This is a genomic window from Paenibacillus sp. Root52 (assembly GCF_001426865.1).
GTDB lineage: Bacteria > Bacillota > Bacilli > Paenibacillales > Paenibacillaceae > Paenibacillus.
In genome coordinates, this window is record NZ_LMFO01000006.1 from 1 (window position 1) to 57,671 (window position 57,671).

Annotated in this window: 50 protein-coding genes and 1 pseudogene (1 of these 51 running past the window's edge); 17 read left to right on the plus strand and 34 right to left on the minus strand. The window is 45.7% G+C overall.

Annotated elements, in window-relative coordinates; translation table 11 throughout:
• Window positions 1–623 precede the first annotated feature (623 nt).
• Window positions 624–731, minus strand: a pseudogene (locus ASD24_RS29890) (methyl-accepting chemotaxis protein); the annotation flags it as partial.
• Between the two features lie 495 nt (window positions 732–1,226).
• Between ASD24_RS29890 and ASD24_RS08520 the strand changes: the two are divergent.
• The 5 genes from ASD24_RS08520 to ASD24_RS08540 all read left to right on the plus strand — a co-directional run bounded on the left by ASD24_RS08520 (window position 1,227) and on the right by ASD24_RS08540 (window position 5,959).
• Window positions 1,227–1,895: a hypothetical protein gene (locus ASD24_RS08520; RefSeq protein WP_056694433.1), complete on the plus strand. Its 669-nt coding sequence runs from the start codon at window positions 1,227–1,229 to the stop codon at window positions 1,893–1,895.
• Window positions 1,896–2,382: 487 nt separating this feature from the next.
• On the plus strand, window positions 2,383–3,450 hold the full coding sequence (locus ASD24_RS08525) for a WXG100 family type VII secretion target (protein ID WP_056694435.1): 1,068 nt from the start codon (window positions 2,383–2,385) through the stop codon (window positions 3,448–3,450).
• Window positions 3,451–3,485: 35 nt separating this feature from the next.
• Complete coding sequence (locus ASD24_RS08530; protein WP_056694437.1) at window positions 3,486–3,956, plus strand: hypothetical protein; 471 nt, start codon at window positions 3,486–3,488, stop codon at window positions 3,954–3,956.
• A gap of 32 nt (window positions 3,957–3,988) precedes the next feature.
• Window positions 3,989–4,471 (plus strand): DUF5381 family protein, encoded by a 483-nt coding sequence (locus tag ASD24_RS08535; protein ID WP_056694439.1) that lies wholly within the window; start codon window positions 3,989–3,991, stop codon window positions 4,469–4,471.
• Window positions 4,472–5,116: 645 nt separating this feature from the next.
• The gene (locus ASD24_RS08540; RefSeq protein WP_056694441.1) at window positions 5,117–5,959 is read left to right on the plus strand and encodes a hypothetical protein; all 843 of its coding nucleotides are present in this window, start codon (window positions 5,117–5,119) and stop codon (window positions 5,957–5,959) included.
• A 140-nt stretch (window positions 5,960–6,099) separates the two neighbouring features.
• On the opposite strand, the gene ASD24_RS08545 is transcribed toward ASD24_RS08540, so the two are convergent.
• The 6 genes from ASD24_RS08545 to ASD24_RS08570 form a co-directional block, all read right to left on the minus strand.
• Entirely contained in the window at window positions 6,100–6,351 is a 252-nt protein-coding gene (locus tag ASD24_RS08545; protein ID WP_056694443.1) for a hypothetical protein, read from the minus strand.
• A 230-nt stretch (window positions 6,352–6,581) separates the two neighbouring features.
• Window positions 6,582–8,066 carry a methyl-accepting chemotaxis protein gene (locus ASD24_RS08550; protein ID WP_056694445.1) on the minus strand — a complete coding sequence of 495 codons (1,485 nt, stop codon included), beginning with the start codon at window positions 8,064–8,066 and terminating at the stop codon, window positions 6,582–6,584.
• Window positions 8,067–8,140: 74 nt separating this feature from the next.
• Window positions 8,141–8,713, minus strand: coding sequence for a GNAT family N-acetyltransferase (locus tag ASD24_RS08555; protein WP_056694447.1), 573 nt, complete (start codon window positions 8,711–8,713; stop codon window positions 8,141–8,143).
• A gap of 316 nt (window positions 8,714–9,029) precedes the next feature.
• Window positions 9,030–11,711: a polynucleotide kinase-phosphatase gene (locus ASD24_RS08560; protein ID WP_082560336.1), complete on the minus strand. Its 2,682-nt coding sequence runs from the start codon at window positions 11,709–11,711 to the stop codon at window positions 9,030–9,032.
• Window positions 11,708–13,165, minus strand: coding sequence for a 3' terminal RNA ribose 2'-O-methyltransferase Hen1 (locus ASD24_RS08565; protein ID WP_056694449.1), 1,458 nt, complete (start codon window positions 13,163–13,165; stop codon window positions 11,708–11,710). The genes ASD24_RS08560 and ASD24_RS08565 overlap by 4 nt, the downstream gene beginning before the upstream one ends.
• A gap of 89 nt (window positions 13,166–13,254) precedes the next feature.
• Complete coding sequence (locus ASD24_RS08570) at window positions 13,255–14,046, minus strand: nucleotidyltransferase domain-containing protein (RefSeq protein ID WP_056694450.1); 792 nt, start codon at window positions 14,044–14,046, stop codon at window positions 13,255–13,257.
• Between the two features lie 326 nt (window positions 14,047–14,372).
• On the opposite strand from ASD24_RS08570, the gene ASD24_RS08575 reads away from it, so the two are divergent.
• Window positions 14,373–15,728 (plus strand): helix-turn-helix transcriptional regulator, encoded by a 1,356-nt coding sequence (locus ASD24_RS08575; protein WP_056694452.1) that lies wholly within the window; start codon window positions 14,373–14,375, stop codon window positions 15,726–15,728.
• On the plus strand, window positions 15,712–16,542 hold the full coding sequence (locus ASD24_RS08580; protein WP_327205235.1) for a WYL domain-containing protein: 831 nt from the start codon (window positions 15,712–15,714) through the stop codon (window positions 16,540–16,542). Before ASD24_RS08575 ends, ASD24_RS08580 begins: the two co-directional genes overlap by 17 nt.
• Window positions 16,543–16,803: 261 nt before the next feature.
• Here the strand turns inward: ASD24_RS08580 and ASD24_RS08585 are convergent, their stop codons facing one another.
• From ASD24_RS08585 to ASD24_RS08610, 6 genes are all read right to left on the minus strand, one after another.
• Complete coding sequence (locus ASD24_RS08585; protein WP_056694456.1) at window positions 16,804–17,295, minus strand: hypothetical protein; 492 nt, start codon at window positions 17,293–17,295, stop codon at window positions 16,804–16,806.
• Between the two features lie 152 nt (window positions 17,296–17,447).
• The gene (locus ASD24_RS08590; RefSeq protein ID WP_056694458.1) at window positions 17,448–18,188 is read right to left on the minus strand and encodes a hypothetical protein; all 741 of its coding nucleotides are present in this window, start codon (window positions 18,186–18,188) and stop codon (window positions 17,448–17,450) included.
• A complete protein-coding gene (locus ASD24_RS08595) occupies window positions 18,185–18,883 on the minus strand; it encodes an ABC transporter ATP-binding protein (protein ID WP_056694460.1) in 699 nt (232 codons plus the stop codon). Before ASD24_RS08595 ends, ASD24_RS08590 begins: the two co-directional genes overlap by 4 nt.
• Complete coding sequence (locus tag ASD24_RS08600) at window positions 18,876–19,289, minus strand: GntR family transcriptional regulator (protein ID WP_056694462.1); 414 nt, start codon at window positions 19,287–19,289, stop codon at window positions 18,876–18,878. Before ASD24_RS08600 ends, ASD24_RS08595 begins: the two co-directional genes overlap by 8 nt.
• A gap of 232 nt (window positions 19,290–19,521) precedes the next feature.
• On the minus strand, window positions 19,522–20,388 hold the full coding sequence (locus ASD24_RS08605) for an aldo/keto reductase (RefSeq protein ID WP_056694464.1): 867 nt from the start codon (window positions 20,386–20,388) through the stop codon (window positions 19,522–19,524).
• A gap of 37 nt (window positions 20,389–20,425) precedes the next feature.
• Entirely contained in the window at window positions 20,426–20,989 is a 564-nt protein-coding gene (locus ASD24_RS08610) for an STM3941 family protein (RefSeq protein ID WP_056694466.1), read from the minus strand.
• Between the two features lie 317 nt (window positions 20,990–21,306).
• Between ASD24_RS08610 and ASD24_RS08615 the strand changes: the two genes are divergently transcribed.
• Both ASD24_RS08615 and ASD24_RS30955 read left to right on the plus strand, forming a co-directional pair.
• Window positions 21,307–23,310 carry a S9 family peptidase gene (locus ASD24_RS08615; RefSeq protein WP_056694469.1) on the plus strand — a complete coding sequence of 668 codons (2,004 nt, stop codon included), beginning with the start codon at window positions 21,307–21,309 and terminating at the stop codon, window positions 23,308–23,310.
• Between the two features lie 86 nt (window positions 23,311–23,396).
• The gene (locus tag ASD24_RS30955) at window positions 23,397–23,576 is read left to right on the plus strand and encodes a hypothetical protein (protein WP_235540466.1); all 180 of its coding nucleotides are present in this window, start codon (window positions 23,397–23,399) and stop codon (window positions 23,574–23,576) included.
• Between the two features lie 173 nt (window positions 23,577–23,749).
• Here ASD24_RS30955 and ASD24_RS08620 read toward each other — a convergent pair whose 3' ends face one another.
• Complete coding sequence (locus ASD24_RS08620; RefSeq protein ID WP_056694471.1) at window positions 23,750–24,436, minus strand: stalk domain-containing protein; 687 nt, start codon at window positions 24,434–24,436, stop codon at window positions 23,750–23,752.
• Window positions 24,437–24,847: 411 nt separating this feature from the next.
• Between ASD24_RS08620 and ASD24_RS08625 the strand changes: the two genes are divergently transcribed.
• Entirely contained in the window at window positions 24,848–26,041 is a 1,194-nt protein-coding gene (locus tag ASD24_RS08625) for a MalY/PatB family protein (protein WP_056694473.1), read from the plus strand.
• Window positions 26,042–26,386: 345 nt separating this feature from the next.
• Here ASD24_RS08625 and ASD24_RS08630 read toward each other — a convergent pair whose 3' ends face one another.
• The 5 genes from ASD24_RS08630 to ASD24_RS31405 form a co-directional block, all read right to left on the minus strand.
• Window positions 26,387–27,508: a hypothetical protein gene (locus ASD24_RS08630; protein WP_156395385.1), complete on the minus strand. Its 1,122-nt coding sequence runs from the start codon at window positions 27,506–27,508 to the stop codon at window positions 26,387–26,389.
• Window positions 27,509–28,044: 536 nt separating this feature from the next.
• Entirely contained in the window at window positions 28,045–30,072 is a 2,028-nt protein-coding gene (locus ASD24_RS08640; RefSeq protein WP_056694480.1) for a hypothetical protein, read from the minus strand.
• A complete protein-coding gene (locus tag ASD24_RS08645; protein WP_056694482.1) occupies window positions 30,047–30,949 on the minus strand; it encodes an ABC transporter ATP-binding protein in 903 nt (300 codons plus the stop codon). The genes ASD24_RS08640 and ASD24_RS08645 overlap by 26 nt, the downstream gene beginning before the upstream one ends.
• Window positions 30,942–31,331, minus strand: coding sequence for a GntR family transcriptional regulator (locus ASD24_RS08650; protein ID WP_056694484.1), 390 nt, complete (start codon window positions 31,329–31,331; stop codon window positions 30,942–30,944). The genes ASD24_RS08645 and ASD24_RS08650 overlap by 8 nt, the downstream gene beginning before the upstream one ends.
• A 367-nt stretch (window positions 31,332–31,698) precedes the next feature.
• Window positions 31,699–32,169, minus strand: a complete 471-nt coding sequence (locus ASD24_RS31405; protein WP_327205237.1) for a hypothetical protein — start codon at window positions 32,167–32,169, stop codon at window positions 31,699–31,701.
• On the opposite strand from ASD24_RS31405, the gene ASD24_RS31410 reads away from it, so the two are divergent.
• Together ASD24_RS31410 and ASD24_RS08660 are read left to right on the plus strand one after the other, a co-directional pair.
• Window positions 32,132–32,638, plus strand: coding sequence for a futalosine hydrolase (locus tag ASD24_RS31410; protein WP_327205236.1), 507 nt, complete (start codon window positions 32,132–32,134; stop codon window positions 32,636–32,638). The genes ASD24_RS31405 and ASD24_RS31410 overlap by 38 nt on opposite strands.
• A complete protein-coding gene (locus tag ASD24_RS08660; RefSeq protein WP_056694485.1) occupies window positions 32,635–33,477 on the plus strand; it encodes a 1,4-dihydroxy-6-naphthoate synthase in 843 nt (280 codons plus the stop codon). The genes ASD24_RS31410 and ASD24_RS08660 overlap by 4 nt, the downstream gene beginning before the upstream one ends.
• A gap of 202 nt (window positions 33,478–33,679) precedes the next feature.
• Here ASD24_RS08660 and pcp read toward each other — a convergent pair whose 3' ends face one another.
• From pcp to ASD24_RS08690, 6 genes are all read right to left on the minus strand, one after another.
• Window positions 33,680–34,309, minus strand: coding sequence for a pyroglutamyl-peptidase I (pcp, locus tag ASD24_RS08665; protein ID WP_056694488.1), 630 nt, complete (start codon window positions 34,307–34,309; stop codon window positions 33,680–33,682).
• A 71-nt stretch (window positions 34,310–34,380) separates the two neighbouring features.
• Entirely contained in the window at window positions 34,381–35,382 is a 1,002-nt protein-coding gene (locus ASD24_RS08670; RefSeq protein ID WP_056694491.1) for a Gfo/Idh/MocA family protein, read from the minus strand.
• 301 nt (window positions 35,383–35,683) lie between these two features.
• A complete protein-coding gene (locus ASD24_RS08675; RefSeq protein ID WP_056694494.1) occupies window positions 35,684–36,106 on the minus strand; it encodes a macro domain-containing protein in 423 nt (140 codons plus the stop codon).
• A gap of 27 nt (window positions 36,107–36,133) precedes the next feature.
• A complete protein-coding gene (locus ASD24_RS08680; protein ID WP_082560338.1) occupies window positions 36,134–37,078 on the minus strand; it encodes a TIGR02452 family protein in 945 nt (314 codons plus the stop codon).
• A complete protein-coding gene (locus tag ASD24_RS08685) occupies window positions 37,071–37,562 on the minus strand; it encodes an NADAR family protein (RefSeq protein WP_056694496.1) in 492 nt (163 codons plus the stop codon). The genes ASD24_RS08680 and ASD24_RS08685 overlap by 8 nt, the downstream gene beginning before the upstream one ends.
• 50 nt (window positions 37,563–37,612) lie before the next feature.
• The gene (locus ASD24_RS08690) at window positions 37,613–38,485 is read right to left on the minus strand and encodes an NUDIX hydrolase (RefSeq protein ID WP_235540479.1); all 873 of its coding nucleotides are present in this window, start codon (window positions 38,483–38,485) and stop codon (window positions 37,613–37,615) included.
• 261 nt (window positions 38,486–38,746) lie between these two features.
• Between ASD24_RS08690 and ASD24_RS08695 the strand changes: the two genes are divergently transcribed.
• The 3 genes from ASD24_RS08695 (at window position 38,747) to ASD24_RS08705 (ending at window position 42,816) form a co-directional block, all read left to right on the plus strand.
• Window positions 38,747–39,181, plus strand: coding sequence for a MarR family winged helix-turn-helix transcriptional regulator (locus ASD24_RS08695; RefSeq protein ID WP_056694501.1), 435 nt, complete (start codon window positions 38,747–38,749; stop codon window positions 39,179–39,181).
• A gap of 64 nt (window positions 39,182–39,245) precedes the next feature.
• Window positions 39,246–40,997, plus strand: coding sequence for an ABC transporter ATP-binding protein (locus ASD24_RS08700; protein WP_056694503.1), 1,752 nt, complete (start codon window positions 39,246–39,248; stop codon window positions 40,995–40,997).
• Window positions 40,990–42,816, plus strand: a complete 1,827-nt coding sequence (locus ASD24_RS08705; RefSeq protein ID WP_056694506.1) for an ABC transporter ATP-binding protein — start codon at window positions 40,990–40,992, stop codon at window positions 42,814–42,816. Before ASD24_RS08700 ends, ASD24_RS08705 begins: the two co-directional genes overlap by 8 nt.
• Before the next feature lie 90 nt (window positions 42,817–42,906).
• Here the strand turns inward: ASD24_RS08705 and ASD24_RS08710 are convergent, their stop codons facing one another.
• Window positions 42,907–44,478 (minus strand): sensor histidine kinase, encoded by a 1,572-nt coding sequence (locus tag ASD24_RS08710; RefSeq protein ID WP_235540468.1) that lies wholly within the window; start codon window positions 44,476–44,478, stop codon window positions 42,907–42,909.
• Between the two features lie 254 nt (window positions 44,479–44,732).
• Here ASD24_RS08710 and ASD24_RS08715 point away from each other — a divergent pair, with 254 nt between their 5' ends.
• Window positions 44,733–45,071 (plus strand): hypothetical protein, encoded by a 339-nt coding sequence (locus ASD24_RS08715; RefSeq protein WP_056694508.1) that lies wholly within the window; start codon window positions 44,733–44,735, stop codon window positions 45,069–45,071.
• A gap of 59 nt (window positions 45,072–45,130) precedes the next feature.
• Here ASD24_RS08715 and mglC read toward each other — a convergent pair whose 3' ends face one another.
• The 6 genes from mglC to ASD24_RS08745 form a co-directional block, all read right to left on the minus strand.
• A complete protein-coding gene (mglC, locus tag ASD24_RS08720) occupies window positions 45,131–46,150 on the minus strand; it encodes a galactose/methyl galactoside ABC transporter permease MglC (RefSeq protein WP_056694510.1) in 1,020 nt (339 codons plus the stop codon).
• A 15-nt stretch (window positions 46,151–46,165) separates the two neighbouring features.
• A complete protein-coding gene (locus ASD24_RS08725) occupies window positions 46,166–47,671 on the minus strand; it encodes a sugar ABC transporter ATP-binding protein (protein ID WP_056694511.1) in 1,506 nt (501 codons plus the stop codon).
• Between the two features lie 77 nt (window positions 47,672–47,748).
• Window positions 47,749–48,810, minus strand: a complete 1,062-nt coding sequence (locus tag ASD24_RS08730) for a galactose ABC transporter substrate-binding protein (RefSeq protein ID WP_056694513.1) — start codon at window positions 48,808–48,810, stop codon at window positions 47,749–47,751.
• A gap of 335 nt (window positions 48,811–49,145) precedes the next feature.
• Entirely contained in the window at window positions 49,146–50,255 is a 1,110-nt protein-coding gene (locus ASD24_RS08735) for a substrate-binding domain-containing protein (protein ID WP_056694515.1), read from the minus strand.
• Between the two features lies 1 nt (window position 50,256).
• Entirely contained in the window at window positions 50,257–52,068 is a 1,812-nt protein-coding gene (locus ASD24_RS08740; protein ID WP_082560340.1) for a cache domain-containing sensor histidine kinase, read from the minus strand.
• Entirely contained in the window at window positions 52,065–53,711 is a 1,647-nt protein-coding gene (locus ASD24_RS08745) for a response regulator transcription factor (RefSeq protein ID WP_056694520.1), read from the minus strand. Before ASD24_RS08745 ends, ASD24_RS08740 begins: the two co-directional genes overlap by 4 nt.
• A gap of 297 nt (window positions 53,712–54,008) precedes the next feature.
• On the opposite strand from ASD24_RS08745, the gene ASD24_RS08750 reads away from it, so the two are divergent.
• A complete protein-coding gene (locus ASD24_RS08750) occupies window positions 54,009–54,209 on the plus strand; it encodes a cold-shock protein (RefSeq protein ID WP_056694522.1) in 201 nt (66 codons plus the stop codon).
• 409 nt (window positions 54,210–54,618) lie between these two features.
• On the opposite strand, the gene ASD24_RS08755 is transcribed toward ASD24_RS08750, so the two are convergent.
• Together ASD24_RS08755 and ASD24_RS08760 are read right to left on the minus strand one after the other, a co-directional pair.
• Window positions 54,619–56,307 carry a methyl-accepting chemotaxis protein gene (locus ASD24_RS08755; protein ID WP_056694527.1) on the minus strand — a complete coding sequence of 563 codons (1,689 nt, stop codon included), beginning with the start codon at window positions 56,305–56,307 and terminating at the stop codon, window positions 54,619–54,621.
• 374 nt (window positions 56,308–56,681) lie between these two features.
• Window positions 56,682–57,671: the final stretch of a CotH kinase family protein gene (locus tag ASD24_RS08760; protein WP_056694529.1), read on the minus strand. Its footprint extends 1,023 nt past the window's final position; only the last 990 of its 2,013 coding nucleotides appear in the window; the start codon falls outside the window, past its right edge — the gene reads right to left on this strand; it ends in the stop codon at window positions 56,682–56,684.

The window sequence follows — 57,671 nt, forward strand, 5'->3', positions numbered from 1 at the left end:
TATTTTAATGATTAGCATATTTTGATAATTTGTTTTCCCATATGCTCTCATAATACTGTTGTTGATATTCAATCGTCTCCAATAGCGTAATTAAAAATAAATATTTTCTCGTGTTTTTAGTAAAGTCCACTCTTGATACTGAGTATGCATGACACCAATGGAATCAAATTTAGACATATGCACCCCCTGAACAAAAACTGATGTTTAAGGTTGCTTAATCTGAAGCCCCTGAGCGACATGCTTGAACTCTACTCTCCAGTGAATTCTACCAACATAATATTTAGTGAATATTCCTTAATAAAGAAGATATCGGAACGTTCTCCTATCACACCTAACTTCGATTAAATAGATTTTATCTAATTGCTTTTATAGACAGACTCTAATCTCTTTTACTGATTTTTTTCATTAAGGAAATTAATTTAACTATAATTTTATCAAATGAACTGATTGAATATTTTTTTACAAGAAAACTGAGCAAACCAAAAAATAGTGAAATAAATATTATAAGAAATAATACTTTTAACCCTATTTCTACAGATTCCATTTATATATACCTTCCTTCTTGTCATTATTGTATACACAATATATAATCTCTAAAACTAACATATTTGTGAAATTAAGTNATGTTTCACCGACTGTGCGGACTGCTCGGCGAGCTTGTTTACCTCATTGGCGACAACGGCAAACCCACGTCCAGCTTCACCTGCCCGAGCCGCCTCAATGGAGGCATCCCTATTTCTACAGATTCCATTTATATATACCTTCCTTCTTGTCATTATTGTATACACAATATATAATCTCTAAAACTAACATATTTGTGAAATTAAGTATATAACCCCTCTAAATTAATGAGAAAACGCCTTAAAACTCCTCTTATCTTAAGCTAAGACTACATTCAATTAATCGTTAGTACATTTATACTTCTTCCAACCATAATTTACAAATAGAAAAGATTCGCTGGCTGTATTCTCATATGCAAGAGTTTCTTGAATCCATGAATGCCTATGGGAATGCAGATACCTTTATTGAACCGCCTTGAAGGAATTTAAATTATATTAATATAGGTGTGTATCCGACCCTAGAATATCATTTTTCACTACGAATAGGTATAGATATTACTTCTAAAATTCATTACTAAGTTCACAATTTGATCAAAAATAAAACTAAAAAACAGCATTCCATTTCCATTATATATGTTAACATGGAAAAAAAAGGAGTTAATGTAAATGTTGAAAAAAGTTTTCACTTTATGTAGTGCTCTATGTTTATCTATCGTTTTAACTCTCCCGCTTGGTTTAACGGCAAGTGCAAGTGGAGCACTATCTTCTGACACCGTCGTTACTAAAGAGAATGCTAGTCAAATAATGGAATATCTCGGATTAGATCCTAGTAATCTAGTAAGTTCTGATACTATTTCAGATGACTCTGTTGAACCTGTTACTCTGGGAGAATTACAACAGGCCCTTGTCCAATTAGAACAGTCTCCAAAAGAAGTTATAACAACAGAAAATTTTAATAGTTTAGCAACTCAAACGAACTCTAATTTTTGTACAGGTTTGAAAATGCTATACTACACAACTAATCTTGGCGGTTCATTTGATCTATCATATGAAGTAGCTGCGAATTATTCATGGAACAAGTATACTTCTGCTAATAACGCAACTGTTTCCGTCAATAATAACACTGATAACCCCTTGATAAGTTTTACAATAGCTAGTAAAAATGTCGGGGCTAAAGTTATTAGTGATGGAGAAAAAGTGGAAATGAAAGCCACCGTTAAAGTCGATTCATGGTTAACACTTTTTAATACGGGACTGGTTAAAGTAACAACAACAACAGTTAATACAACAAAAGAATGGAATACTACACAAGGAGGGATACCAGGTTGTATCTAATAGATGTATCTCTAGTCTCTCCCTTTGAATCTTATACTTATTTCTAAATAACATTACAACAACTATCCTAACTCACTCTCCCCCGCATAAGAAACTATGTGAAAAGAGGGCTTTTGCAATGAAATTCACCCTATAAGATGGACACTTTGATTAAGTGCATCTTATAGGGTGTTTTTAAATATTTTAAAAAAAGACTAAAGACCCATTCATTAGGAATTGGCTATTGCCTAAAATTCAAGCAAAAACTTCAATAAGTGGGCTTTTCTCATTCAGCTTCATTCGTCCCGGTTGCAGGAATAAAGTCTTAGCACGACTCCTCATTTAGCCTGACCATAGAACTGTTTTGTGCGTCAAATGCCTCTTATCCGTTGCGAAAGCACGTTTCGACCATTAAAATTATTGGGTAATTATCCCTTAGAGTTGAATTATTTTCATATATACATAATCTGTAGAATGTCTTCATTATCATTTTCGCGAGGTGAATGTCGTGACAAGAATTGTTGTCCCTCCTGAGAAGCTTCAGGATATCTCCAAGCAATTTGCGCAAGCTTCGGTACAAAGCAGAAATATGATTAGCAACCTGAGCAGACATATTAGTTCATTACAGAGTCAATGGTCCGGAATCACACAGGAGCGTTTCTTTCAGAATTTTCAAGTGGCACATCGGCAAATGGCGAACTTCTCTACTTCGGTATCTTCCATCGGCACAGAGCTGAATACGATTGCCACTCGTTTCGCCCAAGCGGATCAGTCTCAGGGACAAGGTGTGCAGGCAAATGGAGGTCAGTCTCCTTCTGGCAAAGATGTTAAAACAACGTTATCGGATCTGTATGATCAAGGTAGTAAGTCTTGGGATGTACTAAATTCCATACAAGGGAATCTCGCTAAATCAGGAACTGTTTTACATGCAATTACAGCAACTTCTTTAGTATTAACAAAGACAATTCAGTTCAATGAAAGTGCTACAAAACGAAATGGAACAGCTGTTCATACAGCTAAATGGGTAAAAGGAAAAGGTGATACATTCCTAAGCCGCATGGCTCGCAACATAGATAAACAATTCCGAAAACCGGGGTTAGTTATGAAGGGGTTAAAAGGGTTTGATCATTTAACTACCAAGTTAAAAATGGACGGTCTAGGTCTGGGATTCAATAAAGCAAACAGCTTTACACAGTGGACTCGAAATGTCATTGCAGGTGTCCATAAAGGCAGTATTGGAATGAAAACCTCTTCAATACCAAAAATGATTGGTAAAAAACTATTTCCTATCAATGTTGGATTGAACGTTATTGATGAAAGTATCAAAACAGTATCTAAGATTAAAGATGGAACCTTAACCAAAACAGACCTTGCTGTATCCACTTCCAACGTTTTAATTAAATCTGCCTCTGCCGGTGTAGGTTCTTTAGTCGGAGGAACTTTCGGATTAGCATTAGGTCCGGCAGGTGGAGCTATCGGGGCTTATGCAGGTGGAGCAATTGGAGCAATTGTAGGGGATAGCATTGCTAAAGTGGCTGAGAAAGGTATACGGTGGGTTAGTGGATTATTCAAGTAAGGGGTATAAAGGATCTCTTTTCGTCAGGAGGAGTTATGGAATCAATAACCTATAATAGAAAGACAGCTTTTTACAAGTCTTTTGTCTGCTTTATATTCATTTTAGTTGCTTTCATACTTTTATACGAAGTATTGACAGCTAATCTCAACATCTTCCAATATGCATACTACGGTTCAGCTTCACTTTTATGTTTCTGGTTTTTTGGCCCAGCTTGGTTTTCTTTAACTTGGATCGCAGTAGCTAACGAACCCATACTCGTTCGTTGGGACAAAACACAAATCCTACTAAACAATGGTAAATCTATTCCTTGGAAAACCATTACAAGAATTGAACTCAAACGTCCCTTTCTTCGTAAATGGGCACAACATTCGCCTCCATTTTACCGGCTTCATCTACACCATAATAAGCATGAAGATATAAGTACATTCCATCTGCTCACACAGAAAGAACAAACCACTTATTTGGGAATGCTACGTCAACGTTGGCATCTATATAAAGACAAGTAGTGTACTTCGATTCTAGTTTTTGGAGGCTATCCATGCAGTACGTTACATACCAGCGCAAATTTGCTATACGTCATGCATTAATTTCTGCTCTATTTATTATTGCTGGATTTGTCTTGATTGGTGACGTGATCTTCGGGGAGAACAGTCCTCTACAAACCTTCTATTTTAGTAGTGCTGCCTTCTTAAGCTTTTGGTTTATTGGACGGCTATTCGTGTGGAACATCATTAGAGCATTTGGCTCCAATGTATTGTTTGGCTTTGACGAGTCTGGTATTAAGACCGAATCTGGAGAACACCTGCCTTGGAAGGAGATTCAAACGATTCAATTGGTTGCGCCGGGAATCAATAAATGGATTCAACCTACCCCATCCTACTATGACTTGAAAATGCATAACGGACAGCGTCATAAAATCTATACGTACAGTCTACTGAAACATCAGGAAAACGATATTCTTAAAATGCTTCGCAAAACCTGGAATGAACGTAAATCACCTTCCAAAAAGCAAATAAAATAATGCAGGAATTGGACGTAAGTTTCAAATGAATTACACCTTTGTCAAAGGGGAGTGAGTGATCAGCAATCCATGGAGTCCATTACGTTTAGTCGATCAGTAGCACTGGGAAGATTTCTGATTGCTTTATCCGCAGTTTTATTTGGAATTTATCTTATATTAGCACCGGAACAGGGTGAGTTTGGCTGGTTCGCTCCCCTCTATTACGTTCTGAGATTTCGTTTTATCGATCTGGTTTGTTGGTCCTGCGTTATGTAAACTTACTGTTCTTCTATTCGCCAAAACAACTCTTATCTCATTCGACCAATATAGGGTGACCGCCAGAGACGGTAGATCCCTTCCCTGGTCTGATATTAAGCGTATTGAGGTGGTGGAAGATACTATTAACAATATAGCGCAACCGGTATCTAGGTTATACCGCTTCACTCTTTTAGATCGATCCCATGTCGACATGTCTACTTATCACCTTCTAACGAATCAACAATTTACAGATGGTGCAAAGAAATTACGTACAGCTTGGTCTCATAATAAACATCGTAAGGTTGAGAACTAACTGGCATCTCTATACAAAAACCGAAAGTAGTCACGCATGTTTCTCATCACACATTCCCTACACACTCATCTAATCGAAAGAAGGCGATTAAACTCATGGCTAAACCTCTAGTTACCCTATCTATCGAAGAATTCGGATTTGCGCTCGCCACGCTTGGCGCAGAAGACATTGCCGCCGGGCTTCTCAAACCAATGTATGGTGAATTATCTGAACAGCACTGGGAACTTGTTCTGCGAGCAGCGTCTCACAGCCTGTTATCCAAAGGACTTATCGTACGTATGGAAGAAACGGAGATTGAGATCGAGCCAGAGTTTCTGAAGATGCTGATGCATTTTGCCCAAAGCCGCGGCATGATTCGCGCCTATTCCGATAGCCTTGAGCAAGAAAAAGTATTAACCATCCACCAAGGTACAGATAACAACGATAAATACTTATATCACTTGGCAGTGGATCAACGCGTTCACCTGTTCACATGGACAGAACCGAAGGAATGGGAGGAAGAGCTATTCCGGTTCTACACAGGGCAACAGGAGCCATTCATTGAACAGCCCACTCAATTCAAGCTAACAGAGGAACAATGGAACGTACTTACGAACGAGGATAACCGCACTGCGTTAGATACCCTCATGAATGATTGGGAAATTCCCACGGAATCGCATGAGTTACTAACGCGTTGGCATGAGTCCTTCGAAGCGTCTGGTCGTCAAGTGGATAACCTTAGTATTATTCGTTACACCAGTGACCAAACGGAGATCCCTTTGCCAGATCAAGCTCTGCTTATGCTTCATACTGAAGAAGGCTTCTGGAGCATTTCCAATAATAACGCTAGTAACGAAAGTGAAGCCAGCATCGAGATTATCCAACATTCCAGAGCGTCCTTTCGTACACAATTACGGTCATGGATCGACCGCTTCGCAGTTCCTGTCTCCCATCCTTAAACCACTATCCAACACGAAGAAGTCCAAGTGCAACTATTCTCCGTTGCGCTTGGACTTCTTCTATTTTGCACCTATTCAGTTGGTGCTTAATGCTATGCCAATGGTCTGCTCAGCCTTCTTACTAGAAGATCCAAGACGGACTATGATTCAAACGATGTTCGTTCTGGAAACTTCCCGCCTTCTCTGAACAAACATCGCACCAATCGCTGAGCGGCTCGATTGAAGTAAAAACTTGAACTCATGCCGTCCACCTGAACAGGCTCCAGTTCCTTCACACTTTCCTTAATCTTATTCATCTCAATGAGTCCCATCTTCCGCTCATTCGGTCCGAATCGATAAATAACCTTTTCATCGTCCTCCGTCTGTTTCACCAGTAGAATCATTGACGCCATACAGGTTACCCCCTATCGTTACTAGTGAGATTCCAATGCCACAAATTCATCATACATGTTCAAAAAGATGCCGTAGACATCCCTCGGAATCAAATAGCTTTATTTTGAACTACATCTATAATTATTACCCAGATTGGAAGGAATGGATATAGGGCTTAGGTTAGTTATATTGATCCAAAACTCCCATTTTTCCAACATAAAAAGAGAGGCCCTTAAGGCCTCTCTCTCGATTATGAAGTAGCAACCAGTTTCTTCATACTTGTAATCAACTGATCTAGTTTAGCGTAATCACTAATCATGTCTGTCATTTTGGAATCCTGCGTTCGCATATTTTGATGCATGTCCTCTACAGAAGCCATATTCTCCTGCGTAATCCCCGCAATGTGAGACATACTATCTACCATTTCATTCTGCTGTACATGCAGATGGTTCGACGATTCACCTACACGATCGGTGTGCTCCTTCATCCGCTCCATATTCTCATGGATCTGCTCAATAAGGTCGCTCACTTCCTGTGAAACTGTTCTGCTGGTGGCTACAGCAGTCTGCCCATGAACAACCTGTCCATGTAGTCCACTGATCTGCGAACGAATATTGGATAGTATGCCATCAATCTCAGCCGCCGCTTTTCTTGAGCTATCTGCTAACTTGCGTACCTCATCGGATACAACGGCGAACCCTCTGCCATGCTCACCTGCTCGTGCTGCTTCAATCGCGGCATTCAATGCAAGTAGATTCGTCTGTTCTGCGAGCTCCTGAATGACACTGACAATGGAGCTGATTCGTTCATTATCACTGTTAAGCTTTTGCATCATCTCTACTGTACTGCCCATCATCTGATGTACGTTCTCCACGTCAGCAGATAACACGCCCATCTGAGTGCTGCTCTGCTCGGTAAGTCTAGTATTCTCCGCTGCATAATTCTGTAGCTCACGTGTACCATCGAGTAATGTACCTACCGTCTGATTGATCGTCTGTGATGTCTCGTTTACTCTCATGACACTACCGGTCTGTGCTTCAATGGACGATGTCATCTCCGTGAAGCTGAGGGTGACTTCTTTACTGATTTCTCCTGTTGTACGTACACCCTCTTGCTGATTGTTACTGAACTGATCCAGTGTCAGAACGGATGCCTTCAATTGCTCAAGCAGATGATCCGCAACCTTCTTCGCTTCCAGCGTCTCCTGCTGTCTCTCGGTGACCTGCTTTTGTAACCATTGACTAAAGTTCGCGCCAAAAGCTAATGCAGCTGTCGCAAATCCAAGGTACAGATACAAGTACAAGAGCGAATCCCCTGCAAACAGTCGATCTCCATACTCCGGTAACATAAATATGTACGTGCTCACGCCTGCACCCAGTACTCCTGTAAATATGATCGTCTTATAGTCTGCATACAGCGCCATAATCGCCAAATTCACATAAACTAAGAAATACGTACTAATGACCGGATTCGGATCGAATACGATCAGCATGACAACAATCAATGTTACGATACAAGCGATAAAATATTTAATCGATGTAACCCAGATTCGCTTGTATGTCATGAATGTAGCCACAGCACATGATGTACCTCCTATACCCACCAGCATCAAAATAATATTCATGCCCAGTCCAATCATAATATCCGTAACGATACTAAACGCAAGCATGATCCACAAAATTTTGATGAATAGCCGGTTACGTTTGTCTAGCTCCGTCAGAGCTCCCTTAACCATGATGTTTCTCCCCTCTGTAAAGTACTCCCATTGAAATACCATGAATAACCTATGTAAGATCTTATAAATGAAGTTTACTGGGACAATTGTAGTCCCTTAGACACCAAGGCTGAATCTGATTCCGATTGAATAATCCACGAATACCGTTCCTTATGCATATATACATCTCTCACATCCACAATGGAGGGAATAACGTCTTCACCCTTATAGAACACCCTTCCCGCAACCTTATTAATCGGCAAATGATATGAGACTCGCAACGCACGCATCAGCGTAGGTTCAAGCAACATGACGAAATACGTTATACCGTTCTTCTCCGCATAATGAACGATTGCGGACAACAATTCGGCAACATATTGCCCCCGAAAGCTCGACAAAACTGCCATTTTATCAATCTCTGCAACCTTTTTCAGGTTCTCTTGAATCATGGGATGCGTGTGGAATGATCCAATTTCATTAATGGAGCTATCCTCAGAATACGGCTTGATCTCCGTTGTCCCTACATAGTATCCTTCCTCCGTAATCACCACGTATCTTTCCAGAATTTCCTCTGAAAATTCAAGCTCGAATCCTTTTTCTGTCCAGACAGTTGTCCATATCCCGTTGAACATGGCCAGTTCCACTTCACTCTCTACCCTTTTGAACAAGGTCTCCGCTTCCTTTCTGAGTCATTCACAATAAAATACATTCATACATATTATCGGAACCGATAGAGGAAATATTTAGGTGGATTAAAGGCTCTCCCCTGCTTCAAACAAGCCTAAAGGGTTAAGTACCAACGGTTTGTGCCTCTGAAAAAAAAGAAAAAAGCAATGTAACTTGAATGAAAACATTCAAATCACATTACTTTATTTGGATTTAATTAACGAATAATCCCAGATGCTCAACCTAGTGTATGAGGCTATCCGATTCAATTACATCTCTACACTCGCACTCTATAACCCCGTACTCAATAACCTCATTCTATAATCGTGGGTCTATTCGATCTGATTCGAGGGACAATGTGGCAAGTACACATTCATGAATCCGCTCCACCGATTCGCCCCGTACGAAACGCTCGATCCCTTCCATTCCCAAAGCACTCTCCATGAGGGCATGTCTTTCTTTTTTGGACGTTTTGCGTTTCCGAAGGCGTGATAAGTTCTCAGGAGCAAGATAATCCATACCATAGATGATATGCAAATAGGCGCGTCCTCTAACTTTGATGGCAGGCTGAATCATTTTGTTTCCGTTCCAGGTACGGAACGTCTCCGGTTTGATTACGATCCCTTCATGACCTTCTGCGGTCATTTCATCCCACCAACGAATAATGTCTGCCTCATCTGTCTCGTCAGCGATGATACGGTATTCTGTTTCCATCATCAATGGGGAGATTCGGGCAAACTCACGATTCTGCTCCATATGCCATTCATGCGTCTGCTCCCAGAATGTCCCCGTGCTGTGTGCCAACGTATGGAACGGGGCAATCCGAATATCGCCAATATCATTTACATCCCAGCAATAGTACTGGAATACATCGCGAAATGTCTGGGCATTCACAAGCTTAAGTTCAGTCTCCTGTAACCATTTGGTTACATCACGACCCGCCTTCTCCGCTTCCCGAAGTTTATCCACCATGATGTTACGATCTACAAGAGACGATTCAGACACATGCGCATACTGTGAAGCGATTAGCTCCCTTGCCTTCAAGTTCCATGGCACAATCTCGGCGTCAAGTAATACAAATTCGGTTTGATGCCGCTCAAAATAACCATCTGCGCTCAAGTCCGCATGTAGTCTGGACAATACCAATTGCTCTGTTGCTGGATCAAAAAAGGATCTGCCTGTACGAGTCACGATGTTTCCGAGCATTGGTCGACCTACTCGCTGCCGCGCTACCTCCTCATCACGGAAAATCAGCAGTATGGCGCGGCTTCCCATATGTTTTTTCTCAGCAATCATACGGGTAACGCCTTGTGAGCGATAATACTGGAAGGCATCCTGTGGATGCTCCAGATAACCTTCTACCGAAGAAGCTACCGGCGGTGGACTCATTGTTGGCGGAATGTATACCAGCTCTTCGAGAGGCACGGTGAAATGGGAGAACGTATCAATCGCCGTTTGTGCAACCTCGCCATGTATCGTTACATCCATCCGCGAATTCGTTTGTACGGTAAAACCTTCCTTGAATTTACGCAAATTCGGCGGCGACAAACGTTTTCTTTCCCAACGTAATAATGGGCTGTTGCGATCCTCGGCATAATCCTTCCGGGCAGGTACACTAACTGATTCCCGCTCAGGCATGCGCCACGCTGTCAGCATGCCACCAAATACTACCCCTTGGTCAATGTTGACGGTGTCGTTCACAATCGTAGGATATGGACGAGGGTCATGTCCCCAGACGATGCACTCACCAGAAGTATGGTCTACATACCAATCTTTGCGAATAGGACGACCTTCCACATCTGTCCCTTCTACATCACCATATCGGCAGTAATCTTGAATGCGCTTGGATTGTTTTCCTATAAAATGATCTCGTATCCCTGCATGGGCAACGACCACCTGCCGTACACCGTTCTGGGTGAACACCAGATGTGACGATGCTTCGAGCAAAAAGTCTCGCAGTTCTGCTCGCACTTGCTGTGCCTGATCTGTGCCTTGGGCTTGTTCCAGTTGAATCAGCTCAGCTTCTACAAGTTCATCTCCATGACTAAGCGTGACATCGCGACCATCCAGATAACGTGCAATTTTCCAACCATGATTACTATCAATCATATAAGCAAGCCCTGCCGTGCAATGCTGTTGCCAGAATATCAAACACTTGAGAGATTCAGGCCCACGACTCGATACATCCCCAACCGAAACAAGCTTACGTCCGTCTGGGTGCTGGTATAGCCCGGTCTCACCTCTCACATATCCCAACTTGACGATTAATTCCATCATCTCTTCATAGCACCCGTGAATATCTCCGATGATATCCACTCCTGCTCCCATATCCAGCACAAGTGGGTTCGTTGTCCGAACAAATGTGATCTCATCCGGCTGTTTCAGGATATAATTCGCATCGAATCCTTCTTCACGAACAGAGCGTAATGAACGCTTAAATTGCTGTACCTGCTGCTTCACCCGTTGCCGTCCACGCGGATACTCCCGCTGGTTGTCCCGTTCCAACAGCTCCTTCTCTGGAATATCTAGTACGATGGCGATCACAGGTACGTGTGCTTTTCTTGCCAATCGAATAAGGCGTTCTCGATCTTCCGGATATAGGTGCGTTGCATCAATCCACGTCAGCTTATTCAGGCGGCAACGCGTACTTACGATAGCTTCCATTGCCTCAAACGCCTTCGCTGATACCTGCTGATATTCGGCATATAACACATCCGCCTCGCTACGTGGACGGTTCTTCCACTCCATATATTCTTCATCGCCCACTAGCATCCGGAACTGATCTGACGAGACCGCTTCCGTCCGCCGGATGACGCCTTCCCTCGCTAAACGATCCAGCAATGTCGTTTTGCCACTGTTTGACGGTCCAACGAGTACCACAACTCCCGCATGTGGCAGCTTGATCTCCCGATTTTTCCGCTCTGTGCGAGGTACTTCGTGACCCTTCGGACTAGATACTTCTCCTGCTCTTGATGTTACCTGCTTCTTGTCCTCTCTCATTGTTGGTGTCCCTCCTCTCTGCGCCCAAAAATAATCATCTGTGTAGGCTGTCCATAACCTTCTACCTGTTCACCAATGCCTTGGATCGTATAGGTGTAATTCGTGCCTGCCGACCATTCCACACATCGTTCAGCCAGTTCAGCGCGTGTCCATTCGAAACGATGATCGTGGTGACGGAAGCTCTCCTGCTCCATCGCATAGACGTCATTGTATTCCTTATTCGGTGTGGTCACGATCAAGACTTCTGGCTGATATTCCTGAAGCAGCGTATTCATAATTCCATCTAGGCGGTACGCCTCAATATGCTCAATGACTTCGCACAGAATCATGACATCCTGATGCTGCATCTGTTCATCAAAATAAAATAGTGATCCGATGATCGGCTCTGGCATCGCAAAGACCCCATGACGACCCTCCAGCTTCGCAAATCGTTCCATCGCACGTAGACGGGATTGACCAGAAGGCTCCACTGCCAGAATAGACTCTACCCCTGCAATGGTCGCCAGCCTTGCCGATAACTTCCCTTCTCCCGCGCCCATGTCGACGATTCTCTGTCTGTGTGGCAAACGAGCGACCACCTCCGTAATGGCACGGTATCGCAACTCATTCAAGTCGTCCGTTAGGACATCATCTGTTGATGCCTCTGTTGATGCCTCGTTTGAACGCTCGGCTAATTCATTTCTGTCATTCTCCACGTCTTCTGCGCTGAGCGGCTTGTTGTCTGAGATAGACAACCTACCTTCCTTCGACTCATATTTCCTTATAAGTTCAGCGAATCGTAAGGTACGTTTAACAATAAGTTCCTTGTGCGGATGGGTCTCCAGCCAGCCGTCACCGTAACGTTTAATTTTATCAATCTCATCCTCGCTGATGAAATAGTGCTTATAGTTATCCAACACCGGAATCAATAGAAATAACTGACGCAGTGCATTTTGCACGGTCTCCTGACCACGAAGAATGATGCGTCTTACACTGCTTCTCTTCTTCAGATCGAAGGAATAGGACAGCTCTTCTCGTTCCAAAGTAACGGCATACCCTAAGTGGGAAAATAACTCTTCCACCACGCGATCAGGTAAATCCGAAGCTACCGGTCCGAAGGATAATTGCAGGTCAAAAGGATGCTCCACCCATTTCGTATATTCTTCCTTCGGTTTACCGTTCAAAGCTGTGCCAAGTGCTGAACGTATGTAGGAGCAGAATAGACTGCTTGTCACAAATTCCCGATCATTGATATATTGCGTGATATCGTAACCGTCGGGGCTACCTCTCACCAGATCTACTGGATCAGGCTCTGCATGAATTAACACTTCCGTCTCACTAGACGTTGCGCGGGTGTAAACCATTCTGACGCGCACGCCTTTGTCTGTCCGATCGTATATATTGTTAGGGTTCTTCGCGAGCAAATGAGACACCACTGCCGCGTCTTCCCCACTTGCTTGTAAAATAAGGTGCATCGATGCTTCCTCCTTCGTTAATCCGTTCTATAAGTGTGTGTTCATAAAGAGGTTGTTCATAAAGTCGGTTTTCAGGCTTTTTAATCTATTCACCATACTTCTTGCAGTGCCAAACGAAAGATACGATCCAGTTCCTGAACCTGTACGGCATCCTCTCTTGCCATCTGTGAGGCAATCTGTTCATAGTGCTCGATCTGTTCTGTCAAAAATGCTTGGATCGCAGGCAACTGCGGCTCGATATCAAGCTCATCTCCTGCTTTTTTACGGCGCAGCAGGTCATGAATCTCTATAGATAAAGGATCCCCTGCAGGAATCAGATCTTCAACTAATCGTTCGAACTCCATTGGCGGCATCGTCTCATATCGCTCAATCCAGCCACAGGCAAGTAGTGGACGCAGGACATAGAAATACTTCTTAATCTTCACCTGATTCCCCTGCAAGTAATCCCGGAAATTTCCTTTTGCCATATTGAGATAATGAAACATACAAGATTTAGACGAGAACGTTAGTGGCGACTTTGCACGAATCTGCCCTGCTATACTAGACTTCTCCAAGTACTGGATCGGCGATTGCAACCACTCCAGCAGCGGGGGATTCGATTTACGGAATAACTTCAGCGCCTTACGCAAATCCCAACCGTTAATATCAAGCTGATCATTGATGGGCCGTTCAATAACATCTCGTCCCTCTTCAATAGAGAGATACCATTCCAGCGGTCTCACATAGATAAAGCGTACATCGTAATCACTATCCTGTGAGGGGAATCCCCAAGCACGACTGCCTGACTCGCAAGCATAGAGGATCTGAACCTGCTCTTCCCGTTCAATCTGCTCCAATTGCTGATGAATCATTGATCGCATTTCTTCACTAATTACGTTCATTGTATTTCCCTCCTTTGGCGATACGATGCATAGCTCCCGATTCTTCGTGGGTTTGTGATCCTATTTGCTCTCATGTAATCGTCTGCTCAAACCTATGGTTTGATTATGCCTCTTCTTGGACGTCAGGAACATGGTGAAAGTATGGCGACAGACACATATAAAATGAAAGCTGCCTATGTTCCTGTTACAATAAGAGGATACGAGACGTCTTCTCGGAACTAGCATTCGACCCTGTTTGAACACGCACTTGCAAAACATTTTACAAACTAACAGTGGGAGAATCTCTACCTATTCACCTGGATCTGAGCCAACAAGGAGTGAGTATTATGGCAAAAGAGAGCTTTGACAAAGAAATTCAGTTTCTTCGTATGTTATCCCTAACAAGTGGTGCATATAATCGTAAGCAATATGCCGAGCGCCTTGGCATTTCAATACATACCTTCGATAAGACCACACGTCGATTAAAAGAGATTATGCAGACCGTCTCAGAACAACGCACAGATTCAGAGCCAGGCAAAGAAATGAATGATCTGGCTCGCTTCCAATATGGCGAGTCGGCAGAGCCTATGCTGCTCTTCCTATTTCGCGCCAAGTCAATGAAAGAGACGGAGGTTAAGCGGCTTGTTCTTCTTTTACATGCGCTTCAGCAAACAGCTCTAACCGCTATGGAACTTCTCGATGCCTGCTGCGAAGATCTGCCTGAGGACATGGCACTGCCTGATGAGAAAACGATTCGTTCGGATCTTAAATATCTGGAAGAGGTTGGCGTTATTCGCAAGGAACCTGGCGGCAGACCCTATCGGTATCTTCTGCAACAGGATATCTTGACGAAACTCACGGCTGAGGAACAACTGGAACTATATGATTTTGTGGATATTATGGCGAACACTCAGGTTCCTTCTGTTCAAGGATATTTACTACGGGATAGTCTCAAAAAGGCGATTGCCCTAAGTTATCCGCAAGAAGAAGCTACTGAGCCTTTTATCTATAAATACCACTACTACTCACGCATCTTGGACGAAGCGCATTTATACACCTTACTTGGTGCAATTCGGCAGCGGAAATGGGTTCAGTTTATCTACTATTCCCCTAAGAAGCCATCTAGCTACAGCTCACAGAACACGAATCCGTTATTTGAACGAGAAGCTGAGGGACGTCTGAACCGCATCCTTCCCCTGGAGGTGGTCTATGACCATCAATATGGACGTTGGTATGTTGTCGGATATCAAGGACGTCGTGGATTTGTGAAATTTCGGATGGAGGGCATTACCCAGATCGAAGAGCAAGATGCGGCGAATGAAGCATATATGGATCAATTAAAAACAAAATGGGCCGATCTTAGCCGTTACAGCTGGCTCGTGGATACCGGAAATACCGTTACTGTGCAAGCACGTTTCTTCCACCCCACCGATGGTCAGCGCAACTTCATATTGGATCGTGTGAAGTTACAAGGGCAATGGGGTACGATCACGCCTGAAAGCAGTGATACTTTCCTCTATGAGATTCGTGTGAACGGTACAACTGAGATCAAACCATGGCTGCGGAGTTTCGGCTCTAGCTGTGAAGTGCTTGCTCCCCGCAGGCTACGTCAAGAAATGATTAAGGAATGGAAGGAGATTGCTCAGTACTATGAACCTGTTCGAGAAAATGTTCAATTACCAGATCATGACGAGATTGAATGAGACAGGGCTGTTCACTTGGACATCACAAGAACGCGCTTGGCTGCGGTTGATGTTGAAGCATCCGGCGGCGTTCGAGGCACTACGTCCCTTGACCCTTAAGAAACTGCAGGAGATGTTGGAACCAGAGCAGGACTTGAACCTTCAGGACTACCTGACGGAAAAAGCCAAAAGCGTAGAGAACAGCGTCTCCCATCCACTTCTCCAATCCTTAAGGCAGATGATATTACATCATCAGGGGTTTCGCTTAACTGGACGTGTCCGCAATGGACGAATCAGCAACGACCAGTTCGGATTTCCATACAAGCTGGAATACTCTATGGTCAAAAAAGAATGGTATGTGCTCTGGTATGCCCCGCGCTTTCACAAGCTCATGGCTACCAAGCTTCACAGTATCATTGCCGTAGAAGCCGAACCTATTGAAGCAGCTCTCGCTTCCAAGTATGCACAAAAGATTACCACATTAACTGAACACCGAAAGACAACTGTGACCATTGAAGTGTTGCCTGAATTTAATCAGGAGCTGTCGCGGATCCTGTACGCATTCTCCTGCTTCGAGAAGCAGGTCGACTATGATGAAGGCGAACAAACCTACCGGATTATACTCACGATTCCACGGGGAGAAATGGATTATGTTCTATCCAAGATGCGCTTTCTGGGCAAAAGAGTTCGGATCACTGACAATGCTTCGCTCCGCAACCGTATGGCGGAGACGGCCTCTAAGGTGCTAGCGCGTTATGCGGAATCTGAAGCCGAGGGTGAATCAGAGTCTCAGCGAGCACAGTATGATGAGAGCCATACCACAGGCATTTCTTAGGTGGAGTAAATGATGTGATATTCTCAGCACAAAAAGCTTACTTAAGAAGCCGACATATGTTATATGTCATAAGCTCTAATTTGTGATTGGACGATTCATATATATGTGCCTGCAACAACAAGCCTGGACACAATGTCCAGGCTTGTTGTATGATACATCGCCCATGCTTTTATATGTGCAATGTGGTGTACGATGTTTAGTTTTTGATACATGGTATTACGCATTATTCAATATGCATCATGCGATACCAGCTTTATTTTCCTACGTACTGTTCGCCGAATTCCGTCGCTTATTAATCGCATGTACACCCATCACCACCGCGATCAACTCATAAGTACCGAGCTGTTCTGAATCATTGTGAAGCACAAAGGCGCCTGAACTGAACCACCCGCTTGTTCGTCTGAAGCTGGCTACCGTCCTGCCACCCATACCGGTAATCTCATACTCCTGCGAGAAAGCCGGTGCGGACACCTCATATACACCACGAGACCCAGCATCATATTCATACTTTTTACTAAAAAAGCTAAGTCTTGCTCTCAGTACACCCCAATGGCTTCCATCAGCAGAAGTTACATCCCATCGATTCGTTAACATCCGGAATTTACCGCTGCAGATTAAGCCCGACGTGGCAAATACATCTATAGATGATCCAAAGGCACTTTTTAGATCCAAATGCCCTGCCTGTTCTTGGTCTTGATTCATAATTTCTGTATAACCAGCGTTGAAAAAATTATCCTTGAAGTACAGCTCCATGGAACCCCTCCTCCTTACAAGTTTATACTAATCTACCATTATAGCGTAATTAATCTATTTACGTTATAAAAGAGGCAGAGGCTTCAAATTAAAAATGTTCTGTCTGCTCTAGGAGCAACGACAGAACATCATCTATTACATGTTACTTATGACTATACTTCAACTTTTTTATTATTCAGATACACCGTTAAGGCCACACATCCGATGGCTACAACGACTTCAAAAATTGTACTTCCCCACATCACATTTCCCCATACAGGCCCATTAGAAGTGAACGTTATTCCAGTGCTTTCCTCCGTAAAGTTAAATATTTGCAGTGGGCTAACTACACCTGAAAAAATAACATTCTCAACCCAGCTAAGGACTGAGGTAATGATGAAATAAGCAACAAGTCCAATCCATGGTCCCGATATCCAGCGGAAGCTGCCCGCAATCGAGATGGAGAGGAAGATGATGACCGACATAAACAAGATCACCCAAAGACCGAGCAGAATAACAGCGATAATACTTGAAAAGTCCATTCCACTCATGTTGATAAAGTACATGATATCAATTCTTGAGTTCAACGAATCATAGATCAAAAGGTGAATCGTACCAATCACCGCCAACACCAACCCACATATCGCCCCAAAGAGCAGTGGAGATAACACATGGGACAACCCTGACACAGGAACGAGACGACGATTATAGGCTCGAATATTAGACCAATACGTCTTGATCATTTTGACAAAGGTTGCTATACCTACCGCTGTATATGAGACAATAGCGAGAATGACTTCTCCACCATTTGGTAAAAATGGCGCTACTGCAACCTGCAGAATAATTAGGGCCACTAGACTCGCTAACAAGGTGTTCCAATTCCTTTTAAAGTCATACTTCAGTAATGTCATCATTCGGCATAGACCTCCTTGAACATCTCATCCACACTTTTTCCGTTTTGCAGACGCAGCGTTTCAACTTCTTCCCGCAGTACCATTTGGCCCTCACGAATAAAGATGACTTCGTCAAAGATCCGTTCAATATCGTTCAGCAGGTGCGTCGAAATAATAAGGCTGCTGTCTTCATCATAAAATTTCACAATAGCATCCAGAATTTTGCCGCGAGCGACAGGGTCAACTCCACCAATCGGTTCATCTAGTAAATATAAACGAGCCTTACGTGATAGAGCCAGTGTTAGCTGTAGTCTTTCGTTCATGCCTTTCGAGAGATGTTTAACCTTCTCCCCCTCTGCCAGCTTCATAAAATCAAGCATTTCCCGCGCTTTTTCTTGATCAAAATCAGCATAGAAATCACGGTAATAAGCAATCGCGTCACGCACTTTCATCCAGCTCTCCGTTAATGGCTTATCCGGCATAAAAGATACAAGCGACTTCGTCTCCAGCCCAACCGGTATGCCGGCGACCTGAATGGAACCACTGGTCGGGTGCAGCAACCCGGCAACCAGCTTCATCAAGGTACTCTTGCCACTACCGTTACTGCCGAGCAATCCGACAATTCGACCTGGAGCAATCTCAAGTGTAACATCTTGCAAAGCCTTCTTTTTGCCATAAAACTTACTAATCTGGTTCAACTCCAAAATGTTAGTCATGCTGCGTTCCTCCCTTCCCAGCTGGATTATTCTGTTGCGACTGTCCTTCGGCGACGGCATCTGCCACAATCGAGACAATGTCCTGCTCCTCAATACCGAGTTCTTGCATACCTGTCAGGAAGCGCTCCAGTAATTCTCCAGCCATTTCTTTTTTGATCGTCATAATCTTCGACTCCTCACTTGTCACATATCTTCCAAGCCCGCGTCTCGTTTCCACCACTTCTTCTCGTTCCAGCTCTTGGAACGTACGTTGTACCGTGTTGGGATTAATCTGCAATTCAGCCGCTAGTTCCCGTACCGAAGGAATCTTATCTCCAGCTTGCAGTGTTCCGGTCACAATCTGCTTCTTGATGTACTGCATGATCTGTATATAGATTGGTAAGTTATTATCAAATTCCATACTCACAAAGCTCTCGCTCCCCTCTGTATTGGTGTGTTAGTTACATAGTACACTAGTAATCCGGTATTGTAAAGCCTATATTTTAGGTCGTTATGTTCAGATATAAAAAACAAAAAAAGAGCAGATCTAAACGATCTACTCTTCATCTAACAACATACTATTAGCTACTTCTAGATAGGTTTAGCTATTAACGGCGGATAATTCCAGCTATCTCAAACTCGGTGTAACAAACACCACATTATACAATGTCCAAAGGAACTTTCTGTTGTGGTGCAGGGAACACCTCATTCAGCCGCGCCTCGTCTTCTGGGGTCAACACAAGATTCATTGCGGCCGCATTATCTGCCACATGTTCTAGTTGGACTGCTTTGGGTATCGCAATGACATCCCCTTCACGGATGACCCAAGATAATGCAATCTGGGAAGTCGTCACATTCCGTGCTTCTGCAATCTCTTGGATGACTGGATGTTCGAGTAATTCTTTACGCAGTCTGCCCCCTTGTGCAAGAGGACAATACGCCATTACAGGAACATGCCGTTCTCGTAACCAAGGCAATAGATCATATTCTATGCCCCGTGATGCAGCATGGTACAACACTTGATTCACTGCACAATGTTTACCGCCCGGTAGGTTCCATAACTCCTGCATATCGTCTGTATCCAGATTAGATACACCCCAGCGCAGAATCTTGCCAGCTTGCTTCAGCTGCTCCATAGCTTCGACGGTTTCTTCAAGTGGAACCCTTCCTCGCCAATGCAGCAAATAGAGATCTATCCGATCTGTACCTAGACGCTGGAGGCTGTTCTCGCAAGCTGTAATCATTTGCTGCCGGTCTGCATGATGCGGATACACTTTCGACACCAGGAATACATCATCACGACAACCTTCGATTGCTTCACCTGTCACCTCTTCTGCCCCGCCTTCTGCATACATCTCTGCGGTATCTATAAGAGTCATTCCAAGTTCAATTCCATCTCGCAAAGCTCTAACTTCCTTCGTACGGCTCGAATCCTTTTCACCCATGTACCATGTACCTTGACCAATTGCAGGCAAGGTTGTACCATCCGGCAATTGAACTGTACGAGCGATCCGATCCTGATTCATTCGAATTACCTCCCATTAGATTCCATTGTGGTGTCATCTATACTTGTTCAGGCGGTTGTTGGTTAGTAACGGACGGATTGGCCCGTTTCCAGCGTCCCACCATCATCACATATAATTGATCTAACGGTAATGTGAGACTACTCTGCGCTATGCTTATCGTGGCATCCACCATATTTGTATTCACCGTCATTAATTTGCGTTTGATACCCATCTGGCGATCCAGAAAGGCCTTCTCATCCCGAAGTTTAATGCCAATCATCGGTTGTCCCATGAGCTCATACATAAAAATATTCTCTACATCTGTCCAGGCAATGGAACCACCTGACGTATATGAGGAAGAATCAACAAATCCCTTCTCATCCACCACAAATGAAGGCTCTTTCTTGATCATTTTCATCAGAATGTAGCATAGGCAACAGCCAAAAAATAAAATAGAAACAACACCAACCACACATGAAATAGTAGAAGCACCAGTTTCCTTCGAATCACTGAGAATTAAGAATAAACCGGCTGCAATGAATATTGCTGACCCTGCTGTTAGCCACGCTAGGCGTTTACGGCTAGGGTATTCTACGTGTTGTTGTTCATAGGATGTGGACAATGTGGTCTTCCCCCTTCATTGCGACAAAAAAATAGTTGCTCGTTCATAGGTCGTATATCTATATCAAATGGCATAATTAGCATTGTTAATTAAACGTATTCGCGTCTGTCTAAACGGTAAGTTAGGACTTATTTTTGTCAGTTTCGTGACTATTCAACAGTAGAATTCGTCACAATTCAGACAATTCCTTTATCCTGTCGAATAATCGAAAAAATCGAGCTGCAATGGCATACGGACGTTGTCCTACTCTATTGTTTCCGTTAATATAAATGGAAAGGTTAGGAAAATACATTCAAATTAGGGTGGGAGGACATAGAATGAATAGTTTACGTGGCATGACTTCGGAAGACCTGTTTCAGATCACATGGGTCAACGATCCAACACCATCTCCTCAAGGCAGACAACTGGTGTATGTGAGTCGAAAAACGAATGACGTCCGAGATGGTTATTCATCCCACCTGAGACTCTTGGATCTCGTAAGCCACCAAGACCGTCCTTTTACTTCTGGGGAGAAGGATCACTCTCCTGCCTGGTCGCCGGACGGATCACAGCTTGCCTTTTTACGGGAACAGGATGGGAAGACCCAAGTTTGGCTCATCGCATCCGATGGTGGAGAGGCTAGAATCGTAAGTCATCTCAAGCATGGGGTTAGTTCGATGCTCTGGTCACCAGACGGACAAGCCTTGCTCGTTAAATCCTCTGTGGATGAGCAAGCTGAAGACGATAAGGACACCGAAGATTCCGCAGAAAACAAATTACCACAAGAGCATATCGTAGATCGCATTCGGATGAAATCAGACCAAGGTGGATTATGGAATGGCAGACGCAATCATCTATTCTATATCCCGCTTGAACGTGGAGAGGCTACGCAAGTTACCTCAGGTCACTATGACGTTGGAGAGTATGCCTGGTCTCCGGATGGTACAAGCATCGCGTGGATTACCCAGATGCCAGAAGAAGGCGAAGATCATAACGATTACAGTCTAACCAACCATGTATATCGTGCGAAGCCCGACGGAACAGCGCTTGAGCAGCTAACGCCGGAAGGGTATTCATTCTACCGTCTTACCTATGCACCGGATGGACAATCCATTGCACTACTCGCCAGTGACCGTTCCTATCACAATGCTACGCTTATCAAATTATATTCACTCCCCCATACGGGCGGTGAACTAGAGTGTCTTAATTCAGATTGGGATGTGCAGTGTAGCCACAGTCTCGTTGGAGATATGCGCTCCCATTTAACCCCTACAGGACCAATATTCAGCCGTGATGGTTCGTCAATCCTCTGCTTAGTAACGATCGAGGGCAGTGTTCGGATTGCCAAATTTGCAAGGGATGGCGGCGAGTCACGCTATATTTTACCGGCCGAAAAAGAATTCTATCAATTTGCTGAACTTGCAGATGGGCAGATTGTTGCAGCCGTGGCTGATGTTTGGAGTCCAGGAGATCTCTTTCTCTATCCTCAACCGGATGACATCGAAGCTCAGCCTGTTCAACTGACACATAGCAACCCACAGTTGACCGAACAGATCCAACTTAGTTCACCAGAGACATTCTGGTTTGACTCTTCGGATGGGCTCCGGCTACAAGGATGGATCATGAAACCACAGGGTGTGGTCGATGGGGTCAAAATCCCAACGATTCTTGAAATCCATGGTGGACCACATATGATGTATGGCTTTACATTTATGCATGAATTCCAAATCCTTGCCGCACAAGGGTATGCCGTAATGTATCTTAACCCTCGTGGAGGTCTTGGATATGGGCAACAATTCGTGAATGCCTGCCGTGGGGATTATGGCGGCGGTGATTACCGTGATCTGATGGAAGCTGTCGATTATGCCCTTGGTCAATATGACTTTATCGACGAGACTCGCCTAGGTGTTACTGGTGGCAGTTATGGTGGCTTTATGACCAACTGGATTGTTGGGCATACAGATCGATTCAAGGCAGCTGTTACACAACGCTCCATATCCAACTGGCTCTCTTTCTACGGCGTCAGCGACATCGGGTATTTCTTCACAGAGGATCAGATTGGCGGCAACGCTTGGGATGATACGGAGAAGTTATGGAAGCACTCGCCACTAGCCTATGTAGGCAATGTAACAACCCCACTGCTTATTCTACATGGAGAGCAGGATCTACGCTGCCCGATTGAACAAGCTGAGCAATTATATATTGCCTTGAAGCGACGTCGACAGACGACACGTCTCATTCGGTTCCCAGGCGCTAATCATGAATTGTCCAGAGGAGGACACCCTCACCTGAGAGTTCGCCGGCTTGAGCATATTGCGGGTTGGTTTAATGAGCACCTCTAAATAGTAAGAGTGGAACCAAGCTGAGATTATCAGGTAAAAGGAGAACTCACCCTCAACAAAAAAACCACGTTGAGATCATCATACAGATGACTTCACGTGGTTTTTCGATGTTGTGGCAGTATTCGATCACTCCGGGAGTTCTAAAGAATTGTGGACACGCTAATACACCTTTTGGGCGCAAAAATCAGATCTATTCCGTGGTCATTGGTGATATAACGGTTCTAGGATTCGTTAGCATTCCCATTCGCCGTGATACGGTCGAATAAGCTCTCTCAGATTCGTTAGCACCGACCGTGTAAAGAGAAAGGCGCGTTGATGTGACTATTTTACCTACTCCATTTCAAACGACACCTTAAATTAACCCAATCTAAAGCCTACTCCAGTGTTCTTCCGATACATATTATCTGGCTGTACTGCTTCAGACGATTCTCTACTTACTCTACTCTTCTCCCCAAACTACCGTGACCTCGTTATCCCCCTCGTTAATGTTGGAGGATGATCCTGAGATCGATACAGCAAATTTCCCATCCGCACGTCCCACGATACTGAAGTCATCAGCACCTAAGTCTTGGACGTTCTGCGTAAGATTTTGGTTCTGATAGTAGTCCCGATATGATGCTCCAAGGACAGTTAGTGTCTCTTTTGTGCTATAGGTCAGACTGACCTTTTTCTTACCATCCATCACATTTTCCACAAGGGAGATGGTCTTCGCATCTTTAGGCAATGGGAAATCAGCCGGCAGGTATTTGGATTTCACACCTTGAGCCTGTGTATTTGCCCCTGTTGACGGAGCAGTTGTTCCGCTGTTTCCTGTTGTTGGCGCACCAGATGAACTAGTTGAACCAATGCTTACTTTGTTGTTCTGTGAATCATACTTAACTTCTGTGTTCAATGCCTCAGCTATAGAGCGTACCGGTAAGTATGTACTCCCTTGGTAAGTGATCGGAGCCAGCTTCTTCCCCTGTTCTCCTGTCGGTGTGAACTTCTGTCCATTCACCTCAATGGCTAACCCATGATTCAGGTATGCTTTGATCGTTTCTAGTTGAGTACCTGCATATACTCCCGCTGAACCAGTTAGCACCATACCAAGTACCCCTACTGTGATTGCCCATTTTTTACTTTTCATCCTGTGAAACCTCCTCAATGAGTATATTCATGTCATTACCCAATACATAGCGTTGATTGATGTTAATACGTTGTTAAACCAAAGAATGGAATCATAATACCATCTGATGACAGCTTTTGAACTCAATTATCACTAAAACAGGTCTCCGGGAGTACTAAAATAGTCTTTTCTAACAATATATACTCCCCTCGTTAGGCAAACATGTACCATGATAAAAGTCCCGAATTAGCAACTATATCCATGGTCATACTAATTACACTGTGTATTTTCCTTGCGCGGAGTAACACTGATGTCGTAACATGCTGACCCACGATCAGATGCATGAGCTCAAGTTGCAGAAATACTTATTTTATTAGATAATAGTCTGTCGAATGTGGTCGAACTGAACGGAACAAAAAGGGGGAACATGTAATGAAAAAATATAGCTTTGATGAGTCAATTCATCGTCTTGATACAGGATCGGAAAAGTGGGACGCACTAGAGGAAATTTTCGGTGTTACGGAGGCACTGCCGATGTGGGTAGCCGATATGGATTTTGCTGCCCCACCATCGGTAATTCAGGCGCTGCAATCCCGTATGGAACACGGCGTCTTCGGTTATACGGTACGTACGGATTCATATCATGAGGCCGTGATCGGATGGATGGAGAGCAGACACAACTGGAGCATCGAGAAGGAATGGATTGTGTTTACCCCCGGCATCGTGCCAGCCTTAAGCATTGCTGTACAACGATTCACCGCACCAGGTGATGCAGTCGTTATTCAAACGCCGGTATATGCGCCCTTCTATGAAGTCGTACGTGGACAAGGCCGAGAGCTCATGACTAATCCACTCAAAGGAACGAATGGTCACTATACCATGGATCTAGAACATCTCGAATCCTGCTTCCAGACAGGTCGGGTCAAAATGCTAATTCTATGCAGCCCCCATAATCCATTAGGAACGGTATGGAGTCGCCATGAGTTGGAAGAGCTTGCTGCACTATGTGTTAGATATGATGTATTGATCGTTTCCGATGAGATTCATGCCGACCTGGTACATCAGCCAGGTGCTCACACACCATTATCTATGATCTCGGACGCGATTGCCCAGCAAAGTATCATCTGCACGGCACCAAGCAAAACATTCAATATTCCGGGGCTCTGCACATCCAATATTATTATTCCAAATGCCAAGCTGAGAGAATCATTTATACAGGGAGTCAAAATTATGGGACTGTCCAGCATCAGCACGTTAGGCGCTACAGCTGCCGAAGCAGCATACAGAGGTGGTGCAGACTGGTTGGATGAATGTCTCGCATATGTCCGCGGGAATATGGAATATGTACAGCAATATGCGGCAGAGCATCTCCCTCAACTTGGGGTATATCTGCCAGAAGCAACGTATCTGTTATGGCTTGATTTCAGTAAGCTGAACATGACGCAAGAAGAGCTGAGCAGTGCCCTACTGAACGAAGCGAAGATTGCCCTTAACGATGGTATTATCTTCGGTGCGGAAGGCACTGGATTTATGCGAATGAACGTTGCATGTCCACGCACTACGGTTGAAGAAGCTATGCGCAGACTAACGGCTTGGGTCAATTCACTCAGCCAAGTATCGGTATAAGTTTGTAATTCGGACTTGTATTTATTGAAGTGAATCATCTTAGGATAACAGAATCGTAGCGGTAGAAATAATAAGTCGAGTTAGCAGTACTGCTTTTGTTAATCCTATGAATGCTACTACTATAAATGTTGAAGATCAAAATGAATCTTTATGATAGCCATCTTCTATCTGCTTGCAGAGAAGAAGATGGCTATTTAAATTTCATCTCAACTCCACCTGATGGTGCCGCTCAAGCTCTACTTGAGTTCTATTTGAGTTTAACTTGAGCTCTACTCTGCATGGGCTTTTCCCGTCACCGTTGGCGTTACTTATGCCTTTCTCTTCTCCTATTCCCTTACTTTTACTTTACTTCCTCTTCGCCAACTCTTGATTGACTTTAATATAGTGGTTGCTGACTTTCTGCTCCAACGTATACACATGCTGTTTCGTACTTGTCCACTTCTCTGTCGCCGAGACGAGTTGATTCAATGAACTTAGCACACGTGAAGGCTGGGTTTGCTTGAGACTCTGCTTGAATTGTTTCAGTGCATTTGAGTAACGTTCTTTTGTTAGCGAAACTTGTTTTTTGGCTGTTTGAATTTGCCTTTTTACCGAATCAGCACCTGATAACATACTACGCAAACGTTTGATTTCTGTATTTTTCCGTTTACGTGCTTCAGCAAGCTCGCTTTTCTTCATTCGGATCTCTTCCCTAGCCAGTTGCACAGCTGGCTTCAATGTATCTGCTTGGGCACGAACAACCGCTGTCCATTCCTTGTTCTTCGTCGCTCGGGCTGCATCCAGCTGTTTATTCACCGAGGTGTAAAGGGCAAATAACGGCTCGTATCGAGCTTGGGTACGTTCTAAAGACAGCGTTAATGACGATATCTTCTTCTCATCGGTCTGCCGGATGCTCGCCTGCAGTCGTTTGAGCTCTGCCATGTTGGACGTATGGAGTGCTTTCGTTTTTTGCTCCCACGTCTTCCCTTGTCCTTCCAAGCTCCCCACGTTCTCATAGGCTCGCTGCAAGGATGCTTTTGTCTGGCGATCTGCTTTGTTTAATACATCGTTCCAAGCCTTCTGTGCAGTGACCCCCAGTTCAATCCCTGCCGCCTCGGTTATTGTAAGCAGGCTAAGGTTTAGGATCAAGCTAAACACAATTACTAGTGGGACAAGTAAACGCAGGGAAGTTATACGCTTCGTCTGCGGACGACCAGCAGTGCTTATGTCTGCGATTGCTCCCTGTGGGAGCTTGACCATCGTTTCACCAGGCACCTTGCCCATCGCTCGATGACTTACGCCATAACTTGCTCCATGATTTACTCCGTGCCTAGCTTTGCTCTTTAGTATTTGCCTGGGTTCGTACCTGGCTTCGCCCTTTAACTCTTGCTTTAGATCTTGCTTCAGTTCTTCCTTTGATCCTTGTTTTGGTTCGTCTCTAACTTCCCTCTTCAACCTTGACCTCGGTTCGTACCTTTCTTCGTGCATTGCCTTCTCCCCCTTCGTTCTCTCCGACTTAAACCTATGCATCATCACATATGAACTCCTTTCTAGAGGTTGTTCAAAAAGTCTGCTTTTGATTACGAAGGATGCGCGAGCAGCATCTCAGCATCGAAGATGGAATTCAGCCGAAATGTCCGTTGCTCACGTAGTTTTGCCTACGCTCCGCTACTCCATTTCTATCTTCATCCCATCTTCTCGGTACTGAAAACCATCCTTTTTGAACACGCACTTCTGTGTGATCTCGGCTATATAAGTTGAATGAAAAAGGTTGACGTTCAACCGATATATGCCTGGTATGAAACGGCTGAAACGACAAAAAAGCACCCGCAAGATAGGCAATCTGCCTATTCCTGCGGGTGCTTCCCACATCAGCCGTTCTCTGGGTTCGGTGAATGATACCATTCATTCTCGAACCCAACCCTTTTTCTAATATATTCCATCATTTCTGTCTGGTCAAGTCAGATTGAACGCTAAGCACTAGCCTTGGGGAGAACCCTTCCCCTTCACATCCCCGTCACTGTCTACAGATCAACGAGTATGGCTTGCATCGCTTCAGTCAAATCTTCCTCTTTCAGCATCATATAGATGTTCTCGCCACTTACCGTGTTGAGCTTGATCTGATAAACGCTAACTGCTTCCTTGGCAAAAAAACCGGTTCGTTGACGTGTGAGGAGATCGCTAATGATTTCTTTATTTTTGGTAGCGACCTGTTTATGTCCGCCTAGATTCGCATCAATATACTCTGAGTCAGCATAGATGCTTCTTCCATTACCTCCACCATCGAACTCCTGCTTCACGAACTGTGCTGACACAATATCATCTACTGATACATTCAGCTGATCATACAACTCTTGCTGCTTCAACCACGTCAACACGCGATCATAACTAGATTTAATCTCAAAATTCCATGATGTTCGTGGAAAATTAGGATCAAGATCCGACTCCTGATTAATCTGGGCATTAGCCCAAGACTCCCACGGTGACGTCTGTTCTTCATACGTCTGATCCAAAATATCCTGCTTCAACAGGTCTAGAAAATCACGAATATGCTGTGGATTGCTAATGTATGTTTTACGCGCTCCACTTAAGTACGACCGTATGCCAATGCTCAATACATCCTCATCCAGTTTGTACGTCTTGTATTGAACCGCCTTGTAATCCTTCATCTCCCTCAGTACCGATAATTCCTGGGCGAATTCCGATTGAGGAATCTGATATCTTCGTTTCATAACTTTGCCATTAGCCAGCTCGTAGTTCACGAAAATAAACTCACTATCATCCCATTGCATATAATTCAAATTGCCTAATAGATCCAGATCAGAATCTACGATCTTATGATGGAGTGCAAGGATCGCATCAATAAATTCCGGATTATTCGAATAAAGTTTACTATCATCCGCCTTCACCATGATCCCGTTGTGATACACACGTTCATCTCCACCAAGCTTAACTTGCACAACATCTTCCTTCGCTGGCACCCTTGCGGCATAACCGTTCCAGTCCGCAACAGGGACATACAAAACTAATCCCACCACGATTCCGTACAGCGCCATCTGAGGTAGAAGCTTGCCATTCCAGATTAACCATGTCTTGCGAATCAACATTTCGGCACCAATATAACCAACGATCGCTCCCACGACATAACCGATGATGCCCCAATCTGGAGACTCTCGTGGAGCAATCCTGGTGAAGTAAGCTCCACCAATCAACACAATGGTAAACATGAATCCAAATCGGAATATCGGTTTGACCACTCTGAACGTAACCGCCTCGGTAGCTGACTCAACTTTTCTTCTCGCATAGATAACATATGATAACGCGATAAACACCACGGTAAGTACCGCATATATCACAAGCTCTGGCCACAGGATTGTGCCTGATCCTATAGATTCCATTCGAGTGATCAATGATATATCGGTACGAACAGCTCCCACTTGCTCAAAAGGAAATCCTAATAGATGCTGTTGCAAGTGAAGCTCGTATCCTCCCCAGAACACCAACGGTAACAAAATGAGTGCATATACCGTGAGCCCTTGTAGGATCGATTGACCTATACACATGCCGACAGCCACGGTCAACATGAACATAAACATCGAATAGATGCTCATGCTCAGTCCCCACATCCAGATCGCATCACCTGTGAAGATGTAGGCCGGTTCATCCAGTACACCCCATACCCAACCAGTAATTGCAGTTGTCAGCCAGATCGGAATGAGAATTAACATAAATCCGGTGAACAAATGAGCAGTTAATAGATGTTTACGCTTAAGCGGCAAACTATGATATACATCCGAGGATGCTCCAGATTGCATATAACGGAATAGAAAGAGCCCTATAGCAACTGGAAATGCGAGCGCAAGTAAGAGGTGCATCTGCCCATTCGTCTGGAACAAACTTGTAATCTCGTATGGTACTTCCCGATACTCCGTACCGATTGGCAGTGGGAGGGAAAATAACAATACAATCAGAAACAAAATGCCTAGCCACCCATGCTGCCTGAAATTTTGGAACAGGATGCCTCGGTTAAAGTATAATCGGCTGAATGTCATACCCTGCGTCCTCCATTTCATAGATAAATATCTCTTCCAGCGTCAGTGGTAGTACGTCCAGCAGATATGGATCTTGTGACTGGAACCGCTGTGTCACCGTCTCACGATTGCCTTTGACGATGAATAGCGATACACTGCCCCGCTTCTCTTCATGCAGAATGTCGATATGTTCCTCTACCGCTTGGGCATGATCAGGATGACGAAACGCAACTTGAATTTTGTGTGTATCTGCCTTCAGGTCATCTAGATCCTTCTCTACAATGATTCGGCCTTTATGCATAATAGCTACATGGTCACACAGATCCTCGATTTCCCTGAGATTATGGGAGGAGATGATGATCGTTACCTGACGATCTGCCGCCTCCTGAAACAGCAAGTTTTTGATCTGTTGTCTCATGACGGGATCGAGACCATCAATCGGCTCATCCATCAGCAATATTTCAGGCATACAGCTCAAGCCCAACCATACGGCTGCCTGACGACGCATGCCTTTGGACATGCGATGAAGCTTACGTTTCATATCGAGCTTAAATACGTTGCCTAGTTGCACGAACCGTTCCTCATTCCATCGCGGATACACAGAACGATAGAAATTCGCCATTTGATGAATGGAAGACTGCGGGAAAAAGTAAGGAGCATCTGCCATAAAAATGGTGCGACCCTTCAAGTCTAAATTCTCCACAATTTCAGTGCCATCAATGGAAACCGTGCCACTATCCTGACGATAAATGCCTGCCATAATTTTGAGCAACGACGTTTTGCCTGCTCCATTGGAGCCGAGCAACCCATAGATCGATCCTTTATGTACCTGCATCGTGACGCCATCTACTGCTTTTTCCTGTTGAAATGTTTTGACGACCTGCTTCAGCTCAATCATTCGGCTCCCCCTTTTCTATACGGGCCATCGCTTCCTGAAATAAAATCGTCATGTCGGCTTTGGTTAAGCCCGAATACGAAGCCTCTGCAATTAACTTCACCAGAGCTGCTCTAATCTCATCTCTCATGGCTGCATTCGGATGTTCCACGGAAGATGATACGAAGCTCCCTTTTCCCTGTAATGAGTAGATGTAACCTTCCCGTTCCAGTTCCCGGTATGCCTTCTGAATGGTGTTGGGATTCACCGTCAGTTGCGCGGACAGGGTGCGAACGGAAGGAAGCTGCTCATCTGGTTGGAGAACACCGTATACGATCATTTCTTTGATTTTGTCTACTAGTTGTTCATAGATCGCCTTACGGCTGCGTACATCCAATTCGAACATCCCGCACCTCCTTTCTAACAGAATAATAAGTCCAGCTGAAGAATTTCCCCTCTGAACAAAAAAACGAATGAGCATCACACTTGCCACTCCGATGGCAGTGGACTACAATGCCTTGAAGTTGATGACCGCTGACTGTATGTAATGTGATGTAACCATAATAAGGTGTATCAACTGTACTATCATTATTAATACAGTTAATACACCTTGTCAACACTTATTTTTGACATATAATCCTAGTCACGATACGATAATATGGATGTAGTGACATATTGATTTTATTTTCAAAGCATATTTCGTTATGACGCAAGTAGATACTCTAAGCTTGTCCTCCCCTTCACCCTTCCGTTAAGATAGACATATGACATATTCAGCACTTCACAAGGGAGAAGACTTGAATGAATGAGCATAATTCAGCATTAAACGATACAGAACATATGAATGTTCCCAATGCATCTCTAGTTTCGCGTGTATTAATTGTCACTGCCGTAGATGTAGAGAAAGAAGCTATTCTTCGCGGACTGGGAGACAAAGCCGCGGACATGTTTGACGTGATCGCTGCGGGTGTCGGCCCCGCCTCCGCAGCGGCAGGAACGGCTGCAGCGCTCGCCTTAGCGGCCGCGTCTGCAAGCCGTTTGAAGGCGCCGGCGGTTGCCACGGCGCCTGATCTTGCTACGCCGCCGCCACCTGCTGCGGCTGCCGTAGACCCTGCTCTGGCGCAAGGTGCCACCGCGCCAGAGCAACCCGATGCGGCACAGGCATCTGCCGCATCAACAGCGCCGGGGCTGCTTGCCGGAACCGGCCTGACCTCAGCGTACACGCTGGTGGTCAGTGCCGGCATCGGCGGCGGCTTCCCCGGCGTGGCGGACGTCGGCTCCCTCGTGGTAGCCGACGCCATGGTTGCTGCCGATCTGGGCTCGCAAGCGCCAGACGGCTTTCTCTCTGTGGACGAGCTCGGATTCGGCTCGTCCCGGGTTGCGGCGGACGCAGCGCTTGCCGTCCGCCTGCGTGATGCGCTGAAGCGAGCTGGGCACGCTGTCAGCGGAGGCACTGCGGTCACCGTGTCCACGGCGACCGGAACAGCCGAGACGGCCGCGGAGCTATTGCGCCGCGTGCCGGATGCCGCCGCCGAAGGCATGGAAGGCTTCGGCGTAGCAACGGCTGCTCAGCAGTTCGGTGTGCCTGCACTCGAACTGCGTAGCATATCTAACGCGGTCGGTCCACGCGACCGCGATGCTTGGCGCATCAAGGATGCATTAGATGCGCTCCAGGCGGCAAGTTCCATTTTACGGGAGGTACTTACATCATGAAAATTGCATTTTCACCGTGTCCCAATGACACGTTTATCTTTCACGCATGGGTGCATGGTCTAATTCCAGGAGCACCTGAGTTGGATGTTCGCTACGCGGATATCGATATTACGAATGGTCTCGCTGCGAGCCCGATTGGCCCGGAGATCCCGGATGTAATGAAAATTTCCTATGCGGCTTTGCCGTATGTGCTGGATAAATATGCGTTGCTGCCTGCTGGCGGTGCGCTCGGCAGAGGTTGTGGCCCACTTGTGTTAACGGCGAGTGGCACGACAGATCCCGCTTATCTCTCGGGACGACGAGTTGCTGTACCTAGCGAACGCTCAACCGCCTATATGTTATTCCGACTCTGGGCTGCACAGAACGTTCCCGGTGGTGTCGGTGAGATCGTTGTGATGCCATTTGATCAGATTATGCCTGCTGTCCGCGATGGCCTCATTGATGCAGGATTGGTCATTCATGAAGCACGCTTCACTTATCAAAACTATGACCTCAAATTAATGACCGATCTCGGCAATTGGTGGGAAGAGGATACAGGTCTGCCTATTCCACTCGGAGCGATCATCGCTCGCCGTGATCTGGACGCTCAAGCACTGGCTGGATGGGCTCGCGCCTCAGTGGAATACGCCTGGGCACACCCGGATGCATCCAAAGCCTACGTGATGGAACATGCTCAAGAAATGGATCCTGACGTAGCTGCACAGCATATTGATCTGTATGTAAATGAGTTCAGTGCCAACCTTGGCGATGATGGTTACGGTGCAATAACTGCACTGCTGGGAAGAGCGATGAAGGAAGGGCTTGTACCTGAATTCGACCTAAGTCTACTGCGAATCTAGAGAATGTCTCCAAGCTCGCTGAAGTTCATCATGAATTAAATTTATTTGACTGTGTACAGAATATCCTGTACCCACTCAGCAGAAAGGTTCCCAACTCTCACGTACAACGTGGAATTGGGAACCTTTCTTTTATGCATTATACGAATCCGTGTTCATACATACGTTCAGTTGCTTCAATCAGGATAAATTCAACTAAGACTCACTATCCTTTTGCAGTGTGCACCACGGTGCGGATCATCACCTGCAACCCGTCCAACATCATACTTATCGGCAAAGAAGGCACAGCAGGCTGCAGCACAGCCATCTCCGTTGAAGCAGGGAAATGGACGAATCCCGCACGGATCGGCAGCTCTTCCAGACGAATCCAATCCAGCACACGATACATCGTATTGTTACAAATGTAAGTCCCGGCTGTATTGGATACAGCTGCTGGGATACCTGCTGCGGTTAGCTCATTCACCATAGAACGGATCGGCAGGGTAGAAAATAACCCATCTGGACCGTCTGCACGAATTGGCTCGTCCACAGGGCGCTGTCCCTGATTATCAGCGTAAGAGCTTGGCGGAATATCCTTAACGTTTACAGCAATGCGTTCTGGTGTAATCGCTGTTCTGCCTTTTGCCAGTCCACAAGCGATGACCACATCCGGCTTATACGCCTGCATCTCCGTGATCAGAAGATCAGCACATTCGTCAAAGTGTACAGGCAGCAGCACCGTCTTCAGCTCCGCTCCCTCCACCTTTTCCTGTGTAAGAGCTTCCATTAGTTCAGACGTGGGATTCACTGCATCACCACCAAAAGGTTCAAATCCAGAAATTAAAATTTTCAGCATGATTCCTTCACTCCTACTCGTTGTACGCTATATCTGGTTCGAAACGTTTTCGGTTCGTTCAACATCAACGATTATTCAAACTTATAACGCAGTCCCCACTGCGCACGAATCGTATCCATCAGTTTCATAATTTCCAATGACTCGTCCAGCGGTATGGTTGGACTTTCTGTTTTGCCTTCCAAGATGCAACGTCCCGCTTCTTCTGCCTCGAACGCATAGCCAATGCTTGTACGCTCATCGGTGAACTTCTCAGGCTCATCTTGTCCATTTACATGCAGATACGCTTCCTTCCCTGCGAGGAAGAACGGTAACCGGATGTATCCTTCTGTACCATAAATGACTGCTTCATTGCTTAGGTTCAAACGAATAGCTCCATGCAGTGAGGCTGAACGTCCCTCGGAATAAGACAACAATACAGAAAATTGTTCATCAACGCCGGTCTCTCCAATGTTCGCGGTACTCCACACATGCTGTGGCTGCTCGCCAAAGATCATTGAAGCGAATGAAATAGGATACACTCCTGCATCAAGCAGTGCTCCACCGCCCAGTTCTGGATTCAGCAATCTGCCCTCTGGCTCCCAGCCAATACGGAATCCGAAGTCTGCTTTTACCAGACGTACATCACCAATTCGTCCCTCCGCAATCCACTGTTTGGCTTGCACAATCGGTGGTAGAAAACGTGTCCACATGCCTTCCATTAAGAAAAGCTTGTTCTCACGCGCTGTCTCAACAAGTTGCTCTAGCTGACGGCCATTCATTGTAAAAGGCTTCTCGCACAGCACGGCTTTCCCCGCTTCCAGACATGCAAGCACATTCTCCTTATGGAATGGATGCGGTGTAGCGACATAAATGATATCCAACTCCGGATCTTGCAGCATCTCTTGGTAGGTGCCATAGCTGCGTTCAAACCCATATTCCGCCGCAAACGAATCTGCGCTTTCCTGCGTCCGAGAACCCACTGCCGCCTTCACAGCATTGCCCGCATGATTCAGATCCTTCGCAAATTGCGATGCGATCCAGCCTGTGCCCATAATGCCCCACTTCACTTTGTCCGTTCCAGCAACTCCTGTCATTTGAAAGCCTCCCTAATGCTCTATTCGGTAAAAATTGACCTTTTTCATGCAATGGAAACGTTAACTCTCCTTTATTTTACCAAAAAGAATCCGCTACGTCAGAACATGGTTTCATTCTCACGTTAAGAAACTATACCCTAAACAAAAAACCTCTGCTAGGCACGGAAAAAGTTCGAATCAGACCATGAACTCCACTGCGTTAGCAAGGTTTTTGTTTTGTTTTATTTTTGGGCAGATATCATTTCCATTTCCCATCAAAACAACGATATGATGTAGTCCTCTATTCTGGATCATAAAGCGATCATAACGTACACACAACAATCTCAATATCCGTCTCAGCAAATGTATCCTGAATAATTGTCCGTACCTTCTCCCATTTCAATCGATCCAGTCCACATCCAATCTGTGGCATGGCTAGCTTGCGAATTCCTTGAGCGACACATACGCTATGCATGGATTCTACTGCACGGGTAAAGGACTGATATGTCGGCTTATTCGAGAACTTCGCCTTCGTGACCAAGTTCAAAGTTCGCCCTACTGGATAACATGTTCCGATCTCCAGAGGTTCTTGCTTCGCTTGCTCCTGTAGTCCCTCTAGTCCGAATCGTTGTCTAAACTGAACCGCAATCCCTGCCCCCATACGAGCATCGGCTGAAATACAATGTGCTAGCGAATAGTCTTCATCCATGGCGAATAAATCCTGCTGTATCTCCCTAAACTCCATACTGATTCTCTACCTCCCAATAATAGGTTATGCTCCAGCGAAACGCTGCTGAAATGCATTCAACGTCGACTGCTCTTTGGTTCGATCAAAGATAGCAAATACGATTCGTTCGAATGCCTCTCGATCATGTTCTTGTACCAATACATCATGGAAAAACTTCGCGACCTGCAAAGGATCATTCCGAAATACGCCACAGCCAAATGCCCCCAGTACAATGGTACGATGTCTATGTGCGATTGCTACGTCCAAAATGTACCGAATCCGTTGCTTCATGACCGACTCGATCACTTGATCATCAGCTTCTTCTCGCGCTCTCACAACACCCGCATTGACGGCTGGAGCGGTAATAAATGCTGCACAATACGGCTTAACTAACAATCGATCTTGATCATCACGAATTACTGGAACCGCAGGTGAATAGATCATATGATCCGAGTATAGACAGGTTCGCAGCTTCCGATTATGTTCATACATCTCTGTCATCTGCGCAATGCATGGGTACAGCCCTGTTGCACGTGCCAGACTTTCCTCCTGAGCTTGACTCCCTCCAAGGAATCCACCGCCGGGGTTTTTGGCTGAAGCAAAGTTCAGGCAGACAACATCCTTCCACTGCTCATCCGTCACAAGACGTGCAGCAGCCGCAAGTGTTGTTTCTCCCGTAACTTCGATGACAGTACTGGATGGGTTAGCTGATGGAGACACCCGTTCCCGCTGATCCTTGAGTGTTTGCAGCTCTGCTGGTCGGTATAACACTGAATGCTGGATGGCATATTGCATATCCTCATCGATCCTTACGTTCCGATCATATGAATTGACATAGCTTCCCTGCTCGAGAATAGCTAACGTTTCATGGGCAATACGCGATCTGCTTGCGCGTTGATTCTTCGGTTGGTTATGAGTCGTTCTTGTATGACTATGCTGGCTAGGATTCGTTTTGCTGTTGGTACTCAAGTTCTGTTTATGTTCACTCATGTGTATCACTTCCACTTTCTATGTTCTCTCTCAACTGGGTAAGAATCTCGCCTAACCAGTTCGTTCCTCTCCACGTTCTTCGATTCCGAATTCGTGGGTCTTCTTCCGCTAAGCCTACTCCCCAGATTCGGTCATCTGGACTTGCTTCTACAAGGGTTGTGCCACGAGTAGCCAGCAATGCTTCCAGTAGAACGTCATTCTGCGTGAATTTCGCTTCATTCCCCTCATAAACGATGCGCTTGCACTCCGCTTCCCAGACCGTCTGGTTGAAGTTAGCAACCTGTCTGCCTAGTTTTTTTTGCACAGATGCGGAGCTTGATTTCAGTATTTTATCTGCAATAGCCTGATCTCCGAACAATAGTGCTTTCTGGTGCATCATGTATTGCTCCGCGCTAGTATAAGGTACACCGTTCACTACAAAATCTGCGGGATGCCACTGGGAGAACGGCGATGCTGTGCGCCAGAAGAAAGTAAACTTCTCCATTGTAATCTCCTCCTTTCTCTAGATATAATACTCCACTTAAATCCGTCTACTTACGTTGCAGGCCGATCAGGATTCAACCGATATAAGCGGGATGGACGATGTCCTGCACTGCCTGTATATTCCCCCGTCTCTACGACCCAGTCCGCAATTTTACGCCGAAAAGCAGCCGCCAGCAGCTTTTTGCCACCGATAATTTCGTATACTTTCTGTAATGCCGTTAGTGTAAACGTGTCGGGCATGAGATTAAATGCAATGTCTGTATACTCCACCTTCGAGCGCAGACGCTCCAGGGCATACAAAATAATCTTGGCATGATCAAAGGCAATTCCCTGCGCTTCCACCACCCGTATGCTATTGCTCCGTACTCGCCCTTCTATCGATTCCTTGGTTTCGATCACAGCCGATAACTCCTCAGTTCCATTCATCAAAATCAACTGAATCCGTCGCTCGGTTATTCGCCCATGCTCGTGGATATGGCGCTTCTCCTCCACCAGTCGCTGCTCCATTCGGAACCAGTCCGCTTCGCTTGCATCATCACCAGCTTCCAGCTCTAGCTCACTGCTATCCACTAATGCCATATAGGAACAACTGATGACACGTGTACGAGGATCACGGCGGACATCTCCCCAGGTGTATAGTTGTTCCAAATAGATGTTGTCTAATCCAGTCTCTGTGTATAGCTCCCTGCGCGCAGCTTCTTCCAGAGACTCATCCATGGATACGAATCCTCCCGGGAGTGCCCACTGCCCCAGATAGGGATGCCCTCCTCGTCGAATCATTAAGAGCTGAAGTGCAGGCTCTGCAAGTTTACGATAATTGGACTGTGTCTCATTGCGAATCGTAAATACAAGCATATCGACGGTGACCGAAGGACGCTCGTAATCCTCCACGTTATAGGTTGCTAGAAACTGTTGCTCACTCATTTGCTCATGCTTTTGCTCTTCACTTCTTGAACCGTCCACCAGAAGAACCCCCATGTACTTTATATTGAAAAAAATACTCCGGTTTGTTATTAACATTTTGTTATTAACATTAAGATAATATCAATTTAACATATCGATCTCGCTCGAGTCAATATTTCCCATGCCTAAGCGTTGAACCGAAATAAGTAGTAAAATCCCTTGACCTTATGTCAAATCAAACTTATCATTTAGTTAGTCGACTAACTAAAAGGATGGAAACGTATGAATCCAGCACGTAATGAACGGCTAATGGGACAGCTATCCGAACTCGTCAAGCTTCAGCGTTACAAAATTCATGAGAGGCTTGTTAACCACCCCGAGCTGTATCCCGGTCAGCCTCCCCTTCTATTCCAGTTGGAACGTGAAGACGGCCAGACTCAGAAACATCTAGCTGAACAGCTTCGGCGCACACCGGCTACCGTAACCGTGATGCTGAAGAGGATGGAAACATCGGGCTATGTAAGACGGGAACCCGATCCGAAGGATCAGCGAAGTCTACGGGTGTACCTCACGGATCTTGGGCGCACTGCACTGCATGACCTAAGAGAGGTATTCCAAGAGCTGGAGGAACAGGCTCAGAAAGGCTTCACCCCCGAAGAATCACAGATGATGTCTACGCTCGCGCAGCGTATGGTGCAGAATTTACGTGATATTTAATGTAGTTACTAGTTCTACAAATCATGCAGCATGAAATGCAATATGAGATGAGGTGATTTTCCGATTGTGGTCGTTAAAACGATTTTTAACCCCTTATAAGTCAGCCGCTATCCTCGCCCCGCTGCTCATGGTTCTTGAGGTTACCATGGATCTGCTTCAGCCGAAACTAATGTCAAGCATTGTTGATGATGGGGTGCTTGCAGGAGACCTGTCCCACATTATACGGACAGGATTATTTATGCTTTTATTTGCGCTGATCGGCTGGGTTGGAGGAGCGGGTTGTACGTTATTTTCCAGTAAGGCTGCGGTCGGATATGGTACAGATCTACGTCAGGAGTTGTTTGATCATATTCAGACCTTCTCCTTCCGCAATCTGGATACGTTCCGTGAAGGCTCTCTAATCACTCGGCTCACGAGTGATATTACACAGATGCAGACCTTTGTGCAGATGCTTCTGCGCATGTTTATCCGCTCACCGATGCTGATCATCGGAAGTGTCATTATGGCTTTTACGATTAGTGTCAAGCTGGCGCTCATTCTGATCTTGACGATGCCGGTTCTGTTTATTCTGCTCTATGTGCTCATCCGAGCCTCGTATCCCCTGTTCGCAAGTGTTCAGGATAAACTGGATAAGGTTAATGCTGTTCTGCAGGAAAACCTTGCTGGCATTCGTGTCGTCAAGGCATTTGCCCGTGCGAACCTGGAGCGTTCACGCTTTAAGCAATCCAATCAAGATTATACCGAAACTGCGGTGAAGGCATGGCGCATTGTAACATTGAATGCTCCTGTTCTGAGCCTCATGCTGAATGCAACAATCGTAGCGGTATTATGGTTTGGCGGTTATCAGGTGGTCGGAGGTAGCATCGCTGCCGGGGATCTGATTGCTTTTATTAACTATGTAACGGTTGTACTCTCATCACTTACCTCTATCGGAATGATGATGATGAGCTTCTCTCGTGCTAAGGTATCTGCTGCTCGGATCAACGAGGTTCTCCACACGCAGCCGGATATTCAATCTGGAAGTGCCATTGTTCGTGAAGGCACAACATTAAGAGATATAAATCGCAGTAGTTCTGGACAGGTGGAATTCAGAGACGTTTCTTTCGGGTATGACGGAGAGCCTGCGTTGACTGGAATCACCTTTACAGCTAAACCAGGGGAAAAAGTAGCTTTACTCGGCTCTACCGGCTCAGGCAAAACCTCACTGGTACAGTTAATTCCCCGATTGTATGATGCCTCACAAGGCGAAGTCCTCGTCAATGGAATGAACGTAAAGCAATGGGATCTGCATGATCTTCGCAGCCGCGTCTCCATTGTCTTACAGGAATCCATCCTGTTTAGTGGCAGCATTCGTGACAATATCGGTTATGGCAAACCCAATGCAACTGAGGAAGAGATTCGTCAAGCTGCGCAAGCAGCGGCTGCACATGAATTCATTATGAACCTGAAGGACGGTTATGACACCGAGCTAGGACAACGGGGCGTCAACCTCTCAGGCGGTCAGAAACAGCGGATTTCTATTGCACGTGCGCTTCTTATGCAACCGGAGGTTCTCATCTTAGATGACAGTACAAGCGCTGTAGATCTGCGAACCGAAGCGAGCATACAGAAGTCATTGCATACGTTGATGAAAGACAGCACCACGATATTGATTGCCCAGCGAATCTCTTCCGTACAGGATGCTGATTGTATCTATGTGCTTGAAGAAGGACGCATTGTAGCTAGCGGCACACATGATCAACTCATGGCACATTCGCCGCTCTACCAGTCGATCTATGATTCACAACAGCGGAAGGAGGATGTTCACTATGGCTAAACCTATATCTTCCTCCAGTCCATCAACTGCCTTGCCTCCAATCAGTGGCAGAATGGGGCCACCAGGCAGAGGGCCAGTACCTAAGGTTCGCGCGAACAATGCAAAACACGCTATTCTCCGAGTTTGGTCCTATATGGGGCAACATCGAGCAGGCGTCATTGCCGCACTGATCTTGACTGCCATTGGTACGTTGTTAAATCTTGCTGGCCCTTATCTGCTCGGCCGAGCAGTGAACGAACATATTGTCCCCAGAATAACGGAGGGGCTTCTAAAGGAATGCCTTTTGTTACTGGCCGTGTATGTTCTAGGCTCTCTCATGATGTGGGCTCAATCCTTCGTCATGATCGGTGTGTCTCAGCTTACGGTGAAGGATCTACGCCAAGATCTCTTCTCCCGGTTGCAGCAGCTTCCGATCAGCTTTTTCGATAAAAATCAGAGCGGCGATCTGATGAGTCGTGCTACCAATGACATTGATAATGTATCCACCACACTGAACCAGAGTGTGACCCAATTGATGTCGAGTGCCATTCTGCTCGTTGGCTCCTTATCCATCATGCTCGCTTTGGATGTGCGGCTCACCCTTCTCAGCTTAATTACTGTACCGTTAATTACGATTGCCACGCGGCTGATCGCTTCCAAAACGCGTAAGCATTTCACAGCACAGCAGAAGTTGCTTGGTGAACTGAATGGTTATGCGCAAGAGACGATTGCCGGGCAAAAGGTCGTCACTGCCTATAATCGTCAGAATGAGGCTCATAAGCATTTTGTCGGACTCAACGAGAAGCTACGTGTATCCAGTACGCAGGCTCAGAGCGTTTCCGGATTAGTTGGCCCTACCATGAACGTGATGAACAATATCGGCTTCGCTATTCTGGCTGCTGTTGGAGGCTGGATGGCGTATCATAATCTGACGTCCATCGGTCTGATTGTAAGTTTCCTTGCTTATTCCCGTCAGATTGAACGCCCGATTAATGATCTCGCGAACCAGTACAATTTGATTCAAGCCGCGATTGCTGGTGCCGAGCGTGTGTTTCATATTATTGATACACCAAGCGAGTACGTGGAGGAACAGAAAAAGCAACTGGATCAGATTCGGGGCAAGGTTGTATTCGAACATGTATCCTTCGGATATACACCCGAAAGACCTATTCTCAAAGATGTAAGCTTTACCGCTCAGCCAGGCGAGATGATTGCACTGGTTGGCCCAACGGGTGCAGGTAAAACAACGATTATTAATCTACTGCCCCGCTTCTACGACATTACGGGTGGGCGAATTACGATCGATGATTGTGATATTGCCGAATTGGAGAAAGATCCTCTGCGGCGTGAGCTTGGCATTGTGCTGCAAGATGCTTACCTATTCTCAGGCACCATCCGGGACAATATCGCTTATGGTAAACCGGATGCAACAATAGAGCAGATTCGGCAGGCGGCCGAGCTTGCCAATGCACACTCATTCATTCGTAAGTTGCCGCAAGGGTACGATACCTCAATCATTGCTGGTGGCAGCAACTTAAGCCAAGGTCAACGTCAATTGTTAACCATCGCTAGAGCGATCTTGGCAGATCCAGCTATTCTCATTCTTGATGAAGCAACGAGTAGTATAGACACACGGACGGAAATGCATATTCAACAAGCGATGCGGACGCTGATGAAAGGTCGAACGAGTTTCGTCATCGCCCACAGGCTCAGTACGATTCGTGAAGCAGACCAGATTCTTGTCATTGACGCAGGCGAAATCACGGAGCGAGGTAACCATGAGACGCTGATGAAGAAACAAGGCTTCTACTACCAGTTACATCAGGGACATCTCAGTTAGTCGTGATGCCCTCTTATTCACCTCTTCTTCACTACACTAGCAAACACGCCGTGCACCCTTCCTCGAAGGATGCACGGCGTGTTTTTAGCTTCAAGCAACGAGCGGAAAGTATAACGTAAACGTCGAACCGCTTCCCTCTATGCTTTTAACGATAATTTTCCCTTGATGATCCTGAACAATTTTCTGACATAAAGCTAAACCCAGTCCCGTTCCTTCTTCCTTCGTTGTATAAAATGGGTTGAATATTTTGGAGATTGTCTGTGCTGGAATACCGCTCCCTGTATCCGTAATCGAGATGAGCGCTCTATCTCCATCATGTAGAAGATCGATATGTACCTCTCCCGGATCAGTCATAGCTTCAAAAGCATTACGTATCAGGTTAATCAATACCTGTACGATTTTGTCCCGATCCATGTTCACAACCACAGGTTGCTCCGTCATCTCAAGCGTGATTCGATGTCCACGCGATACAGCATCTGATTCAGTTAGTGACATCACCCGCTCCAAACAATGAGCTAGCTGTTCTGGTTTCATATGATTCGCCTGAGGTTTAGAAAATTGCAGAAATTCAGCGGTGAGATCCGTCACCCGGGTCACCTCTCCCATGATTACCTCATACCATGGAGCAATATTGAAGGCTTGTCCTTTAGATAGCTGCAAGAAACCACGAATAGCTGTCAGTGGGTTACGAATTTCATGTGCCATACCCGCAGCCAGTTCACCGACAGACCTCAGCCTTTCAGAACGAAACGTCTCTTCTTCGTTTTTGAGCCACTTACTACGTTGTTGCCGGAGCAGACGATCTTCAGCGATCGTCATTAATTGCTGATGTGACGCAGCTTCTGCGGGATATGTTGATGTGCTGTATACGACTTGTAATCCTTGTAACTTCTCGGATAATAACGACAGCATACGTTCATCTACATCCTTTATTTCCGGATGTATGATCGCAAATCGATCACCTGCATAACGTGATATGCCGTGAGCATCTGCAAAGCGTTCCCGTATGCGATTTCCTGTATCTTTGATCACTGTACACCAATTCGCTTCGACTTCTTGGCTAAAGCCATTGAAATTTTGAATGCTCAGCAGTATCAACGTAAAGGAACGACGTTCCTCCACGACTTGTTTAATTACTCCCAAATAGCCTTCGTAATTCAGTAGCCCCGTTAACGGATCATGAAGGGTCAAGAATTGATTTTTCTCCCGAAGTCGACGCTTCTCAGCTTCACTGTTAATTAGCGTATGGTACAAAAAGATGATGACAACCGCTGTAATCATATCAAACAAAGATACCAACAATGTATAAGCATCAATCGGCACATACGAGAGCCGAATAGCGGTATATTGTAACATGAGAATAATTGAAATAGGCAGTGTCTGTGTTACACGCTGTTTATTCTGAATCAGGGACATAATGAGCATATAATACAGCATATTGCACCAATTCAGCTCTGTTAAATAATGAAATACCCCGAGGAAGATCCAATGTACCTTCCGCAGAACAGGATAACGCCCCTCGGCTAGGATACTCGCTACAAACAACACACCTGCACCTATGGCTAGCATTAAATAAGAGGTACGTTCCAGCATGTGAGAAGAGACGATTACCAATAGACTTCCCAATGGAAAAATGATTATTTTCATCGTGTAACTTAGCAAACAGCCTCGCCCCCTTTGGCCTATTACACCTATCCTTATCCATATCGATTGAACTAGACATTTACATGAGAACGGGTGTTAAACAACCCGATTTGCATATATTATATCGATTGTGACGAGCTGATGTTGTCGATTAATGGAGGGTCTTCTAAATTCAACATGATTCTGTTTCATTTTCCCAACTTGATATGGGGTAATATGATACAATACATTAATGGGTTAATTTGGATGATAAATTGTATTGGAGGTGCTTCATGGAACAACAACACAAACCAATAGGTATAGGTACGCTGGCTCTGCTTGTGCTAACTATGGGGTTCGCCTTTAACTTCCCATGGGGGAAGGAACAGTTCCAAGTTAGCTATTATCTATTCCAATCTTTGAACTGGCCGATCTATAGCAATGGTAATCAGGGAGTTCATCTTACATTTGTTGCAGCGATCGTCTTCTGGGTTGCGACTGTCGTTATCGCACGAAAGTTTCATATGAACTATGGTGCAAAATTAGCCTACAGGATCGGTTCATTTATGCTCATATTCAGCGTGTTGATCTTCCCCCTATACGGAGTAATATGGTTCATATTCGGTAGATGAGCTAATGAAGAAGCCAGCCCCTATTATTCCTAGGAGCTGGCTTCTAAGGTGATTATGATTTATTTTTTAGCCATATACTTACGAATATCAAATGCAACGGCTGCCACGATGATCAGACCTTTGATAATTAACTGCCAGTACGGACTCACCCCAATAAAGGTCAGGCCATAGTTAATGACCCCGAAGATCAATACACCCGCCATGACCCCAGGTACCGTACCGATTCCTCCGGCTGTAGATACCCCCCCAACAACACATGCAGCAATCGCATCAAGCTCATACATATTACCGTAATTGTTCGTTGCTCCGCCTGTACGTGCTGCTTCCAGCACACCGCCTAGACCATACAGTGCACCCGCAATAGCATATAATACGACTAGGTTACGTGCGACATGAATACCAGATACATGCGCTGCCTGAATGTTGCCGCCAATCGCATACATATTTTTCCCAAGACGTGTCTTGTTGAAGACGACCCAGCAGATGAGTGCTACAAAAATAGCAATTAATACGATGTAAGGAATCGAGTATCCACCGCCAAGATCAATGTATCCCGAACCGATGACGGTAAAATCGTCTCTCAGACCACCGATCGGTTGAGATTGGTTAGGCTCGGTGTCGAAATAGATCGAGTTCAATCCATATACGGCAACCATCGTACCTAGGGTCGCAATAAATGGAGGAACATGCAATTTGGCAACAATGATTCCATTGACCAAACCGACAGCTAAACCAGCTACTATGCCTACAAAAATCGGTATCCATACCCACAGTTGCACAAGATCGGGAAAGAAGCGATTGGCATATTCGTCTATCTGCAACATCGAGGCCGAGACAACAGCCGTTAGACCTACGACGCGACCAGCAGACAGATCGACACCGCCCGTGATTAGTATAAAAGCAGCTCCAAGTGCGATGATCGCTCGGGTGGAGGATTGCTGTAATATATCCCGCAAAGTAGAGAATGCAAGGAAATTCGGATCAGCTATTGCGATGCCAATGACCAGTAGAATGAGTACGATGAAGATCGCGCGCTGCGCTACATATTGCTTCACCTGATTGACGACCTGCGTGTTCATGTGTTCCCCTCCTGACTAGGCCATCCGCTGCTGCGCGGCCAGTCGCATAATATCCTGCTCCGTTGCTTCGGCTCCGTCTACGATCCCCGTTAGCCGTCCCTCACTCATGACCATGATGCGATCCGACATCCCCAGTAATTCAGGCATTTCTGAGCTGATCATAATGATGCTTTTGCCCTGACGAGCCAGCTCCGTAATAATCGTGTATATCTCGAATTTGGCACCTACGTCGATGCCACGAGTAGGTTCATCTAAGAGCAAAATCTCAGGATCGGTCAGAAGCCAGCGGGCAAGCAGTACCTTTTGTTGATTACCACCCGAAAGGTTTCGAATCAGCGTGTTAACTGAAGGCGTTTTGGTTCTGAACTTCTCTGTCTGCTCACGAGCTACCTCTCGTCCTTTGGCCTCATCGAGCAATCCAATCCGGTTACGGTACCGGCTAAGGCTAGCAATAATCGTATTTTCATACACGGATAACACAGGGAATATTCCAGTCACCCTTCGTTCCTCGGTCAGCAGTGCAATATTGTGACGTTTAGCTGCTGCAGGTGAGTTGATTTTCACTTTACGTCCATGAATGGAGATTGTACCTGAGCGAAGTGTACGGAGTCCAAATAAGGACTCAATCAGCTCCGTTCGTTGTGCGCCCACAAGTCCACCAACACCGAGCACTTCCCCCTTTCTCAGCTCAAACGATACATCTTGGAAAGAGTTCGGCTGGCTGGACGTTAGTGCTTCTGCCTTCAGAATAACGTCTCCAGGTACATTCGTTCGTTCAGGGAATCGTTCACTCAGATCTCGCCCCACCATACGGGTGATGATCAGGTCTGTCGTAAGATCCTCTGCATTCCATGTTCCAACGACGAACCCATCACGCATAATGGTGACTTCATCGGATATGGTCAGAATCTCCTCCATTTTGTGGGAAATGTAGATAATCGACACACCGCGGCTGCGCAGTTCATTGATGATTGCGAAGAGCTGCTCTACTTCCTTGCCCGTCAAGGAGGATGTCGGTTCATCCATGACAATTACTTTTGAATGAAAAGAAACCGCCTTGGCAATTTCCATGGATTGAATTTTCGATACGGATAGCGTTCCTGCATTGACCTTCGGATCAATGTCTAGATTCAGATCCTCGAATAATGTCAATGTATCGCTATACATCCGTTTCTCGTTAACGAATAATCCACTCATAGGAAATCGTCCTAGCCAGATATTCTCCATGACCGGCCGATGGGGTACTGGATTCAATTCCTGATGAATCATCGAGATACCATGCTGCAGTGCAGCCTTGGAGCTTGGAATCTCCACTTCCTTCCCCTCTATTCGGATACGCCCTTCATCTGGACGGTACATGCCAAATAAACATTTCATTAAAGTGGACTTACCAGCCCCATTTTCCCCCATAAGAGCATGAACTGTTCCCGGCTTCACATTCAAAGTAACCTGACTTAGTGCCTGCACACCCGGGAATGCCTTGGATATTCCCTCCATCTCCAATAGGTAAGGTGATTCCATCCTTCATCTCCCCTTCCTTATGCCGTCAAAAAGGGACGCCCTCACCACTCGACGGACGTCCCTTTGTCTGCTGTTGTTTATTGGGCGTCGGCAATGTTGTCTTTCGTAATTTTTTTGTAAGCAATCCAGACGTACTTCCCATCCGTGATATCATAGCCGGTGTTTTCTTTCGTAGGTGTTTCTCCCTTCGCCAAAACCGAGGCCAGCGCAACCGTCGCAGCACCCTGATTTTTGGCATCATTCAGCACTGTACCCAGCATCGTGCCATCTTGAAGAGCCTGAATCGCTGGTGCTGTAGCATCCACACCGACCACCGGCATCGTTTTGCCGTCCTTGAAATATCCAGCCGCCTTCAGCGCTTCAATTGCCCCAAGCGCCATATCATCGTTATTGGCTAATACTGCTTCGATTTTGTCTCCATGGGAGGCAAGGAATGCCTGCATTTTCTCCTGTCCTTTGACCCGATCCCACATCGCCGTATCCTCTGCTAAGGCTTCTACTTCAATTCCAGCATCTTGAATCGCCTGCACGGAATATTTGGTTCGAAGCTCCGCATCTTGGTGACCAGGCTCTCCTTTCAGCATGACGTATTGCAGTTTGCCATCTCCGTTTTTGTCTGCCTCCGGGTGAGCCTTCCAGTAGTCCACAATGAGTTGACCCGAGATTGTACCAGACTCCTCAGCCTTTGCGCCTACGTAGTACACTTTATCCCACTTGTTCATATCCTCCGCAACGGGTTCCCGGTTCAGGAACACCACTGGAATGCTGGCAGCTTTGGCTTTGTCGATAATAACGCCCGCAGCAGTTCGATCCACCGGGTTAACCGCCATGGCATTATACTTTTTGGATACAAACAGGTCGACTTTCTCGTTCTGGGTTGGCTGTGCATTCTGACTATCGACAATATCCAGTGTCGCCTTCCCCTCAGCAGCAGATGTCATTGAATTCCGCACTCCGGTCATGAAGGTATCATCGAATTTGTAGATCGCCACCCCGATCTTAGGGGTATCCGTAGTGGATGCCGCTTGACCACCCGTGTCCGTTCCTGTACTTCCACCCGCACTGTCTCCACCACTGCTACAGCCCGCCGCAGCAACCATACATGCCGTTAACAGCAATGTCATCCAAGTCTTTTTCATATCCTAATGACCTCCCCCAAGTTCATTCGGCTTCACCGATGTCTTTATTATGAAAGGGTTTACAACAAATTCGAATACAATATCTTCATCTGTTTTATCGAAATCTTCCTCAGTTCCAAAAACTATTGATTTACACAGTCCACTCCGATGACAGAATAACCTTCCAATCGCTGTTATCCCCAGATTTTCTGAAATCCCTTTTTCAAAGGGAACAATCCGGTGATAAAGGCGACCGCTCCGCTTCTCCTGGTTATTTCTGACCTCTCCGTTCTCGTGTAAATTTTAAGTTGTATTTATAGAAAGAAAACTCTCTTGTGTCATTACAAATAACCACCTCATTGTACAAAAGGAAACAGCAGCTTCTGATTATCCATCCAGAACATATTATCTGTGCTCACCAGCTTGGTTTCCAATGTTACCCTGGGCTCTACATGGCTACTGTTCAGGCGTGCGACTGCCTGATTCACACCTAGATATCCTGCGCTGAATCCATTCTGCACGATCAATTGCTGGATAACACCTTCCTGCAGTTGTTCCAGTTGTTGCTGCTCACTGCCGAATCCGACAAGCTTGATGCTCCCACTGCGCTTACGACGATTCAGTTCGTCCGCTGCCCCAAGAGAGGCCGATTCCTGAAGCGTAATTATGCCGTCCACCCGGCTCTGATCCATTAACTGCTTCGTCGCTTGCCAGCAGACCTCCCGATTACTGCACACCGAATAAGGGACCATTTTCAGGTCAGGATATTCGGCCAGCGCTTCCTCCACACCCTGCTCGCGGTGAACCAAACCTGGATTCATAAGGTCAGGCCCCAGTAAAGCAACCCTCCCCTTGGTTCCAAGCAGATCTGCCATAGCATGCCCCGCCTTTCGCCCAGCCTCCAGGTTATCCATGGAGATGACACTGGTGATGCCTTTCACAGGAAACTCATCATTCAGCACAATGACAGGTGCAATGTTCCCTGTTGGGCTTTTCGTTTGAGCTAGGTGTAGGATGTTACTCAGCGTCTCCTCACTAAGTGGATCAACCAATAGAGCAGTCGCTCCCTGTTGCAGTGCCTGAGCAGCCGCATCCACCTGAGCCTGTTCACGTTCACGCTGTGGAAGATTAATCCATTGTGAATCTATTTCATTTTTTCTTAAAAGGAGTCCAGCTCCAGATCCATCTCGTGTGCGAGAAACAGATCCGGTACCGAAAGCTTCCACTGTAACCAAATCAGCTCCTTGTTCTTTGGCGGCGGCTTCTGCACCTAGCTGAATAGCTTCAGCCAGTTCACCCGTTCCTGCTGGCGTTATTAATGCGATACGATGCGAAGTGCCAGTCGAAGGCTCTCCTGCAATGTTACAAGCCATACATAAAAGTAGGAAACAGCATGTGATTGCGAGCCCTACACTGCGGAATATTGGGATAGAGACAGCCCGTTTGGACTTGATTGAGTTATTCATTCTAATGCTCCCCCTCCCTTAGTTCACGCTTGTACTGAACCGGAATGCGTATCCATACCGTCGTACCTTCTTCCAGTTCACTCGCAAACTCCAGACCGTAAGCATCCCCATAATAGAGCTGAATTCGGTCATGTACATTGCGAACAGCCACACCTGAACCTGCTCCGCTTTTTATAATTGCATTGCCGTTTAACAAACCTGCTACCTGCTCTTCCGTCATACCTACTCCGTTGTCCGTAATGCGCAACACCAGATTGGCTTCCTCTTCATACACCCGGATCTCAATCTGCCCCTCATCCATGTCATACTCAATGCCGTGCACGATTGCATTCTCAATTAAAGGCTGTAATACCAGCTTCAGCGTCAGGCAGTCCAATGTTTCCTCATCCGCTTCCATGTTGAATCTGAATTTGTGCTTGAAGCGCATCTGCTGGATCGTCAAATAATGATGTGCATGCTCCAGTTCTTCACGAACCGTGATAATCGTTTTGCCCTGACTGAGACTAATGCGAAACAAACGCGAGAGTGAGGTGATCATCGTCACGACTTCTTCATTACGGCTCATGCCCACCATACGTACAACTGAATTCAATGTGTTGTATAGGAAATGAGGGTTAATCTGCGCTTGCAATGCCTCCAGCTCATACCGTCGCTTCTGCTCCTGCTCATGAATAATTTCACTCATCAATGCCCGGATTTTGTTGACCATGAGATTGAATCGCCGTGATAAGCGCTCGACCTCAAGTGGTCCTTCGATGGGAAGCTCCACGCTGAAGTCACCCCGCTCGACCGCCTTCATTTTACGTTCCATTCGGCGAATGGGACGTGTCAGGCTGGAGGATAGGATTAGCGATACGATAATTGCCAGCACGAGTACAACAATAAGCACCCTTATCAGATAGCCGTTCACTTCTTGACGGGTGGTTAACATCTCATCCAGATAAGCGACACCAACGATTTTCCAACCAATATTGGCAACAGACTTCACCGTATTCAGCCGTTTCTGTCCTTCTGACTCATCCTCATAACTACCTGTAGCGACCAATGCCTGTTCAATATTTTCACGCTTGAGTCCCATGTACATGAGTTGTTGCTGCGGATGATACACGATATTGCCAGCACTCTCGTCAATGATGTAGACATATCCACGTTGACCGAGACTTACCCGGCGGCTTAGCTCATCCATCTGTTTAAAATTAATGTCCACGAGCAAAATCACTTGCCGATCTTGACCATCCTGCCTTACGGTAATGCCTTTGCTCATAGAAACAACCCATTTGTAGGGACCGTCATACATATTCTGAATATGAGGCAATGAGAAACTAAGGTGATCTGGCACCCGCAATGCGGATTGAAACCACCCCTGCTGTGTGACATGCGCACTTGGCTTTAGCCGGGCAGAAGGCCTATTTTTGAGTAAATGTCCTTGCGCATCAAGCAATGTAATTGAGATAATATCTTCCCTACTGCTCAGCAGTGTATCAAGCTGCTTATCCACTTGGTCACCTTCCCACGTTCCGTCCCGCAGCATATGCTCCTCAATCGCCCGATACAGATGGGACATACTACGCACATAATCCTCCAGACTGTAGCTGACCTGATCAACAATTTGCCTGGTTGTCAGCTCTGCACTCCGCTCTGCAGCTTGAGAGAATTTATCATGCAGGAGCATTGCCATAATCGTGAGCACAAGAACGATAAAGACAGAAAATGACCATGTGATGATAAACCGGATACTGCTGACTTTAGATGAACGAAGCCGATTCTTACACCAGCCCGCCAGCCCACTAATCCATCCGGTGAAGACGCTCATTGCGGCGATCCCTCCCGAATCTGAAGTACCGTCTGTTTGCGATATTCTTTGGGCGAGATCCCTGTATGCTTTTTAAAACAAAAGCTAAAATAATTAGGCTCAGCAAATCCAACCCTCTCCGCAATCTGGAACGCCTTCAATTCGGAGCTACGCAACAGTTCCTTTGCTACTTCCATACGGATCTGCATCACATATTGAAGAAATGTAAGCTGTACTTCCTTTTTGAAAATACTGCAAAAATAACCTGAGCTAATGTGCAGATGCCCACACACTTTTTGGATCGACAGTTCCGGATCAGCGTAATGCTCTTTTGTATAGGCTAAAGCCTGTTCGACGATATCTTTGTACACATGTTGCCGTCCACTCGCAATACGCTGCTGTACAAGCATACAGACTTCCTTGACTTTACCTTGTGCCTCAGTTAAACCCGGCAGTCGGAACATATCCGCATACAGCTGAAAGCCTGCTCCGAAGATGTCCTCCATCGCCTCCCCTGATGCCTGTGCCGCCTTCCAGACTGCAGTCAGCACCTCGATGAGGTACAATTGGATATCACTTCGCCCATGCTCGACCGTAATTTCCCGGAAAATGATCTCTAATGCCTCGATCAGCTCTGCTTCAGTTCCTGCCTTGAGGCAGCGTGTCAACGTCTGCTGTTTCAACTCATCAAAGCGCAGCTTACCAGCCGCCTGACGTTCCACATCGGCAATATATATTAATGAATCCGTTCCGGGTACAAGCCGATAATCTAGCGCAAGTAGTGCATCCTCATAGGCATGCTTCACGTCGGTAACGGTGCTCACCAATGCACCCGAGCCAACCGTGGCCGGAATGCGCAGATAGTGGTTAATGCTGCGCAGTACATTTTGAAGTGCCATCTGTTGTCGCTTCTCTCCGTCCACTCCACCCCAACGATCCACATAGAGCAATACGACCGTGTCCTGATGTCTAAACGCATGACCCGCTTCATGCTCTGTCCATATTTCTTCCGCAATATTTAGCGCAGCGAACTGCTTCAATTCCGCTTCACTCGATTCACCCCAAGACTTTGCCGCCCCCCTCCGATCTCCGTCCATATGGAGTGTGAGTACAGACACACCGTATCGCTTCCCATCGAAGTTCAGACCAGACTGTTTCGCTTTCCCATGAATATAGGCAGGTGACTTTTGACGATGAAGCAAAGTTGCCAACAGGTCTGCTTGCAGTAGCGGTAAGCTTGTATAATAATGCTCTCGTAGATGCTGCACATCCTCACGTTCAGCCACCTCATCAGCCATTTGTGCACGCAACCGAGTTAACAGCTCCATAAGATGTCCTGCCGAGAAAGGTTTTAGCAAATATTCATCTACACTGATGGAGACCGCTTGTCTGGCATAATCAAATTCATCATATCCGGTCAAAATAACGACTTTCACCAACGGATTACGCTCCCGTAACCTTCGTGCAAGCTCAAGTCCGTCCATGAATGGCATGCTGATATCCGTAATCACAATATCCGGTTCAACCCGTTCAGCCATTTCCAGTGCTTCTCGTCCATTCTCTGCCAAACCGACGATGCGCAGGTCGAGCGCTTCCCAATCCACTTCGACCACTAACCCTTCGCGTACATCCTCTTCATCATCCACCAGTAATACCCGGTACACTGCGGATTCCTCCTTTTATTAAGCCGGTCATATGCCCAAGCAATAATGTATATGTCGTAATACATCAAGGTTGCCATCATAATATACAATAATAATCTGCGTATGTAATCGCTTTCTTTTATTTGAAGAAGGAGACAGAATGAAATTGGAGATTCTTTCGTTTGATTAGCGAACAACTGAATAGAAAAACCACCAAATATTTGATTTTATTATCAAACATGGTATACTGGTACTAATCGATTATTTCGAACACTTATGACGAAGATCGGTTAAAATTATATTTTGTGGAGGAATTACATGCAAACAGGTACAGTTAAATGGTTCAATGCGGAAAAAGGATTTGGTTTTATTGAAACAGAAGATGGAACAGACGTATTCGTTCATTTCAGCGCAATTCAAGCTGACGGTTACAAATCATTGGATGAAGGACAACGCGTTCAATTCGAAGTAACTCAAGGTAATCGTGGACCACAAGCTGAGAACGTTACTAAACTTTAATTATAATCAAGCTGCCTTGTACAAGGCAGCTTTTGTTTATTCACCTGATCGTGAAGTTGCCTGAGCAAAACACGTATCATATATGGAACACCATACAACTTATAAGGTAATACCCACCTTAAGAAACGAGGTTTTTATCCTAACTAACCAGCCTAAATCGAAAGATGATTCAATCGTATTTTCAACTGTAGATGATATTCTCCATTTCTACGCTGACAAGCAACCTACAGAGCATCCAACGAAAGAACATTTGCCCGCCCTACCTACTTCTTCCACATCTGCACACCCAACACAACTACCTAATCGCTAAAACGGGCTTGATGAGAAAAAGACCCTGACTCGCTTGAAGCGATCAGGGTCTTTTTAAGCTACTATCTAATGTCTACTATCTATTTCAATGTGACCTGCACTAGATCTTGAATGGACTCAAGGATGTCTGAAGCTCTGTTGATATATCCGATAGCACGGCTGCGGATGATTTAATCTGCTCCACGGACTGAAGCTGTTCCTGAACAGAACCAGCTGCCTGTTGTGAGTTGGCACTTGCTGTATGCGCATGACGCGCAATCTCATGAACGGATGCCACAACCTGCTCTACGCCTGCGGACATCTCTTCACTTGTAGCAGCCATCTCTTCAATCTCTGAGGCGATCTGTTCATTCGTATCTCGAATCTGACTGAAATTCAGTTCAGTCTCCCGCGTCAAGCGAATCCCTTCCTGCACTTCATCCTTGACCTTGGATAGAGCTGTGATGGAGAGCAGCATATCCTGTTCCATACCTTGTACCAATTCATCAATCTTTTCCGAAGAATCTCCAGCCTGTTCTGCAAGCTTACGCACTTCGGAGGACACGACAGCAAAACCTCTGCCATGCTCCCCAGCTCTAGCTGCTTCAATGGAAGCATTAAGCGCGAGTAAGTTCGTTTGCCTAGCGACCTCATGAATCGTAGAAGCCATCTGACTAATCTGAGCTGACTTCGCCTCCAACATACGCATGATCTCATCCGTTGCCTGAACTGACGTGTGAATAGCTGACATCTGCTCCACCGTCATCTGAACAGTCTCGCCACCATTCTCAGCCTGCTCACGTGAATATATTGCCGACTCTGAGACACTTGAAGCTTTATCCGCCATCCGCTGAACACCTACAGCTACTTCTTCCATCGCTTGCAGATTTTCTTCCGTACTGATCATCTGGCTCTCTGCACCACGTGCCACCTGTTCCACGGAAGACGATATCTGTTCAGATTCCGTCGTTGTTCGCTCAGCAATAGTCAATAATTGGCCTGTCGAGTGCTCAGCTTTCTCTGCTGCCTGTAGTCCGCCCTGAATGATCAGCTTCAAGCTGCTTCGCATCTCGTTATAGCCGGTGCTGAGTTGACCAATCTCATCCTGCACATGATCCTCAATCGACTGTGTGAAATCGCCTGTTCCAGCCAGCTTGATCGCTGTGGATACTCGCCCAATTCGCATTCTGACTCTTCTGACGTACCATATGATGACAGTGATAGCGATCAGCATCGCAACAATACAGACAATGGCGAAGGTCTTCAGGAATGATGAAATAATGACATCAATTAAGGATTGTGAGGCACCCACATAAAGTATGCCAATAATCTCTCCCATTTGGTTATGGATCGGTTCATACGCTGTCTGATAGGTCTGTCCTACGACAACAGCTTCCCCATAATACCGTTCCCCTTGCTTTAGAACGGCTTGAGCGACCTGTTCCGATACCTTCGTGCCCACCGCACGCTCGCCATCCACCATCACGTTGGTGGCAACCCGCTCATCTCCTCTAAAGATGGTAACCGTATCTCCCGAAGCCTCACCAAGCTCATCTACGAGTTCAAAGTTGCCTTCCATCGTTACTTCGCCCTTGAAAAGTTGTCCATCCTTAATTGCCCATTCACCCGGATACTTGTATGTAATGATATGATTCGCCATCTGCAAATCCCTTTTTGCCTTTTCCGTAGCAAATGTCGTAATTCCCTGCCTCATTTCCATGATTACACTAACTGCCACGGCAGAGGAAAAAAGAATAAAAATGCCGATCACAATCAAACTAATTTTAGTACCAATACTCATGCTTCGCATGTATGTACGCCACCCATTTCCCTAAGTAATTGTTAATGCATTACGATGTGAAAAGCTTGAATTCGACTTATCACATATAGAGTTATCGGCAGAAATAATAACAATGTGTATAATGTTTCAGTGATATATATCACAAAAATTGCTCAATAAAATCAAATCATTTACTCATTCTCCGTAAATGTGTAAAAAGAACCTCTTACAAGGGAAATACACCCTTTAAAAAGTAGGTCATAAGTCCTTTTTCAATCCCCCAAAGAACATATTTTCCCACCCATTGCACACCAAAAGGATCCGATGAAATCATCGAATCCTCTAAGCTTGTATGTTTGAAATTGTTAGATTAACGTATAGTTACTCGTAAACATCCTGGATAATCATTGACTCGTAATCTTAACTGTTGCCTCTGATTGATCCCAATCCACCTTCAACCCCAAAGCTTCAGAGATAAAGCGCACGGGTACAAGGGTACGACTGTTCCTGATGATGGCCGAGCTGTCAATTTCCACTGATGTACCATTGACCGTTGCTGTGCTGCTGCCAATCTTCAAGACAAATGTCTGATTATTCAATACTGCGGTTACTGTCTTCGCTGTTGGGTTCCAGGTCACCTCTGCTCCTAATGCCTCAAAAATCGCATTCACAGGTACCATCACTCGTCCGCTAACTTCGAGCGGCTCCTGATCAGGGAAAGCCACAGATTGTCCGTCCAACGTAACGGAGATCGACGCTGAATCTGTTGTTTCAGTTGACGTTGTATTACCCTGTTGTTCATCTGTCTCCGGCAAAGGTGTCACTTCGCGTCCAAGCTGTTCTTGTAAGTTCGCTAGACGGTTTAGTGCAAACGTAGTTAACGATCCAGAAGCCATGGAACCCATGCCCTGACCTCCAGCAAAGTTACCAGCAGGTCTTGTCGAGTTGTCACCTGTATTCGCTGCTGGGTCTGTTGTGTCATCGTCAGCTACTGTGCCGCTAGGTCGTGTAGGCGGTGTGGTGCCATCTGGCGGTGTCATCCCCTCCATTCCTTCCGGCGGCGTCATGCCTTCCATCCCTTCAGGTGGAGTCATACCTTCAAAACCTTCTGGCGGTGTCATTCCACCACCCATACCACTTCCCGTATCACCAGTGGCTGAATACACAATATTGGATTCAAATTGTTCTGTCGTATAGAACTTTGTTGGATCTGCATTTACATAAGGGCGAATCTTAGCTGAAAGCTCTGTAATCCGATCTTGAATGCCTTCCAAATAGTCTGTCAATTCGTTGACGTAGGTCAGATATTTTTCCTTGTACTCCGGAACGGCAAGCAAGTTATTGATCATTGGTACACTTTCCATGCTAATGCCAAGCACAGGTTCATCTACGGA

Coding starts and splice junctions, on each gene's coding strand:
- ASD24_RS08660 (WP_056694485.1), top strand. CDS start 32,635: ATGAAAATTGCATTTTCACCGTGTCCCAATGACACGTTTATCTTTCAC.
- ASD24_RS08530 (WP_056694437.1), top strand. CDS start 3,486: ATGGAATCAATAACCTATAATAGAAAGACAGCTTTTTACAAGTCTTTT.
- ASD24_RS08540 (WP_056694441.1), top strand. CDS start 5,117: ATGGCTAAACCTCTAGTTACCCTATCTATCGAAGAATTCGGATTTGCG.
- ASD24_RS08690 (WP_235540479.1), bottom strand. CDS start 38,485: ATGAGTGAGCAACAGTTTCTAGCAACCTATAACGTGGAGGATTACGAG.
- ASD24_RS08545 (WP_056694443.1), bottom strand. CDS start 6,351: ATGGCGTCAATGATTCTACTGGTGAAACAGACGGAGGACGATGAAAAG.
- ASD24_RS08630 (WP_156395385.1), bottom strand. CDS start 27,508: ATGCACGAAGAAAGGTACGAACCGAGGTCAAGGTTGAAGAGGGAAGTT.
- ASD24_RS08645 (WP_056694482.1), bottom strand. CDS start 30,949: ATGATTGAGCTGAAGCAGGTCGTCAAAACATTTCAACAGGAAAAAGCA.
- ASD24_RS08575 (WP_056694452.1), top strand. CDS start 14,373: ATGGCAAAAGAGAGCTTTGACAAAGAAATTCAGTTTCTTCGTATGTTA.
- ASD24_RS08520 (WP_056694433.1), top strand. CDS start 1,227: ATGTTGAAAAAAGTTTTCACTTTATGTAGTGCTCTATGTTTATCTATC.
- ASD24_RS08565 (WP_056694449.1), bottom strand. CDS start 13,165: ATGCACCTTATTTTACAAGCAAGTGGGGAAGACGCGGCAGTGGTGTCT.
- ASD24_RS08615 (WP_056694469.1), top strand. CDS start 21,307: ATGAATAGTTTACGTGGCATGACTTCGGAAGACCTGTTTCAGATCACA.
- ASD24_RS08705 (WP_056694506.1), top strand. CDS start 40,990: ATGGCTAAACCTATATCTTCCTCCAGTCCATCAACTGCCTTGCCTCCA.
- ASD24_RS08550 (WP_056694445.1), bottom strand. CDS start 8,066: ATGGTTAAGGGAGCTCTGACGGAGCTAGACAAACGTAACCGGCTATTC.
- ASD24_RS08725 (WP_056694511.1), bottom strand. CDS start 47,671: ATGGAATCACCTTACCTATTGGAGATGGAGGGAATATCCAAGGCATTC.
- ASD24_RS08755 (WP_056694527.1), bottom strand. CDS start 56,307: ATGCGAAGCATGAGTATTGGTACTAAAATTAGTTTGATTGTGATCGGC.
- ASD24_RS08560 (WP_082560336.1), bottom strand. CDS start 11,711: ATGAGAGAGGACAAGAAGCAGGTAACATCAAGAGCAGGAGAAGTATCT.
- ASD24_RS08735 (WP_056694515.1), bottom strand. CDS start 50,255: ATGAATAACTCAATCAAGTCCAAACGGGCTGTCTCTATCCCAATATTC.
- ASD24_RS30955 (WP_235540466.1), top strand. CDS start 23,397: ATGACTTCACGTGGTTTTTCGATGTTGTGGCAGTATTCGATCACTCCG.
- ASD24_RS08695 (WP_056694501.1), top strand. CDS start 38,747: ATGAATCCAGCACGTAATGAACGGCTAATGGGACAGCTATCCGAACTC.
- ASD24_RS08685 (WP_056694496.1), bottom strand. CDS start 37,562: ATGGAGAAGTTTACTTTCTTCTGGCGCACAGCATCGCCGTTCTCCCAG.
- ASD24_RS08570 (WP_056694450.1), bottom strand. CDS start 14,046: ATGAACGTAATTAGTGAAGAAATGCGATCAATGATTCATCAGCAATTG.
- ASD24_RS08620 (WP_056694471.1), bottom strand. CDS start 24,436: ATGAAAAGTAAAAAATGGGCAATCACAGTAGGGGTACTTGGTATGGTG.
- ASD24_RS08625 (WP_056694473.1), top strand. CDS start 24,848: ATGAAAAAATATAGCTTTGATGAGTCAATTCATCGTCTTGATACAGGA.
- ASD24_RS08595 (WP_056694460.1), bottom strand. CDS start 18,883: ATGACTAACATTTTGGAGTTGAACCAGATTAGTAAGTTTTATGGCAAA.
- ASD24_RS08730 (WP_056694513.1), bottom strand. CDS start 48,810: ATGAAAAAGACTTGGATGACATTGCTGTTAACGGCATGTATGGTTGCT.
- ASD24_RS08580 (WP_327205235.1), top strand. CDS start 15,712: ATGACGAGATTGAATGAGACAGGGCTGTTCACTTGGACATCACAAGAA.
- ASD24_RS08650 (WP_056694484.1), bottom strand. CDS start 31,331: ATGTTCGAATTGGATGTACGCAGCCGTAAGGCGATCTATGAACAACTA.
- ASD24_RS08750 (WP_056694522.1), top strand. CDS start 54,009: ATGCAAACAGGTACAGTTAAATGGTTCAATGCGGAAAAAGGATTTGGT.
- ASD24_RS08670 (WP_056694491.1), bottom strand. CDS start 35,382: ATGACAGGAGTTGCTGGAACGGACAAAGTGAAGTGGGGCATTATGGGC.
- ASD24_RS08740 (WP_082560340.1), bottom strand. CDS start 52,068: ATGAGCGTCTTCACCGGATGGATTAGTGGGCTGGCGGGCTGGTGTAAG.
- mglC (WP_056694510.1), bottom strand. CDS start 46,150: ATGAACACGCAGGTCGTCAATCAGGTGAAGCAATATGTAGCGCAGCGC.
- ASD24_RS08535 (WP_056694439.1), top strand. CDS start 3,989: ATGCAGTACGTTACATACCAGCGCAAATTTGCTATACGTCATGCATTA.
- ASD24_RS31405 (WP_327205237.1), bottom strand. CDS start 32,169: ATGCCGGCACTGACCACCAGCGTGTACGCTGAGGTCAGGCCGGTTCCG.
- ASD24_RS08585 (WP_056694456.1), bottom strand. CDS start 17,295: ATGGAGCTGTACTTCAAGGATAATTTTTTCAACGCTGGTTATACAGAA.
- ASD24_RS08715 (WP_056694508.1), top strand. CDS start 44,733: ATGGAACAACAACACAAACCAATAGGTATAGGTACGCTGGCTCTGCTT.
- ASD24_RS08680 (WP_082560338.1), bottom strand. CDS start 37,078: ATGAGTGAACATAAACAGAACTTGAGTACCAACAGCAAAACGAATCCT.
- ASD24_RS08605 (WP_056694464.1), bottom strand. CDS start 20,388: ATGAATCAGGATCGGATCGCTCGTACAGTTCAATTGCCGGATGGTACA.
- ASD24_RS08590 (WP_056694458.1), bottom strand. CDS start 18,188: ATGATGACATTACTGAAGTATGACTTTAAAAGGAATTGGAACACCTTG.
- ASD24_RS08675 (WP_056694494.1), bottom strand. CDS start 36,106: ATGGAGTTTAGGGAGATACAGCAGGATTTATTCGCCATGGATGAAGAC.
- pcp (WP_056694488.1), bottom strand. CDS start 34,309: ATGCTGAAAATTTTAATTTCTGGATTTGAACCTTTTGGTGGTGATGCA.
- ASD24_RS08640 (WP_056694480.1), bottom strand. CDS start 30,072: ATGACATTCAGCCGATTATACTTTAACCGAGGCATCCTGTTCCAAAAT.